General features: G+C 60.2%; 51 protein-coding genes (2 of these 51 running past the window's edge). 26 read left to right on the forward strand and 25 right to left on the reverse strand.

What is annotated here, in order from left to right; translation table 11 throughout:
* Positions 1-1575, reverse strand: partial view of a fatty acid oxidation complex subunit alpha FadB gene (gene fadB, locus A7317_RS07715; protein ID WP_069075500.1) — the 5' portion only. Its footprint begins 573 nt before the window's first position; only the first 1575 of its 2148 coding nucleotides appear in the window; the start codon lies at positions 1573-1575; its stop codon lies beyond the left edge, outside the window.
* Positions 1576-2069: 494 nt separating this feature from the next.
* Entirely contained in the window at positions 2070-2507 is a 438-nt protein-coding gene (locus tag A7317_RS07720) for a hypothetical protein (protein WP_024074078.1), read from the reverse strand.
* Between the two features lie 106 nt (positions 2508-2613).
* Between A7317_RS07720 and A7317_RS07725 the strand changes: the two genes are divergently transcribed.
* The gene (locus tag A7317_RS07725) at positions 2614-3054 is read left to right on the forward strand and encodes a universal stress protein (RefSeq protein WP_024074077.1); all 441 of its coding nucleotides are present in this window, start codon (positions 2614-2616) and stop codon (positions 3052-3054) included.
* Between the two features lie 89 nt (positions 3055-3143).
* On the opposite strand, the gene A7317_RS07730 is transcribed toward A7317_RS07725, so the two are convergent.
* Positions 3144-5060 carry an ATP-binding cassette domain-containing protein gene (locus A7317_RS07730; RefSeq protein ID WP_024074076.1) on the reverse strand — a complete coding sequence of 639 codons (1917 nt, stop codon included), beginning with the start codon at positions 5058-5060 and terminating at the stop codon, positions 3144-3146.
* A gap of 213 nt (positions 5061-5273) precedes the next feature.
* Here A7317_RS07730 and A7317_RS07735 point away from each other — a divergent pair, with 213 nt between their 5' ends.
* Positions 5274-7202, forward strand: coding sequence for a transglycosylase SLT domain-containing protein (locus tag A7317_RS07735; RefSeq protein WP_069075501.1), 1929 nt, complete (start codon positions 5274-5276; stop codon positions 7200-7202).
* Positions 7203-7552: 350 nt separating this feature from the next.
* On the opposite strand, the gene A7317_RS07740 is transcribed toward A7317_RS07735, so the two are convergent.
* Both A7317_RS07740 and A7317_RS07745 read right to left on the reverse strand, forming a co-directional pair.
* Positions 7553-8578, reverse strand: a complete 1026-nt coding sequence (locus A7317_RS07740) for an IS110 family transposase (RefSeq protein WP_024074122.1) — start codon at positions 8576-8578, stop codon at positions 7553-7555.
* A gap of 120 nt (positions 8579-8698) precedes the next feature.
* Complete coding sequence (locus A7317_RS07745; protein ID WP_069075502.1) at positions 8699-9370, reverse strand: NADPH-dependent F420 reductase; 672 nt, start codon at positions 9368-9370, stop codon at positions 8699-8701.
* A gap of 99 nt (positions 9371-9469) precedes the next feature.
* Here A7317_RS07745 and A7317_RS07750 point away from each other — a divergent pair, with 99 nt between their 5' ends.
* Positions 9470-10366: a LysR family transcriptional regulator gene (locus A7317_RS07750; RefSeq protein ID WP_069075503.1), complete on the forward strand. Its 897-nt coding sequence runs from the start codon at positions 9470-9472 to the stop codon at positions 10364-10366.
* A 203-nt stretch (positions 10367-10569) separates the two neighbouring features.
* Complete coding sequence (locus A7317_RS07755) at positions 10570-10899, forward strand: YXWGXW repeat-containing protein (RefSeq protein ID WP_041160867.1); 330 nt, start codon at positions 10570-10572, stop codon at positions 10897-10899.
* A gap of 8 nt (positions 10900-10907) precedes the next feature.
* Here the strand turns inward: A7317_RS07755 and A7317_RS07760 are convergent, their stop codons facing one another.
* From A7317_RS07760 to A7317_RS07770, 3 genes are all read right to left on the reverse strand, one after another.
* Positions 10908-11282, reverse strand: a complete 375-nt coding sequence (locus A7317_RS07760) for a hypothetical protein (protein ID WP_024074126.1) — start codon at positions 11280-11282, stop codon at positions 10908-10910.
* A gap of 236 nt (positions 11283-11518) precedes the next feature.
* Positions 11519-12892 carry a nucleotide 5'-monophosphate nucleosidase PpnN gene (ppnN, locus tag A7317_RS07765; RefSeq protein WP_024074128.1) on the reverse strand — a complete coding sequence of 458 codons (1374 nt, stop codon included), beginning with the start codon at positions 12890-12892 and terminating at the stop codon, positions 11519-11521.
* 149 nt (positions 12893-13041) lie between these two features.
* On the reverse strand, positions 13042-13866 hold the full coding sequence (locus A7317_RS07770; protein WP_069075504.1) for an aspartyl/asparaginyl beta-hydroxylase domain-containing protein: 825 nt from the start codon (positions 13864-13866) through the stop codon (positions 13042-13044).
* Between the two features lie 375 nt (positions 13867-14241).
* Here A7317_RS07770 and fabV point away from each other — a divergent pair, with 375 nt between their 5' ends.
* Positions 14242-15435, forward strand: coding sequence for an enoyl-ACP reductase FabV (gene fabV / locus A7317_RS07775; RefSeq protein ID WP_024074130.1), 1194 nt, complete (start codon positions 14242-14244; stop codon positions 15433-15435).
* Between the two features lie 189 nt (positions 15436-15624).
* A complete protein-coding gene (locus tag A7317_RS07780; RefSeq protein WP_069075505.1) occupies positions 15625-16248 on the forward strand; it encodes an HAD family hydrolase in 624 nt (207 codons plus the stop codon).
* Here the strand turns inward: A7317_RS07780 and A7317_RS07785 are convergent.
* Positions 16245-17150: a LysR family transcriptional regulator gene (locus tag A7317_RS07785; RefSeq protein ID WP_069077374.1), complete on the reverse strand. Its 906-nt coding sequence runs from the start codon at positions 17148-17150 to the stop codon at positions 16245-16247. The two genes, A7317_RS07780 and A7317_RS07785, sit on opposite strands and share 4 nt — an antisense overlap.
* 103 nt (positions 17151-17253) lie before the next feature.
* Between A7317_RS07785 and A7317_RS07790 the strand changes: the two genes are divergently transcribed.
* Complete coding sequence (locus tag A7317_RS07790) at positions 17254-18423, forward strand: aspartate aminotransferase family protein (RefSeq protein WP_024074133.1); 1170 nt, start codon at positions 17254-17256, stop codon at positions 18421-18423.
* A gap of 180 nt (positions 18424-18603) precedes the next feature.
* Here the strand turns inward: A7317_RS07790 and punR are convergent, their stop codons facing one another.
* Complete coding sequence (gene punR, locus A7317_RS07795; protein WP_069075506.1) at positions 18604-19518, reverse strand: DNA-binding transcriptional activator PunR; 915 nt, start codon at positions 19516-19518, stop codon at positions 18604-18606.
* A 122-nt stretch (positions 19519-19640) separates the two neighbouring features.
* On the opposite strand from punR, the gene punC reads away from it, so the two are divergent.
* Positions 19641-20837, forward strand: a complete 1197-nt coding sequence (gene punC, locus A7317_RS07800; protein WP_069075507.1) for a purine nucleoside transporter PunC — start codon at positions 19641-19643, stop codon at positions 20835-20837.
* A gap of 54 nt (positions 20838-20891) precedes the next feature.
* On the opposite strand, the gene A7317_RS07805 is transcribed toward punC, so the two are convergent.
* Positions 20892-21725 carry a nucleoside-binding protein gene (locus tag A7317_RS07805; protein WP_069075508.1) on the reverse strand — a complete coding sequence of 278 codons (834 nt, stop codon included), beginning with the start codon at positions 21723-21725 and terminating at the stop codon, positions 20892-20894.
* Between the two features lie 160 nt (positions 21726-21885).
* Between A7317_RS07805 and A7317_RS07810 the strand changes: the two genes are divergently transcribed.
* Complete coding sequence (locus tag A7317_RS07810; RefSeq protein ID WP_024074138.1) at positions 21886-23388, forward strand: nucleobase:cation symporter-2 family protein; 1503 nt, start codon at positions 21886-21888, stop codon at positions 23386-23388.
* A 327-nt stretch (positions 23389-23715) separates the two neighbouring features.
* Here the strand turns inward: A7317_RS07810 and A7317_RS07815 are convergent, their stop codons facing one another.
* Positions 23716-24648, reverse strand: coding sequence for a proline iminopeptidase-family hydrolase (locus A7317_RS07815; RefSeq protein ID WP_024074139.1), 933 nt, complete (start codon positions 24646-24648; stop codon positions 23716-23718).
* A 93-nt stretch (positions 24649-24741) separates the two neighbouring features.
* The gene (locus A7317_RS07820) at positions 24742-25506 is read right to left on the reverse strand and encodes a LuxR family transcriptional regulator (RefSeq protein ID WP_024074140.1); all 765 of its coding nucleotides are present in this window, start codon (positions 25504-25506) and stop codon (positions 24742-24744) included.
* A gap of 183 nt (positions 25507-25689) precedes the next feature.
* Between A7317_RS07820 and A7317_RS07825 the strand changes: the two genes are divergently transcribed.
* Genes A7317_RS07825 through A7317_RS07850 form a run of 6 tightly spaced genes read left to right on the forward strand, consistent with a single transcriptional unit; the run spans position 25690 to position 31847 of the window.
* A complete protein-coding gene (locus tag A7317_RS07825) occupies positions 25690-26577 on the forward strand; it encodes a proline iminopeptidase-family hydrolase (protein ID WP_024074141.1) in 888 nt (295 codons plus the stop codon).
* 3 nt (positions 26578-26580) lie between these two features.
* Complete coding sequence (locus tag A7317_RS07830) at positions 26581-27528, forward strand: ABC transporter permease (RefSeq protein WP_024074142.1); 948 nt, start codon at positions 26581-26583, stop codon at positions 27526-27528.
* On the forward strand, positions 27525-28382 hold the full coding sequence (locus tag A7317_RS07835) for an ABC transporter permease (RefSeq protein ID WP_069075509.1): 858 nt from the start codon (positions 27525-27527) through the stop codon (positions 28380-28382). Before A7317_RS07830 ends, A7317_RS07835 begins: the two co-directional genes overlap by 4 nt.
* Positions 28379-29335 carry an ABC transporter ATP-binding protein gene (locus tag A7317_RS07840; RefSeq protein ID WP_069075510.1) on the forward strand — a complete coding sequence of 319 codons (957 nt, stop codon included), beginning with the start codon at positions 28379-28381 and terminating at the stop codon, positions 29333-29335. The genes A7317_RS07835 and A7317_RS07840 overlap by 4 nt, the downstream gene beginning before the upstream one ends.
* The gene (locus A7317_RS07845; RefSeq protein ID WP_069075511.1) at positions 29332-30351 is read left to right on the forward strand and encodes an ABC transporter ATP-binding protein; all 1020 of its coding nucleotides are present in this window, start codon (positions 29332-29334) and stop codon (positions 30349-30351) included. Before A7317_RS07840 ends, A7317_RS07845 begins: the two co-directional genes overlap by 4 nt.
* The gene (locus tag A7317_RS07850; protein WP_024074146.1) at positions 30333-31847 is read left to right on the forward strand and encodes an ABC transporter substrate-binding protein; all 1515 of its coding nucleotides are present in this window, start codon (positions 30333-30335) and stop codon (positions 31845-31847) included. Before A7317_RS07845 ends, A7317_RS07850 begins: the two co-directional genes overlap by 19 nt.
* 120 nt (positions 31848-31967) lie before the next feature.
* On the opposite strand, the gene A7317_RS07855 is transcribed toward A7317_RS07850, so the two are convergent.
* The 4 genes from A7317_RS07855 to A7317_RS07870 form a co-directional block, all read right to left on the reverse strand.
* On the reverse strand, positions 31968-32708 hold the full coding sequence (locus A7317_RS07855) for a YciK family oxidoreductase (RefSeq protein WP_024074147.1): 741 nt from the start codon (positions 32706-32708) through the stop codon (positions 31968-31970).
* Between the two features lie 76 nt (positions 32709-32784).
* Complete coding sequence (gene mupP, locus A7317_RS07860) at positions 32785-33456, reverse strand: N-acetylmuramic acid 6-phosphate phosphatase MupP (RefSeq protein ID WP_069075512.1); 672 nt, start codon at positions 33454-33456, stop codon at positions 32785-32787.
* Between the two features lie 4 nt (positions 33457-33460).
* Entirely contained in the window at positions 33461-34159 is a 699-nt protein-coding gene (gene ubiG, locus A7317_RS07865) for a bifunctional 2-polyprenyl-6-hydroxyphenol methylase/3-demethylubiquinol 3-O-methyltransferase UbiG (RefSeq protein ID WP_024074149.1), read from the reverse strand.
* A 70-nt stretch (positions 34160-34229) separates the two neighbouring features.
* Positions 34230-35555, reverse strand: a complete 1326-nt coding sequence (locus A7317_RS07870; protein ID WP_069075513.1) for a TRZ/ATZ family hydrolase — start codon at positions 35553-35555, stop codon at positions 34230-34232.
* 109 nt (positions 35556-35664) lie between these two features.
* Here A7317_RS07870 and mtnA point away from each other — a divergent pair, with 109 nt between their 5' ends.
* The 11 genes from mtnA (at position 35665) to A7317_RS07925 (ending at position 49196) form a co-directional block, all read left to right on the forward strand.
* Positions 35665-36741, forward strand: a complete 1077-nt coding sequence (gene mtnA, locus A7317_RS07875) for an S-methyl-5-thioribose-1-phosphate isomerase (protein WP_024074151.1) — start codon at positions 35665-35667, stop codon at positions 36739-36741.
* Between the two features lie 425 nt (positions 36742-37166).
* The gene (gyrA, locus tag A7317_RS07880) at positions 37167-39821 is read left to right on the forward strand and encodes a DNA gyrase subunit A (RefSeq protein ID WP_069075514.1); all 2655 of its coding nucleotides are present in this window, start codon (positions 37167-37169) and stop codon (positions 39819-39821) included.
* Positions 39822-40033: 212 nt separating this feature from the next.
* The gene (gene serC / locus A7317_RS07885) at positions 40034-41119 is read left to right on the forward strand and encodes a 3-phosphoserine/phosphohydroxythreonine transaminase (protein WP_024074153.1); all 1086 of its coding nucleotides are present in this window, start codon (positions 40034-40036) and stop codon (positions 41117-41119) included.
* Positions 41119-42213 carry a prephenate dehydratase gene (pheA, locus tag A7317_RS07890; RefSeq protein ID WP_003172650.1) on the forward strand — a complete coding sequence of 365 codons (1095 nt, stop codon included), beginning with the start codon at positions 41119-41121 and terminating at the stop codon, positions 42211-42213. Before serC ends, pheA begins: the two co-directional genes overlap by 1 nt.
* A gap of 9 nt (positions 42214-42222) precedes the next feature.
* Positions 42223-43335 carry a histidinol-phosphate transaminase gene (gene hisC / locus A7317_RS07895; RefSeq protein WP_069075515.1) on the forward strand — a complete coding sequence of 371 codons (1113 nt, stop codon included), beginning with the start codon at positions 42223-42225 and terminating at the stop codon, positions 43333-43335.
* A 28-nt stretch (positions 43336-43363) separates the two neighbouring features.
* Positions 43364-45574 (forward strand): bifunctional prephenate dehydrogenase/3-phosphoshikimate 1-carboxyvinyltransferase, encoded by a 2211-nt coding sequence (locus A7317_RS07900; RefSeq protein WP_041160869.1) that lies wholly within the window; start codon positions 43364-43366, stop codon positions 45572-45574.
* The gene (cmk, locus tag A7317_RS07905; RefSeq protein ID WP_003172653.1) at positions 45571-46260 is read left to right on the forward strand and encodes a (d)CMP kinase; all 690 of its coding nucleotides are present in this window, start codon (positions 45571-45573) and stop codon (positions 46258-46260) included. The genes A7317_RS07900 and cmk overlap by 4 nt, the downstream gene beginning before the upstream one ends.
* A 120-nt stretch (positions 46261-46380) precedes the next feature.
* On the forward strand, positions 46381-48066 hold the full coding sequence (rpsA, locus tag A7317_RS07910) for a 30S ribosomal protein S1 (RefSeq protein WP_024074156.1): 1686 nt from the start codon (positions 46381-46383) through the stop codon (positions 48064-48066).
* Positions 48067-48224: 158 nt separating this feature from the next.
* Positions 48225-48509: a hypothetical protein gene (locus A7317_RS07915; RefSeq protein WP_024074157.1), complete on the forward strand. Its 285-nt coding sequence runs from the start codon at positions 48225-48227 to the stop codon at positions 48507-48509.
* A 132-nt stretch (positions 48510-48641) separates the two neighbouring features.
* Complete coding sequence (ihfB, locus tag A7317_RS07920; protein ID WP_003218804.1) at positions 48642-48938, forward strand: integration host factor subunit beta; 297 nt, start codon at positions 48642-48644, stop codon at positions 48936-48938.
* Between the two features lie 24 nt (positions 48939-48962).
* A complete protein-coding gene (locus A7317_RS07925; RefSeq protein WP_069075516.1) occupies positions 48963-49196 on the forward strand; it encodes a lipopolysaccharide assembly protein LapA domain-containing protein in 234 nt (77 codons plus the stop codon).
* Positions 49197-49335: 139 nt separating this feature from the next.
* Here the strand turns inward: A7317_RS07925 and A7317_RS07930 are convergent, their stop codons facing one another.
* From A7317_RS07930 to gmd, 8 genes are all read right to left on the reverse strand, one after another.
* On the reverse strand, positions 49336-50097 hold the full coding sequence (locus tag A7317_RS07930) for a glycosyltransferase family 2 protein (RefSeq protein WP_069075517.1): 762 nt from the start codon (positions 50095-50097) through the stop codon (positions 49336-49338).
* A 9-nt stretch (positions 50098-50106) separates the two neighbouring features.
* On the reverse strand, positions 50107-51516 hold the full coding sequence (locus tag A7317_RS07935; RefSeq protein WP_069075518.1) for a mannose-1-phosphate guanylyltransferase/mannose-6-phosphate isomerase: 1410 nt from the start codon (positions 51514-51516) through the stop codon (positions 50107-50109).
* Complete coding sequence (locus A7317_RS07940) at positions 51517-52641, reverse strand: glycosyltransferase (protein ID WP_069075519.1); 1125 nt, start codon at positions 52639-52641, stop codon at positions 51517-51519.
* Positions 52638-53804, reverse strand: a complete 1167-nt coding sequence (locus tag A7317_RS07945; RefSeq protein WP_069075520.1) for a glycosyltransferase family 4 protein — start codon at positions 53802-53804, stop codon at positions 52638-52640. Before A7317_RS07945 ends, A7317_RS07940 begins: the two co-directional genes overlap by 4 nt.
* On the reverse strand, positions 53801-54988 hold the full coding sequence (locus A7317_RS07950) for a glycosyltransferase (RefSeq protein WP_069075521.1): 1188 nt from the start codon (positions 54986-54988) through the stop codon (positions 53801-53803). Before A7317_RS07950 ends, A7317_RS07945 begins: the two co-directional genes overlap by 4 nt.
* Positions 54985-55380: a DapH/DapD/GlmU-related protein gene (locus A7317_RS07955; RefSeq protein ID WP_227496857.1), complete on the reverse strand. Its 396-nt coding sequence runs from the start codon at positions 55378-55380 to the stop codon at positions 54985-54987. Before A7317_RS07955 ends, A7317_RS07950 begins: the two co-directional genes overlap by 4 nt.
* A 236-nt stretch (positions 55381-55616) precedes the next feature.
* Complete coding sequence (gene fcl, locus A7317_RS07960) at positions 55617-56594, reverse strand: GDP-L-fucose synthase (protein ID WP_069075523.1); 978 nt, start codon at positions 56592-56594, stop codon at positions 55617-55619.
* Between the two features lies 1 nt (position 56595).
* A protein-coding gene (gmd, locus tag A7317_RS07965) for a GDP-mannose 4,6-dehydratase (protein ID WP_069075524.1) crosses the window boundary here: on the reverse strand, positions 56596-57041 show its 3' end. Its footprint extends 679 nt past the window's final position; only the last 446 of its 1125 coding nucleotides appear in the window; its start codon lies off the right edge, out of view; its stop codon occupies positions 56596-56598.

Here is a 57041-nt window from a genome sequence, read left to right on the forward strand (position 1 = left end):
GTCGATGCGCACGAAGTCCACACCGGCGCTGACCAGCTTGGCGAAACCGCCGAAGTACGGGAACAGCACGCGGTTGACCAGGAAGCCCGGGCAATCATTGACCACGATCGGGTTCTTGCCCATTTTCTTGGCGTAGGCAACGGTGGTGGCGATGGCCAACTCGCTGGACTTCTCGCCACGGATCACTTCCACCAGCGGCATCATGTGCACCGGGTTAAAGAAGTGCATGCCGACGAAGTTTTCCGGACGCTTGAGCGCCTTGGCCAGCAGCGAGATGGAGATCGTCGAGGTGTTGGACGCCAGGATGGTGTCGTCTTTGACCTGCGCTTCCACTTCAGCCAGTACGGCTTGCTTGACCTTCGGGTTCTCGACAACCGCTTCGACCACCAGGTCGACATGGCCGAAATCGCCGTAGGACAGCGTAGGACGAATGCCGTTAAGCACTTCAGCCATTTTCGCAGCGGTCATGCGACCTTTATCAACGCGGCCCACCAGCAGCTTGGCGGCTTCCGCCAGGCCCTGCTCGATACCGTGTTCGTTGATGTCTTTCATCAGGATCGGCGTGCCTTTGGACGCCGACTGATAGGCGATACCGCCACCCATGATGCCGGCACCGAGTACGGCTGCCTGTTTCACGTCCTTGGCGACTTCGTCGTAGGCCTTGGCCTTTTTCTTCAGTTCCTGATCGTTCAGGAACAGGCCGATCAGGCTCTGGGCAGCAGAGGTCTTGGCCAGTTTGACGAAACCCGCCGCTTCCACTTCCAGGGCTTTGTCGCGACCGAAGTTCGCGGCCTTCTGGATGGTCTTGATCGCTTCAACCGGCGCCGGATAGTTCGGACCGGCCTGGCCGGCCACGAAACCCTTGGCGGTTTCGAACGACATCATTTGTTCGATGGCGTTGAGCTTGAGTTTTTCCAGCTTTGGCTGACGCTTGGCCTTGTAGTCAAATTCGCCGCTGATGGCGCCTTTGATCAGGTTCAGTGCAGCTTCGGCCAGTTTGTCCGGGGCAACCACAGCGTCGACGGCACCGACTTTCAGCGCGTCTTCAGCTTTATTTTCCTTACCCGCGGCGATCCACTCGATGGCGTTGTCGGCACCGATCAGGCGCGGCAGACGCACGGTACCGCCGAAGCCTGGGTAGATGCCCAGCTTGACTTCAGGCAGACCGATCTTGGCAGTAGCCGACATGACGCGGAAGTCTGCGGCCAGGCACATTTCCAAGCCGCCGCCCAAGGCGATGCCATTGATGGCGGCAACGGTCGGCACGTTGAGGTCTTCGAAATCGCTGAAAATCTTGTTGGCTTCGAGGTTGCCAGCCACCAGCTCGGCATCGGGCAGCTTGAAGTTGTCGACGAATTCGGTGATGTCAGCGCCGACGATAAACACGTCCTTGCCGCTGGAGACGATCACGCCCTTGACCGAAGCATCTGCTTTGATGGTGTCTACGGCCTGACGCAGTTCGTTCAGGGTTAGACGGTTGAACTTGTTGACGGACTCACCCTTGAGGTCGAATTTCAATTCGACGATGCCACTTTCAAGAGCCTTAACCGTGATGGCTTTACCTTCGTAAATCATCAACTGATCTCCACGATATGGAAGCTGAACAGTACACACCGGACGCTGGCCTCTGGTTAGACATTGATCATTTCGTCAATGCTCACCCCAATGCGCCAGGCACACCCGCCAATGCGATAGTCGGGATTCTGTATGAGACGTCTGACAGACAAACGCTCAATTCATACGCCCGTTTGATTTGGGTACGTCACCTTCATCCAATTCCAGGCAATTGTCAATCGCTCGAAAGGCTAGGAAAAACGCGACTTTCCAGTCATTTCAGAACCCCCGCCCCAGGCCTGCGCCTCGTCAATATTTCAATATTCACGAAATCAATAATCAAAAAAGTGCGGGAAAACGCTGTACAGATCGGGATATGCCGCTAGGCTAGCGACAACCGTAACGCGCCTGGATGAACATCCGACGCATGAAACACAGATTTACCGGCCTGCCTGGCCAACTCCAGCCCGATGATGATGTCGGGCTTTTTATTGCCTATGGTTTACCCGAAGGCCTCATGCCAGGGCCTTGAGCACTTTATCAATGGCCTGCAAGTCACTCGCCTCGCCCTTCTCACCCCAGTACAAAGTGACCATCTGACGATCCGCCTCGACTTTATAGACGTTGGCCGGCAGCGTTGCGAAATGCGGCAACAGCTTCTCATCGACGCACACCTCCTGCCACTGATTGACCCACACACCCGGCTCCAGCTGCCAGTAACTCCAGGTGTCTGGCGTACGGCCACGTCGTGGCCGGTGGTACTGCGCGCAAGGGCTCGGCGGCTCCTGCTTGAGCCAGTGCGGCCACTCCTGAGGTGCCAGTTGCATGGCCAGGCCGATGCGTCGCGCCTCCATGCGCAGGGCCATGCGCCCGCTCTGGTGGCGCGACGGGCGCAGCCATGCCAGGGGGCTCAGAACCACCACAAGGATTGACACCACTATCCAGACCGTCATATGTGTACTCCCGAATTTCTAGATGAGCGGATTTGATCTCACGCAACCCTATCCGCTTGAAAGCAGCCATACTGAATCTATTGCAGTCCCCCTAGAGGAACGCCTCATGCCCTACCAACATATTCTGGTCGCTGTCGATCTGACCGAAGAGTGCGATCCAGTGATCAAGCGCGCGCAGGAATCCGCATTGGCCAATGGTGCCGTACTGTCGCTGGTGCATATCGTCGAGCCCATGGCCATGGCCTTTGGCGGTGACGTGCCGATGGACCTTTCCCAATTGCAGCAACAACAATTCGACCAGGCCAAGGAGCGTCTGGACCGTTTGATTCTCAAGTACCCGCACCTGAAAAAGGAAGACTGCCACCTGACCTACGGCCAACCTCGCCAGGAAATCCACCACCTGGCCAAAGAAAAGGGTTGTGACCTGATCGTGGTCGGTAGCCATGGCCGTCATGGTTTGGCGCTGTTGCTGGGCTCCACGGCCAATGACGTGCTGCATGGCGCGCCGTGCGACGTCCTGGCGGTAAGGCTGGTCAAAAGCTCGTAAGCCCCCTCCCACATTTTGAATCGCATTTCATATGAAAAACCCGGTGTTCATCCAAATGAACACCGGGTTTTTTTATGCATCTGGATCAATCAGGCATCCAACTCAGCCCAACGCTCAACCAGCGCTTCCAGCTCCTGGTTCAACGTCTCCAGGGAAGCGATGACCTTGGCGGTTTCCGCCGCCGGGCGCAGGTAGAAACCCGCGTCGGCCATTTGCGCTTCCACAGCCGCGATCTGTTGCTCCTTGGCCTCGATATCACCCGGCAAGGCTTCCAGCTCACGCTGAAGCTTGTAGCTGAGCTTCTTCTTGGCCGCCGGGGCAGCTTCCTGGGCCGGGGCAGCGGCCACCGGGGCGACAACGGCGGAGGTCAGGTCGGCCTTGCCGGACTTGCTCTCGGTCACGCCCAGCAGGCGCGGTGAACCACCCTGACGCAGCCAGTCCTGGTAACCACCGACGTACTCACGCACCTTGCCTTCCCCTTCGAAGACCAGGGTACTGGTGACCACGTTGTCGAGGAATGCCCGGTCGTGGCTGACCATCAGCACAGTGCCGTTGAAGGTCAGCAAGACCTCTTCCAGCAGTTCGAGGGTTTCCACATCGAGGTCGTTGGTCGGTTCGTCGAGTACCAGCAGGTTGGCCGGCTTGCTGAACAGCTTGGCCAGCAGCAGGCGCGCGCGCTCACCACCGGACAAGGCCTTGACGGGTGTGCGGGCACGCTGCGGGCTGAACAGGAAGTCGCCCAGGTAGCTCAGCACGTGGCGACTCTGGCCGTCGATGTCGATAAAGTCGCGACCTTCGGCAACGTTGTCGATCACGGTCTTTTCCAGGTCCAGCTGGTGACGCAACTGATCGAAGTAGGCCACGTCGATGCGGGTGCCCTCTTCCACGGTGCCGCTGGTCGGTTGCAGGCCGTTGAGCATCAGCTTGAGCAAGGTGGTCTTGCCGGTACCGTTGGCGCCCAGCAGGCCGATACGGTCGCCGCGTTGCAGGACCATGGAGAAGTCCTTGATCAGGAACGGACCGTCCGGGTGATGGAAGCTGACGTTTTCCAGCACCATCACTTGCTTGCCCGACTTGTCGGCGGTATCCAGCTGGATATTGGCCTTGCCGGTGCGCTCGCGACGTTCGCTGCGCTCGACGCGCAGGGCTTTCAGGGCACGTACGCGGCCTTCGTTACGGGTACGGCGCGCCTTGATGCCCTGGCGGATCCAGACTTCTTCCTGGGCCAGTTTCTTGTCGAACAGGGCGTTGGCGGTTTCTTCGGCGGACAGTGCGGCTTCCTTGTGCACCAGGAAGCTGGCGTAGTCGCCGTTCCAGTCGATCAGGCCACCACGGTCCAGTTCGAGGATGCGCGTGGCGAGGTTTTGCAGGAAGGAACGGTCGTGCGTGATGAACAGCACGGCACCCTGGAAATCCTTGAGGGCTTCTTCCAGCCAGGCGATGGCGCCGATGTCCAGGTGGTTGGTGGGTTCGTCGAGCAGCAGCAGGTCCGGCTCGGACACCAGCGCCTGGGCCAGCAACACCCGGCGACGCCAGCCGCCGGACAATTCGGCGAGGGTCTTGTCGGCCGGCAGTTGCAGGCGGCTCAGGGTACTGTCCACCAGTTGCTGCAGGCGCCAGCCGTCGCGGGCTTCGAGGTCTTGCTGGACGTGCATAAGCTTGTCCAGGTCTTCTTCGGTGACGCAGTTCTGCGCCAGGTGGTGGTACTGCGCAAGCAACTCACCAACGCCGTCCAGGCCTTCGGCAACCACGTCGAACACGGTCCGTCCGTCGGCCACCGGCAATTCTTGCGGCAATTCGCCGATCTTGAGGCCCGGGGCACGCCACACAGAGCCGTCGTCGGGCTTCTGGTCGCCTTTTACCAGCTTCATCATGCTGGACTTGCCGGTGCCGTTGCGGCCGATGATGCACACCCGCTCACCACGGGCGATCTGCCAGGACACCTTGTCCAACAACGGCATAGCGCCGAAAGCAAGGGACACATCGCTGAATTTGAGCAGGGTCATACGCTTCTCCAAAAACTGGGCGCGCATTCTACCTGACTTGAGGGCTGGATGCGGTCGCCATTTTCTCTGCTGATACGTTCTGTAGGACATTTCCGGCGATCTTCAACCAACCGGCCGGCAAAGCTTTCACCGGCCGCTGGCAAAAGGCTAAGCTAGGGGCAATCAGTGTCGGCGGTGCCGGCGCTAGTCGTGATTTCTCTGCACGGACGTCTCATGCGCAGTCGCCTTTTCAACTTTTTATCTTGTCTGCTTCTTTCCGCCACTGCCGTTCAATCCGCGCAGGCCGTGGACCTCACCACTCAACGTCAATATTACGATGAAGCCAAGCGTGCACTGGCCAAGGGCGATACCGGCCCCTACATGCAATACAGCCAGGCCCTGGCCGACTACCCGCTGACGCCCTACCTGGCGTACGACGAGCTGACCGCCCGCCTGAAGACCGCCAGCAACGAGGAAATCGAACAGTTCCTTGCGAAAAACGGCGACCTGCCCCAGGCCAACTGGATGAAACTGCGCTGGTTGCGCTGGCTGGCCGATCGTGGTGATTGGCAGACCTTTGAAAAGTACTACGATGCCAAGCTCAATTTCGTTGAATTGGACTGCCTGCATGGCCAGTTCCAGCTCACCCACAATTTGAAAGCCGAAGGCTACAAGACCACCGAAAAACTGTGGATGACCGGCAAATCCCAGCCCGCCGCGTGCGATGCCACCTTTAGTCAATGGGCCGCCGACGGCCAGCTCACCGAGCAAAAAATCTGGGACCGCGCCAAGCTCGCTGCCGAAGCGCGCAACTACGCGCTGGCCAACAGCCTGGTGAAAACCCTGCCGACCCTCGGCGCCCAAGGCCGCCTGATGGTCGACGTGGCGCAAAAGCCCGACATGCTCAGTGATCCTTCGCGCTTCCTGCCGGCCACCGAAGCCATGTCTGACGCCGTGGGCCTGGGCCTGCGCCGCCTGGCTCGCCAGGACCCGGACAAGGCCATGGCCCTGCTCGACGGCTATGCCAGCAGCATGCACTTCTCCCGTGACGAAAAAGTGGCGATCGCTCGTGAAATCGGCCTGACCCTGGCCAAGCGCTTCGATCCACGCGCCCTTGAGGTGATGACCAAGTACGACCCCGAACTGCGCGACAACACCGTGTCCGAATGGCGCCTGCGCCTGCTGCTGCGCCTGGCCCGCTGGGAAGATGCCTATCAGTTGACGCGAAAACTCCCACAAGACTTGGCCACCACCAATCGCTGGCGCTACTGGCAGGCCCGCAGCCTGGAACTGGCCGAGCCGAAAAACCCGCAAGCCCTGGTGCTGTACAAGAACCTGGCGAGGGAGCGGGATTTCTACGGTTTCCTCGCCGCTGACCGCTCCAAGGCGCCGTACCAGTTGATCAACAAGCCGCTGTTGATGAGCCAGGCGCTGATCAACAAGGTGCGCAACACCCCCGGCGTGCGCCGTGCCCTCGAGTTCTATGCCCGTGGCCAGGTGGTGGACGGTCGCCGCGAGTGGTACCACGTCAGCCGTCACTTTGACCGTGACGAAATGGTCGCCCAGGCCAAGCTGGCCTATGACATGAAGTGGTACTTCCCGGCGATTCGCACCATCAGCCAGGCTCAGTACTGGGACGACCTGGACATCCGCTTCCCGATGGCCCACCGCGACACCCTGGTGCGCGAAGCCAAGGTACGCGGCCTGCATTCGAGCTGGGTGTTCGCTATCACCCGCCAGGAAAGCGCCTTCATGGACGACGCCCGCTCCGGCGTCGGTGCCAGCGGCCTGATGCAACTGATGCCCGGCACCGCCAAGGACACCGCGCGCAAGTTCAGTATCCCCCTGGCCTCACCCGCCCAGGTACTGGACCCGGATAAAAACATCCAGCTCGGCGCCGCCTACCTCAGCCAGGTACACAGCCAGTTCAACGGCAACCGCGTGCTCGCCTCCGCCGCCTACAACGCCGGCCCCGGCCGCGTGCGTCAATGGCTGCGCGGCGCCGACCACCTGAGTTTCGACGTGTGGGTGGAAAGCATTCCGTTCGATGAAACCCGTCAATATGTACAGAACGTGCTGTCTTATTCGGTGATCTACGGACAGAAGCTCAACTCACCACAGCCGCTGGTGGATTGGCATGAGCGGTATTTTGATGATCAGTGACAATGGCTGACGAAAAGCCTGTTGTGGCGAGCGGGCTTGTTGTGGCGAGCGGGCTTGCCCCGCGTTGGGCTGCGAAGCGGCCCCAATAAGGCCACCGCGTTTCCCCCCATTTTTGCAATACTGATTAACGGGCGATGTGGTTGGCTTGCTTAAATCTATCCGGCGTCTGTTTGGGGCTTGCCCCAGCGCCACGATGAGAGTCGCGCCTGACGATCCTTAAAAGCCCGTCGGCTTCTGAAGCCGATTTTTATGTCAGGATCTTCGCCAGGCCGGTAGGCCGTTCACGTCATCCGTTGTTCAGCTATCGCAAAACCTGAAGGGTGAATTGTGGTACTGCAACAACCGCAGGGTCAGGCGTTCAAGGCGTCTGGCCCTGCTTCATATTGCGCATGGTGAGCCGCTATCGCCCAAGCGATACGCGCCAGTTTGTTGGCCAGGGCACAGGCCACCACATTCGAGTGTCGTCGGCGCAGCAGCGCTCGCACCCAGTCGGCCAAAGCCCCCTTCTGATGATCCAGCCTCTGCATGTAAACCCTGGAGCATTGCACCAGCAGTTGCCGCAGGTGCTTGTCACCCCGCTTGCTGATCCCCAACAAATTGGCTTTGCCGCCCGTGCTGTACTGTCGCGGCACCAAGCCCACTGAAGCCGCAAAATCGCGACTGCATCGGTATTGCTTGCCATCGCCCATTTCTACAGCCAGAAGGCTGGCGGTGATCGGACCGACACACGGCATGCTAAGCAAACGGCTCCCCAGATCATCGTCGGCCAGCTGGCAAGCCAGTTGTTTGTCCAGTTCCTTGATCTGTTCATCCAGGTAAACGAAGTGATCGTGCAGGCGTTGCAACAGCACTGTCAGCCGCACAGGCAGCTCATGCTCGGCCAAAACAGCTGCCAAACGCTTCATGATGGCTGAGCCTTTGGGCAGGCTGATGCCAAATTCCAGCAGGAAACCGTGCATCTGATTGGCTGTCTTGGTGCGGTCATGCACCAACGACTCGCGCATGCGATGCAGGACAGACAGGGTTTGCTGAGACTCGGTTTTAGGCGTAACGAAGCGCATGGACGGACGGGAAGCCGCCTCGCAAATGGCCTCTGCGTCGATAAAGTCATTTTTGTTGCCCTTGACGAAAGGGCGGACAAACTGCGGTGAAATCAACTTGGTCGTATGCCCCATCGCCGCAAGCTGACGGGCGATGAAGTGAGAGCCGGCACAGGCTTCCGTTACCACGACGCAGCTCGGCAAGTTGCCGAAGAACCGCATCATCTGCGCTCGCGAGAGCTTTTTGCGAAACACCTCGCGGCCCGATTTGTCTTGGCCCAGAAGGTGGAAATTATGTTTGCCGAGATCGATCCCGATCAGCGCTGACTCGCTCATGATGATGGCCTCCAAAAACAAAACACCCTGCGAAAGCGTAGCCCTCGCAGGGTGTGGGGGTGACCATCTCATTAGCCCGCTGAACCGGTAACGGTCAGCGGGCTTTTTGTGCGCGGCTGTTTAACTGTGGGTGTGCTCCCGGCTGACCGGAGGCAGTTCAACCGTGCGCTCGGCCGCGGCCAGGGCCGCCCTCAACCCGGCCTGGTCCAGCGGCACGCAATACGCCGGTTTGGCGCGCTCGAACCGCCAGCTTTCATCCAGGTTGCCGGCGTCCACGGCATCGAAGCCCAGCTCGTCGAGTAAGCCGATCACCTGGGCTTTCGCGCCAGCATCATCGGCGGCCACCGGCAATGCGCGGCGGTCAGGGGCACCGTGGGGGCGGGCGTGCTCGGTCAGGTCGGTCGCGAAGATCGCATTGAACACCTTGACCACCTTCGAATGGGAAAAATGCTCGGCGAGCAGCCGGCTGGTGGTGGTTTCAAAACGGTCGAGCGCGGGGAAATGCCCGTCACGCTCGGGGTAGTAGTTGTTGGGATCCAGTATTGTCTTGCCCTCCAGCCACTGCGCGGGAATGCTGCGGTAATGCTCAAACGGAATCGCCACCAGCACCACGTCACCGAACTGCGCGGCATCTTGCGCACTGCCCACTTTGACGCCGCGAATACCGCTGAGCACGCTGCTCATGGTCTGCGGGCCACGGGAGTTGCTCAGCATCACCTCATGGCCGGCAGCTAAAGCCAGCTGGGCCACGGCACGCCCGATAAAGCCCGCGCCAATCACGCCAATCTTCATGGTCTTGCTCCTTTTGAACAGGGGAGCCGTTATGATGATTGGCAACTGTTTGGCGATAAATAATTGTTATGGCGTGGGTGTTGTTACTGGGAGTAGGGAATGATGGACCGTCTATCCAGCATGAATGCCTTTGTGGTCGCCGCCGAGTTGGGCTCATACGCCCGCGCTGCCGAGCGCTTGAACATGTCGGCGCAGATGGTGGCCAAACACGTTGCCGCGCTGGAGCAGCGCCTGGGCGCGCGCTTGCTCAATCGCACCACGCGTCGACAAAGCCTCACCGAGTTGGGCAGCGCGTATTACGAGCGGTGCAAACATATCCTGACAGAGGCCGAGGCGGCTGATTCCCTGGCGCAGATCATGAATGACACGCCGCGTGGCAAGCTGAAAATCACCGCGCCGGTCACTTTCGGCTCCTACAGCCTGATGCCGCTGATTACCGCTTTTTTGCGCGATAACCCCCAGGTGCAAATCGACCTGCACCTCACGGATCGTTTCGTCGATTTGGTGGAGGAGGGCTATGAAGCGGCGTTTCGCATCGGCCCGCTGGCCACCACCGGTTTGACCGCGCGGCCACTGGCGCCTTACCGCCTGGTGGCCTGCGCGGCGCCGGCGTACTTGGCGGCCCGCGGCATGCCGCTGGCGCCGGCCGATCTGGAGCACCATGAATGCCTGGGCTACGCCTTCTGGTCACGCCCCGCGGATCGCGAATGGGTGTTTTACCAAGGCTCGACACCGCACACAGTGAAGGTCGCCAGCCGGTTGCAGATCAATGAAAGCCGGGCATTGATGACAGCCGCGCTGGACGGTTTTGGCATCGTCCTGGGCCCGGAAGACTTTCTGCACGCGGCGTTGGCCAGGGGTGAGTTGGTGCAGGTGCTGCCGGACTTCGAGGCTCCCAGCCGGCCAATGCATCTGGTCTACACCGCCCACCGCCAGCGTACCGCCAAGTTGCGAGGGTTTGTCGAGGCGGTGCTGGAGCGTTTCGGCCCGGCATGAGGGCGAAGAGGTGCAAACGCCGGGGTGTTGCGGGTACGCCTGAAGCGACCGGCCGTCGCGTGCGCTTTTTGAGGCGAGTGGGTTCAGCAACCTGACAGACACCACCTGTTAAAAAAGAACCCAGGCCATGCAGGAGCGCGGCTGGAACCAGGGGGCATTTTTTACTGATACAGGTGTTGGGTGTTAGCGCCCGAGGGGTTTGTATGTTGTTACGTTATGCAGCATTGGCGGCCATGGTTGTCGCCGCATCCGGGTGTGTGCAAGAGCGTGTCGTGCATGAGCGGCGCCCGGTGCAACGTGAGTATGTCGAGGTGGTCGCGCCACAGCCGCCGCCGGTTCAAGTGATTGAAGTCGAGCCTGCGCCACGCTACGGCTATATATGGTCGCGCGGTTACTGGCGTTGGGACGGTGGGCGCTACGTCGCGGTGCATGGCCATTGGGAGCCTGTGCGCGAAGGCTATCGCTACGTGCATCCGCACTGGGTGCAACGCAATGACGGTTTCCACTGGCAGGTGGGTGGCTGGGTTCGCTGAAGCCCTGCCTAGGTCGGCTTCTTCGTACCCAGGAGCCGAACCTCCCGCAACAGTGCCGCCCCCAGTTGGTCGGTGCCCAGTTCCCGATAGCCCACGGCCTTGACCTCACCGTTTTCCTCGGCCTGGATGAGGATCACCGGGGTTTCCTTGCCGGTCGTTTCATCCACATGCATGGCGTACTGGGGAATATCCACTTTGATCGGGGTGCCCGCCGCCTGGCCTTTGACATTGATCAGGAAGGCGGCACACCCGCTGTCGACATCCGCACTCGTGGCGGAGCGGCCGCTGACAAAGCAGGTGGGCGGCAAGTCGGGCCAGGCGATGGTGTCAGCCAGGACGAGGGTCGGCGTCATGACCAGGGCTGCGAGAAGAAGCGTGCGCACGTGAGGCGTTCTCTGGATCAAGGGAAGATGCGGTTTTACCAAAGCCTGCTCGCTGCCGCAACGCGGCGATCGCGGGTGGGCCGCAGGGTCTCCAGTACCCGCCCCCACTCCACGATTGCCTGGGCCGCTTTCTGGATGTGGGTGAGTCCGAACAGGTCAAACCCTGGACCGAACTTCACTCACACCCTTCCATCGGGTTCCCAGCGATACAAACCATGGCCGAGCGCAGTGCCGGTTTATTGCACCACGCGGTAGCACGGCACATAGGCCGCGCCGCCTGGCAGCTTCATGCGGTGCTGGGCGACGAAGGCCTGTAGCAGCTCGTCCAGCGGTTGCATGATGGCCGGGTCGCCGTGGATCTCGTACGGGCCGTTCTGTTCGATCAGGCGAATGCCCTTGTCCTTGACGTTACCCGCCACGATCCCCGAAAACGCACGACGCAGGTTGGCCGCCAGCTCATGGGGCGGCAGCGCGTGGCTCAGTTGCAGGCTGGCCATGTTTTCGTGGGTCGGGTCGAACGGGCGCTGGAAGCCTTCGTCGATCTTCAACAGCCAATTGAAGTGAAACGCGTCGTTGCGCTCGCGCCGGAACTGCTTCACCGCCTTGAGCCCGGCGGTCATCTGGCGAGCCACTTCGGCCGGGTCATCGATGATGATCTGGTAGTGCGCCTGCGCTGCTTCGCCCAGGGTTGCGCCGACGAAGGCGTGCAGTTGCTGCAGGTACGGCGCGGCGTGTTTCGGCCCGGTGAGGATGACCGGAAATGGCAGGCCACGGTTGTCCGGGTGCATCAAAATACCCAGCAGGTACAGGAACTCTTCGGCCGTGCCGGCACCGCCTGGGAAGATGATGATGCCGTGGCCGACGCGCACGAAGGCTTCCAGGCGCTTCTCGATATCCGGCAGGATCACCAGCTCGTTGACGATCGGGTTCGGCGCTTCGGCGGCGATGATGCCGGGCTCGGTCAGGCCCAGGTAGCGCCCGCCGGTGATGCGTTGCTTGGCGTGGGAAATGGTCGCGCCCTTCATCGGCCCTTTCATTACGCCGGGACCGCAGCCGGTGCACACGTCGAGGCTGCGCAGGCCCAGTTCGTGGCCAACCTTCTTGGTGTATTTGTATTCTTCGGTGTTGATCGAGTGCCCGCCCCAGCACACCACGATCTTCGGCTCGACACCCGGGCGCAGCGTGCGCGCATTGCGCAGCAGGTGGAACACGTAGTCGGTGATGCCCTGTGAGTTGCTCAGGTCGATGCGCTGGCTGTCCAGTTCGTTCTCGGTGTAGACGATGTCACGCAAGGCGCTGAACAGCATCTCGCGGGTGCTGGCGATCATTTCGCCATCGACGAACGCATCGGCCGGCGCGTTCAACAGTTCCAGGCGTACGCCACGATCCTGCTGATGAATGCGCACTTCAAAGTCTTTATAGGCGTCGAGGATGGTTTTGGCGTTGTCGATATGCGCGCCGGTATTGAGGATGGCCAGGGCGCATTGACGGAACAGGGTATAGATGCTGCCGGAGCCGGCTTCGCTCAGTTGCTGGACTTCACGTTGGGAGAGTGTTTCGAGGCTGCCCTTGGGGCTGACGGAGGCGTTGATGACTTGACGTTGGGGCATTCTGGTTCCTTGAAAGCGCAGCCACCGCGCCCTTCAGCGGGGCGATGGCTTGAGAATGGTGGGCGCCGAATTCGGTCGCACGAGACGGTTATTCTGGCCGCCTCGCGGGCAGGGCGCAAACACCGTCCAGCACCATCATGCCGCAGAACTTACTGAATCAGCTTCCAGTTTTTGTAGAAAACCCGACGCAGGGTGAATACCAGGCCGGCAAAACCCGCGATCACGGCGTTGAGGACCGAGGGCAGCAAGGTCGGCCGCACGATATCAATGAACAGGCAGTAACGTTTTGCGTCGTTCTTGTTGAAGGACGCATGCATCAACGTGTCATCGAAAATAAACAGCGGGTCGTCGTGCCAGTAATGCTTGTGCTTGCCGACCTGGATATACACGCCGTCATGGTGAGGCGCCGGCGCCATGTTGTAGAGCACCCGGAACATCATGCGCAGGGGCCCGAAGTGAAAGGACGTCGAGCGGTTTTCGTTGAACACCGAAACCCCGATGGTCTTCACGAACGGCAGCTTTTTACGCAGTTCCGGGATGTCCAGGGTGGTTTCGATCGGGCGGCCATACCACTGGAAAAACAGCATGCCGCGTTTCTTCTCGGCCATGCGCTCGTCCAGGTAGCCGATGATTTCATCCTTGTGGGCCATGGCATCGTTGATCACCTGTTGCAGGTCTTCACGCCAGGCGGGCGGCAGGTCGCGCATCGTGTAGACATGGCGATTGCGGCTGCTCAGCAGGTCGAACAGGGTGTTGAACGGCGCCAGTAGCCAGGTATTGCGGCCGCTGCCGATGAAGTATTTCTTGAAGGTATCGCGGTCATACAAGCCGTTACGCAGGAAGTCATAGACACCGCAGACCAGTACCAGGCCGAGGAAGACCGCCGTGGTCAGGGGGAACAGGAAAATAAACAGCAGCACGCCGAACACCCAGGCGATCGACACTGCTTTCTTGCGTAACGCGGACTTGCTCATGAAACTCAGCTCCAGCTGGACGCCATTCGACAGGTACGGTTCCGTGGCTGCGAGTGGTGGGGTTTTGAAACATATTGAAACAACCCCGCCATGATAAGGCGTTATCAGTCGGTTGGGCGTTTTAAATATTGCAAAATTGTGAAGGGATTGAACAAATTTTCACGAATAGCGTTTGCTGCGAAAACGGCGCAGGACGCGTGGCGATACCCCGAACGTTAGCAGGGATGCGCAGAAAAGCGCGGCGCCGATTGGATTTTGTAAACAGAAGATTTGCGACTATCGTGACGCTTCGGTTTTTTGGACGTCATAGACCGGTACGATTGAAGTTGAATGGCCACCATTGGCCTTCGGCACCTTGGAAGAGGCAGAAATTTTATGATCATCAAACCGCGGGTTCGTGGCTTCATCTGTGTGACCGCTCACCCTGTTGGCTGTGAAGCGAACGTCAAGGAACAGATCGACTACGTGACTCAACACGGCGTCATCGAAGGCGGCCCGAAAAAGGTGCTGGTCCTCGGTGCTTCCACCGGTTATGGCCTGGCCGCGCGCATCAGTGCCGCGTTTGGCTGCGGTGCCGACACCCTGGGCGTGTTTTTTGAGAAAGAAGGCGAAGAGGGCAAGTTGAGCTCCGCCGGCTGGTACAACAGCGCCGCGTTCGAGAAGTTTGCCGTCGAAAAAGGCCTGTACGCCAAGAGCATCAACGGTGATGCGTTCTCCGACGAGATCAAGCGCCTGACCATCGACACCATCAAGAAAGACCTGGGCAAGATCGACCTGGTGGTCTACAGCCTGGCCGCGCCACGCCGTACCGACCCGCAGGGCGTGGTGCACAACTCCACCCTCAAGCCGATCGGCAAAGCCGTGACCCTGCGTGGGATCAACACCGACAAGGGCGTCGTGGTCGACACCACCCTGGAACCGGCGACCCAGGAAGAAATCGACGGCACCGTGAAAGTCATGGGTGGCGAAGACTGGCAGCTGTGGATCGACGCCCTGCGTGACGCCGATGTACTGGCCGAAGGCGCCAAGACCACTGCGTTCACCTACCTGGGTGAGAAGCTGACCCAGGACATCTACTGGAACGGTTCCATCGGCGAAGCCAAGAAGGACCTGGACAAGAAAGTCCTGACCCTGCGCGACAACCTGGCTGCGCTGAAGGGCGACGCTCGTGTGTCGGTACTCAAGGCCGTGGTGACCCAGGCCAGCTCGGCGATCCCGATCATGCCGCTGTACCTGTCGTTGCTGTTCAAGGTGATGAAAGAGCAGGGCACCCACGAAGGTTGCATCGAGCAGGTCTACGGCCTGTTCAAGGACAGCTTGTACGGCAGCCAGCCGAAGCTCGACGCCGACGGCCGCCTGCGCGCCGACCTGGCCGAACTGGAGCCGAAGGTCCAGGACGCCGTGGCAGCACTGTGGAACCAGGTGACCGACGACAACGTCAACGAGATCAGCGATTTTGCCGGCTACAAGGCTGAGTTCCTGCGCTTGTTCGGCTTTGAGATCGATGGCGTGGACTACGAGGCTGACGTGAATCCGACCGTTAAGATCAACGGCCTGGTCCAAGCCTAAACACGCTCGAAAAAAATGTGGGAGCGGGCTTGCCCGCGATCGCGGTTTGTCAGTGCTGGATGTTTCGGCTGACACCCTGCAATCGTGGGCAAGCCCGCTCCCACATTCGTTGTGTGTTAAGCCTTTGCCGCTGCCGCCATCGATCTGCCAGACTCCATCGGCTATCAACTCACGCTAACGGAGGATCTGATGACGATTCGTGCAGTCGTTTTTGATTTTGGCGGTGTCCTGTTCGATTGGAACCCGCACCACCTGTACCGCAAGCTGATTGCCGACGATCACGAACGGCAGTGGTTCCTCGACACCATCTGTACCCAGGCCTGGAACACCGAGCAGGACGCGGGTCGTACCCTGGCCGAGGCTACGCGCAGCCTGATCGCGCAATACCCCCAGCACGAAACCTTGATCTCGGCCTATTACGACCGCTGGCATGAAATGCTGCGCGGCCCGTTACCGGAGGGCGTGGCCATTCTCGAGGCGTTGCATCACGCCGACATGCCGCTGTTCGGGCTCACCAACTGGTCGGCCGAGACGTTCCCCTATGCGCGGGCCAACTACCCGTTCCTGCAGTGTTTTCGCGACATCGTGGTCTCCGGCGAGTTGAAGCTGATCAAGCCGGATGCCGCGATCTATCACGCCAGCCTCGCCCAGGTGCGTGCTCATCTGCCGGATATCCAGCCGAGCGAAGTGGTGTTCATCGACGACGTCGCCGGCAATATCGAGGCGGCTGTCGCCTTGGGTTGGCAGGGCATTCATCATGTGTCCGCCGAACGCACGGCCGCCCGCTTGCGGGAATTGGGCGTGGGCTTCTAGCGCGCCCACTGTTCCATGACGAAATCCACAAAGGCGCGCAACTTGGGCAGGCGATAGCGGTCCTGGGGGTACAGCAGGTGCATGGGGCGGCTGGGCAGTTGGTAGGTGGTCAATAGGGCCACCAGCTTGCCGGTTTGCAGGTCGGGCTGCACCAGGGCATCCGGCAGCATAACGATGCCCATGCCTTGCACTGCGGCCTGGCGCAGGGCTTGCGAGCTGTTGATGGTCAACGAGCCCGATACTGGAATCTCCACCTCGCCCTCATCCCCGGTCATGCGCCACAGTTTGTCGGCGTTGCGCCAATCGTCGGTCGACGGGTAGGCGAATGCCAGGCAGTCATGCTGTTGCAGATGCTCGGGCACCTGTGGCATGCCGTGTCGCGCCAGGTAATCCGGCGAGGCGCACAGGGTCATGGTGTAATCCTGCATGGGCCGTGCGATCAAGCTTGAGGGTTCCAGTTCACCCAGGCGGATCGCCACGTCGAAACCGCTGTCGACCAGGTCCATGCGCTGGTTGCTGAGCACCACGTACAGCTTGATCTGCGGGTAGCGCCGGGAGAACTCGCTCAAGGCCGGTGCCAGGCGTTCGGTGCCGAAGGCGGGGGGCGCCGTGATGCGCAGGGTGCCGCGGGGGACGTCGCTGTGGGCCTGTTCGGCCAATTGCTCGGAGTCGGCCACCAACCCCAGCACTTCCAGGCAACGCTGGTAATACTGCCCACCGAACTCCGTCAGGCTTTGCTTGCGCGTGGTGCGCTTGAGCAGGCTGACTCCCAGCCGTTGCTCGAGCGCGCGCAGGTGGTTGCCGACCATGGTGGTCGACATTCCGCAGGCGTGGGCGGCGGCGGTCATGCTGCCGCTCTCGACCACTTTCACATACACCGACATCGCCTGGAATAAATCCATTATCAAGCCCTGGTTCAAAGTCATTGCAGGAAAGTGCAGTTTATCCAGCTCAGGTGGCTAACGATACTGGGATCGTCCCCACGATGCCCTGGAGCTTGCCACCATGACCGCCGCCTGCCTGATGACCACCTACCAACCCCTGGCCCTGAGCTTTACCCGTGGCTTGGGCACGCGCCTGTGGGACCAGCAGGGGCGTGAATACCTGGACGCGGTGGCGGGCGTGGCGGTGACCAACGTTGGGCACTCCCACCCAAAACTGGTAGCAGCCATCAGCGAACAGGCCGGCTTGCTGTTGCACACCTCCAACCTCTACAGCATCGACTGGCAACAACGACTGGCCCTGCGCCTGACCCGGCTGTCCGGCCTGGACCGCGCCTTCTTCAACAATTCCGGTGCCGAAGCCAACGAGACGGCACTGAAGCTGGCGCGCCTGCATGGCTGGAAAAAGGGCATCGAGCAGCCGTTGGTGGTGGTGATGGAAAACGCCTTCCACGGCCGCACCCTCGGCACCATGGCTGCCAGTGACGGACCGTCGGTACGCCTGGGCTTCCAGCGTTTGCCGGGGGATTTTCTCAAGGTGGGTTTTGGCGACCTGGCAGCCCTGGAGGCGCTGACTCAGCAGTTCGGCCCGCGTATTGCCGCTGTCCTGTTGGAGCCTATCCAGGGCGAAAGCGGCGTGATGGTCGCGCCGCCGGGTTATCTGAAAGCCTTGCGCGATCACTGCTCGCGCCATGGCTGGCTGATGATGCTCGATGAAATCCAGACCGGCATCGGACGTACTGGCGCTTGGTTTGCCTTCCAGCATGAAGGCATTGTTCCGGACGTGATGACCTTGGCCAAAGGCCTCGGCAACGGCGTACCTATCGGCGCGTGCCTGGCTCGGGCTCACGTGGCCGAGCTGTTCACGCCGGGCAGTCACGGCAGTACCTTTGGCGGCAATCCGCTGGCGTGTCGCGTCGGCTGCACCGTGCTCGACATTATCGAAGAGCAGGGGCTGTTGCAGAACGCCGCGCAACAGGGGGAGCGCCTGCTGGCGCGGTTACGGGTGGAATTGAATGAGCACCCGCAAGTGCTGGCGATTCGCGGGCAAGGCCTGATGATCGGGATCGAGTTGGCCAGCCCTTATCGCGACCTGGCCCAGCGTGCCGCCCAGGAGCATGGGCTGCTGATCAATGTGACGCGGGGCAAAGTCATTCGGCTGCTGCCGCCGCTAACCCTGGAGGCCAAGGAGGTCGAGATGATCGTGCGCGCCATCACGCGTTTACTGGATTGAAATGGGATCTGATGCCCGTCAGTTAAGCGTACATCGCCAGCGGGCTTGCTCGCGAAAAACGTCAACGATAGCGCGTGCTTCCTGAATGGACGCGGCGCCTATGAGTTTTTCGCGAGCAAGCTCGCTCCTACAAAAAACCTTGACGGACTGGCCCCCCCACACAACGGATCCCGGTGATCTTCAACGGTCACTCCCATTCAACCACTCCTGGTTCATCGTCTCGGTGTCGCCCAAGTACTCCAGCAACCAACGCATGGCGGGGGACACCTTGTTCTGCGCCCACGCCACGCACGACGGGCTGGCGGGGAAGGGGCGGCTCAATTGCAGGGCCACCAGCTCACCGCGTTCGATCCAGGGCAGCACTTGATGCGCTGGCGCCATGCCAACGCACAGGCCATCGCGCAGGCAGTCGATCGCCGAGGCCCAGTTAGGCACCACCAGGCGGCGCTGGTTGTCCAGGGTCCAGGTGTCGCGCTTGGGCAGGTTGCGTGACGTATCGGTCATGCACAGCGAGGCGAAGGGGCGCAGTTGGTCGTCATTGAGCAAGCCTTTGATGCCGGCGAGCGGATGCTGGCTGCTGACCACGCACAGCCAGTTCAACAGCCCCATGTCGCGAAAGGTGAAGTGACTGGCCACCGGCACCGCGCTGGTGGCGCCGATCACAATGTCGGTACGTTCATCGGCCAGGGCGTCCCACACGCCGTTGTACACCTCGTATTCCAGCAGCAATTCCACCTCGGGAAACTGTCGATAGAAATCCAGCACCAATTGCCGGCAACGCTGGGGTTTGACGATGGAATCCACCGCGACCTTCAACTGGCCGCTCCAGCCATTGGCCACCTGCTGGCACAAGCGCCGTGTACCGAGCATTTTTTTCATCACGCCCCGCGCTTCATCTATAAATAGACGGCCAGCGGGGGTGAGTTCGACATCGCGATGGCGCCGCACAAACAACGGCACGGCCAGCCACTCTTCCAGTTGGCGCACCGTATAGCTGATGGCCGATGGCACGCGGTGCAGTTCCTGGGCCGCAGCGCTGAAGCTGCCGTGACGCGCGACCGCATCAACCACATCCAGGGAGTATTCGGACCACATACACACTGCCTTCAAAAATATTGATAGATGTGTCCAATTATTATCGCTTCACAGGGATGTTACCAGCTTCATAATGGGCAGTAGTCAGCAAATAGTTTGATGGCAGGATCTATAAGGCTTCAATGAAAAACTCTTTTGGTTTCACCTGGTATCTGGCGGGGCTGAGCATGCTCGGTTACCTCGCCATGGACATGTACTTGCCGGCGTTTGGCGCCATGGGCGAGCAATTGCAGATCGGCGCCGGCGCGGTGGGCGCCAGCCTGAGTATTTTCCTCGCCGGCTTTGCGGTGGGGCAGTTGCTGTGGGGGCCGTTGTCTGACCGACTCGGGCGCAAACCGATCCTGGTCACCGGCCTGAGCCTGTTCGTGCTGGGCTGCGCGGGGATGTTCTGGGTCGAGACGGCGCCGCAGCTGCTGGCCTTGCGTTTTATCCAGGCGATTGGCGTGTGTTCCGCCGCGGTCAGTTGGCAGGCCTTGGTGATTGACCGTTATCCGGCTGACAAAGCCCACCGTGTATTCGCCAGTATCATGCCGCTGATGTCATTGTCGCCCGCCCTGGCCCCGCTGTTGGGCGCGATGGTGTTGAATCACTTTGGCTGGCAGGCGATTTTCGCGGTGTTATTGGGCGTCTCGCTGCTGTTGCTGCTGCCTACGTTATTCCTACGTGCCTTGCCCAAACGCCCTGCCGCAGAGGGCGAGCCTGCGCGCCTGGGCTACGGGCAGTTGCTCGGCTCTCGGGTATTCACCGGCAACGTCATGATCTTTGCGGCGTGCTCGGCCAGTTTTTTCGCCTGGCTGACCGCGTCGCCCTTCATCCTCGGTGACATGGGCTACAGCCCCAATGACATCGGCTTGAGCTATGTGCTGCCGACCCTCGCCTTCCTGGTCGGTGGCTACAGTTGCCGCAGCGCCTTGCAGCGTTTCCAGGGCAAGACACTGTTGCCGTGGTTGTTGGTGGCCTATTGCATCAGCATGGTGGCGTTGTACCTGGTCGCCACCTTGACCGTGCCGACCCTGACCACCTTGCTGATCCCGTTCTGCCTGATGGCCCTGGTCAATGGCGCCAGCTATCCGATCGTGGTGGCGAATGCGCTGATGCCCTTCGCAGAAAATTCCGGCAAGGCCGCAGCGCTGCAAAACACCCTGCAATTGGGGCTGTGCTTTCTCAGCAGCCTGGTGGTGTCGTCGATGCTCGAGCAGCCGCTGTTGATCACGGCGCTGGTGATGCTGGCGACTGCGCCGTTGGCGGTGCTGGGTTACTGGCTGGCGCGGCCGAAAGCGGGCCGCTCGGAACTGGTAACGGATCTGAAACTGGAGTGACACTGCGTTTCAGTCTGTGGGAGGGAGCGAGCCCCCTCCTGCATTTGACTCCCCCTAGAAGGTCACTTCCATATTCACCGTCGGCGTCGATGTGCGGCTGCCCCGGCCGCCATCCACACCGAATTTGTTATGCCAGTACTCGTAGCCCACCCCAAGGTACAGGTTCGGCTTAACACTTTTACCCGGCCGCACCGCCACCATCAGCGCGGTGCGCAGCAAGGTTTCGGCTGCGGTATCGCGGCCGTGGAAGTCCTCGCCCTTGTCTCCGACGTGGTTGATGAACCCCTGGAACCTGGCCCCGTGGTTGCCGATCTCGAACGGGCGCATCCAGGTCAGGTTGAGCAGGTAAGTGTCGTCAAACGTGTGGTTCGACTCTTTCGCGCCGGGAATGCCGGTGTGGTTCCGTTCCTTGTAGTACATCAGGCTCAGGTCCAGCACGCCGAAGGTGTTGAACTTCAAGGTCGGGCCGAGCACCAGTGCGCGTTTCCTGGCTGAGGCGAAGTTGTTGTTGCGGTTGGCATCGAAGCCCAGGGTGAAGGCGTAATCCTTGATCAACCCGGTACCCAGCGGCGTATCGAAGACGCGAGAGGCATACAACTGGTGCCGATACACCGCGTACACCTCACTGCCGCCGTGGTCGGTGCCCTTGCGCGGGTCGCGGTTGTCGGACAGGAACACATCCAGGTTCAGGAAGTGACTGCCGTACTGGTAGCCGCTGGCGTGGGTAAAGCTGTAGATGCGTTTACTGAATGCATCGGGGTTGTTCGGATTGGTGAACTGCTGGCCGTAGCGAAATCCTACGCTGTTGTTCATCCATTCCATCGCGACGGCCTCCCCACCGCCGAGGAGCGTCAATGCCACGGTTGCGCCCTGTAGTGCCTTTTTCATGGTTTTAGTGTCCTTTGGCGTTCTGGCTCATGTCGGCCGGATTGTTTTTGTAACGCCGATGGAGGGTATCTTGTTCGATTGATTGTATACAACTCTATGGACATCCAGTCCTTACATTGCATACAGTGGCCGCACAACAAAAAACAGAGAACCCCTCACCATGACTATCCCGAAGGCGTCACCGCAGCGGCCGGAAGATGAGAATCTTGGCGTCGCCGCCAACCTGGCTTACGGCCTGCAGCATGTGCTCACCATGTACGGCGGCATCGTTGCCGTACCGTTGATCGTCGGCCAGGCGGCTGGGTTGTCGCCGGCGGATATCGGCCTGTTGATCGCCGCGTCGTTGTTTGCCGGTGGCCTGGCCACCTTGCTGCAAACCCTTGGCCTGCCGTTTTTTGGCTGCCAGTTGCCGCTGGTACAGGGCGTGTCGTTTGCCGGTGTGGCAACCATGGTGGCGATTGTCGGCAGTGATGGCGCTGGCGGGGTGCCAGCGATTCTGGGGGCGGTGATGGCGGCGTCGTTGATCGGGCTATTGATTACCCCGGTGTTCTCGCGGATCACCCAGTTTTTCCCACCGCTGGTGACCGGTATCGTGATCACCACCATCGGCCTGACCCTGATGCCCGTCGCGGCGCGGTGGGCCATGGGCGGCAACAGCCGCGCAGCCGACTTCGGCAGCATGCCGAACATCGGCCTGGCGGCGCTGACCCTGGTGCTGGTGTTGCTGCTGAGCAAGATCGGCAGTGCGACTATCTCGCGGTTGTCGATCCTGCTGGCGATGGTGATCGGCACGCTCATTGCGGTATTGCTGGGCATGGCCGACTTCTCCGGTGTCACCCAGGGGCCGATGTTCGGTTTCCCCGCGCCATTCCATTTCGGCATGCCGACCTTTCATGTGGCGGCGATCATTTCCATGTGTATCGTGGTGATGGTGACCCTGGTGGAAACCTCGGCAGATATCCTGGCGGTGGGTGAGATCATCGACACCAAGGTCGACTCCAAACGTCTCGGTAATGGCCTGCGTGCCGATATGCTGTCGAGCATGTTCGCGCCGATCTTCGGTTCGTTCACCCAAAGTGCATTCGCCCAGAACGTCGGCCTGGTGGCGGTGACGGGGGTGAAGAGTCGGTTTGTGGTGGCGACCGGTGGGCTGTTCCTGGTGATTCTCGGCCTGCTGCCCTTCATGGGGCGTGTCATTGCGGCCGTACCGACCTCGGTACTGGGCGGTGCCGGGATCGTGCTGTTCGGCACCGTGGCGGCCAGTGGTATTCGCACGCTGTCCAAGGTGGATTACCGCAACAACATGAACCTGATCATCGTCGCCACGTCCATCGGTTTCGGCATGATCCCCATCGCTGCGCCGAGTTTCTACGATCATTTTCCCAGCTGGTTCGCGACCATTTTCCACTCGGGCATCAGCTCGTCGGCGATCATGGCGATCCTGCTGAACCTGGCGTTCAACCACATCACCGCCGGTAACTCAGACCAGCAATCAGTGTTCGTGGCAGGGACGGAGCGCAGTTTGTGCTTCCAGGATGTGGCGGCCTTGCGCGAGGGGGATTACTTCAGCGGCGGCAAGTTGTTTGATGCACAGGGTCAGGAGATTCCACTGGTGGCGCAGGTGTCGAACAAAGCCGCGAGGCCGGAGACCAGCGACGTCTAGACGGTAGGAGGGGGGGCGAGCTGCAGTGGCCAGTGGGCTTGTTCAGGCAAGTTGGCTGATTGTGGCGAGCGGGCATGTTGTGGCCAGCGGACTTGCTGTGGCGAGCGGGCTTGCCCTAATGCCGTTCAGTTAAGAGTACATCGCCTTCTGTAGGAGCGAGCTTGCTCGCGAAAAACGTCAACGATAACGGGCGCCTGTGAGTTTTTCGCGAGCAAGCTCGCTCCTACAAAAAAGCCTTAACTGAACGGCATTAGGGCAAGCCCGCTCGCCACAGGGATATTCCAATTTACTGAGCGACAGCGCTAAGTGGCCCTGCACATTTTTACCTCAGCCAGCCTTGAGGGCTGTGTGCGGCGTCGAGCACGCCTCATCCAGGAACTTCACCACCGTGCCCATGCACGCCTGGCGCTCTTCCACATGGGGCATGTGGCTGGAGTCTTCAAACAGTGCCCAGCGCACATCCGCGATTTCGTCCAGGAACGGCTTGACCACCAGCGGCGTCGCCTCGTCATGCCGGCCGGAAATCACCAGGGTCGGCACCTTGATCGCCGACAGGCGGCCGATCACGTTCCAGTCCTTCAGGCTGCCAATCACGTGGAACTCGGTAGGGCCGCTCATGGCGTGGTACACCGTCGGGTCGGCATCGACCGCGGCGAAGGTGCGGGCTACCTCTTCAGGCCAGGGGTTGACCCGGCACACGTGCTGGTCATAGAAAATCCGCGAGGCGGCGAGGTATTCCGGGTCTTGGTAGGTGCCGGCGGCTTCATGCTTGAGCAGGGTTTCATGCACGCCTTCGGGCAGCAGTTTGCGCAGGCGGTTGGCTTCGCTGACCCAGGTGCGCATGCAGGTGGGCGAGTTGGCCGGGATGAAGGCGCGCAGGCCCTTGGGTTGCAGGATCGCATGCTCACTGCCGAGCATGCCGCCCCAGGATTGCCCGAGGATCGCGTAGTCATCGCTGATTTGCAGGTGGTCCAGCAGGTTGTTCAGCTCATCGAGGAACAGGCTGACGGTCCAGAAGGAGGGGTCTTTGTCGGGCAAGTGGGTGGAGCGCCCATTGCCCAGTTGATCGTAGTGGATCACGGCATGACCGCTGGCGGCGACGTCCTTGAAGGCGTCGACGTAGTCATGGGTGCAGCCGGGGCCCCCATGGATGATCACCAACGGTGTGCGGCCGGTGGTCAGGTCGCCAGTGATGCGGTACCAGGTCTGGTAAGCGCCAAAGGCCGCATACCCTTCGCGGATTTTTTCGATGAATTCCATTTCGTACCCTGCTCTGAAAAAAAGGATCAGGGACACGATAATCGGCACGCGATGTTTAGGTAACTAGCAAAACAGCTAGGTTTTGCCGAAGGTTCAGTCTTCCAGCAAGCGATAGTGGGTTGCGCGAACCACTGCCTGGACCCGGTTCTTTGCCCCTAATTTGTGCATCGCCGACGCCAGGTGCAGGGTGACCACTGCCAGGGAACGGCTCAATTGGGTGGCGATTTCGGCGGCGGTCAGGCCATCGGCGGCCCATTTCAGGCACTCGCGCTCACGTTTGGTCAGGCGAATATGCGGGTAGGCACGTAGCTCCTTGCTGAATAATGGGTAGGCCGCTTCCTGCAAGGCATGGGTAATCAGGGCGAAATCCGACAGAGTCTGCTGCGCATCCCGCAGCACCACGCTCGCCTTGCCGGTGCGCAGGCCGGTCAGCGAGGCAAAGCCGCCGCGGGGCAGGTGGATCGGCACGCTGACGCCGCAGGTCAGCTGGCGGTCATGCAGGTAAGAAGACACGGGCGCGTGGCAGGGGTCGATGATCTGCTGCAGGGCGGTCTGGGCTTTGGCGTCATAGGACCAGACAAACGGCGAAACCGTGCTCAAGGCCAAGTGCTGCACGGGGTCGATCTGGTAGAACCCTTCGCTGCACCACAAGGCATGCCAGTCGGGCGGGGTGTTGCGCAATTCCAGCACCGAGGGGGTGATGAGCTCGCCATTGAGGTCGATGGGCACCGGGGTGTAGTCATACACCAGCGCATCGAAGCCCAACTGCTGGGCGAGGTCGAACGTATTGTCCATCTGTTCATCCAGGCTCCTGCCCGGCATCAGACGGTTATTGAACGCAGTTAGCTTGGCCAGCATCCGTTCTGCTCCCGAATTCATTTGAATCTCGACTTGCGGCAAGTAGAATGCCACGCCCCGGCGAAGGACTGCCAGGCCAAACCTATAAGAAATACTAGGTTATGGACACACGGCATCCTCGGTAGTGTTGGCCTGATTAACGGCCGCTACCCGCCAGGCCGATACAACACAAGGAATGTATGCATGTGGCGTGAAATTGCCCCCGACCAGCAGTACAACGTGCAAGTCGACGGCCATAACCTCGTGGCCTACAGCTTTGGTGACGGCGATGAGGTGCTGCTGTGCCTCAACGGCGGTCCTGGCCTGCCGTGTGACTACTTGCGTGACGCCCATGGCTGGCTCAAAGACCATAACCTGCGAGTGGTTGCATTCGATCAGCTTGGCACTGGCGCTTCAGCCAGACCGACCGATGTTTCCCTGTGGGAAATCCGCCGTTATGTCGAAGAAGTCGAAACCGTGCGCCAGGCCCTGGGCCTGGGCCGTGTGCATTTGCTCGGCCATTCCTGGGGCGGCTGGCTGGCGATCGAATACGCTATCCATTACCCCGCCGCCCTGAAAAGCCTGATCCTGGAAAACACCGTCGGCGACATCCCGCACCTGTCCCAGGAACTGGAACGCCTGCGCGGCGCCCTGGGCAGCGAAACCGTGGCGATGATGCAACGCCATGAAGCCATGGGCACCCTGGACCACCCGCAGTACCAGGCGGCGATCACCTTGCTCAACTACCGTCACGTGTGTCGTCTGGACGAGTGGCCGGCACCGGTCAAGCGCTCCCTGGATGACTGGAACATGGGGCCCTACGAAACCATGCAGGGGCCGAATGAATTTCTCTATATTGGCAACCTCAAGGACTGGAACCGCATCCCCGAGATGGCCGATTTCAAGATGCCGATGCTGATCACCACCGGTCAGCATGATGAACTGACCCCGGCCTGCGCCATGCGCATGAAGCTGGCGGCTCGCCACGCCGAGCTGCATGTGTTCCCCAACAGCAGCCATATGCCCTTTTATGAAGAGCCTCACGCGTACTTCCCGGTGCTGCTGGACTTTCTTGCTCGCCATCGAGGCTGACGAATGAACCTGGCGCGCTACCGTTTTGTACTGTCCCGGCCCCTGCAATTGTTGCCGGTGCTGTTTGGCATCAGCCTGATCACCTTTGTGCTGGTACGCTCGATTCCCGGCGACCCCGCCCGCGCGCTGCTGGGCTCGCGCAGCACCCCGGACGCCTTGCTGAAAATCCGCGCGCAGTTCGGCCTCGACCAGCCGTTGTGGCTGCAATATTTCTACTTTCTCAAAAACCTGCTCAAGGGCGACCTCGGCCAATCGCTGCTGTACAAGGTCGATGCCCTGAAGCTGATCGTCACCCGCATCGAGCCGACGTTGGTGCTGGTCCTTGGCAGCGTGGTGCTGGCGCTGTTGATCGCGATACCGCTGGCGACCTTGGCGGCGCGGCATAAAGGTGGCTGGGCCGACAACCTGATCCGCGTATTCACCACGGTCGGCCTGGGCATGCCGGCATTCTGGCTGGGCTTGATGCTGATCCTGTTGCTCAGCGTGCAATGGGGCTTGTTCCCGGTGTCGGGCTACGGCCGCACCTGGCTGGACAAGGCGCACCATATGGTCCTGCCATGCCTGACCATCGCCCTGGCGTTGTCCGCGGTGCTGGTGCGCAACCTGCGGGCGAGCATGTTGATGGAGTTGCAGGCCGACCATGTCACCGCCGCCCGCGCCCGGGGGTTGTCGGAGGCTGCGGTGTTTCGCCGGCATGTGTTGCCCAATTCCCTGGTGCCGGCGGTCAACCTGCTGGCGGTGAACATCGGTTGGTTGATCAGCGGCACGGTGGTGATCGAAAGCCTGTTCGCCATTCCCGGCATCGGCCAGTTGCTGGTCCGTGGCATCTTTACCCGCGACTACATGGTGGTGCAGGGGGTGGCCATGGTGCTGGCCTGTGCGACGGTGGTGGTCAACTTTGTGGCGGATGTCGTGACCGTCGCCCTCGACCCACGGGTGAAAATGCAATGAACAGCCGCTCGTTGATTGTGCCCTGGCGCTTGCGCTTGCGGTTTGGCTTTCGCAATGGCCGGCTGACCGCCGCGTGGGGCCTGGCGATTCTGTTGGCGTGGTTTGCCTTGGCGCTGTTCGCGCCGTGGGTCGCGCCCTATGACCCGATTGCGCAGAACACGGATCTGAGCCTGCTGGGGCCAAGCCTTGCCCATCCGTTTGGCACGGACAATTATGGTCGTGACATCCTTTCGCGGGTGATCTGGGGCGCGCGCATTGACCTGCAATTGGCCATTGTCGGGGTGATTTTCCCGTTCATGATCGGCACCTTTGTCGGTGCGGTTTCCGGCTACATCGGCGGGCGTTTCGACAATTTCTGCATGCGCGTGATCGACGTGGTCCTGGCGTTCCCGTTCCTGGTATTGATGTTGGCGATCATGGCCATCCTCGGCCCGGGCTTGAAGAGTTTTTATATCGCCATGGCACTGGTGGGCTGGGTGTCGTATGCGCGGTTGATCCGCTCGCAGATCCTGGTGCTCAAGGAAAGCGACTTTGCCCTGGCGGCCAAGAGCCTGGGCTTTGGCCACGGGCGCATCCTGTTTCGGCATTTGCTGCCCAACGCCCTGTTTGGCTCGATTGTGTTTTCCATGTCTGACGCCGTGCTGGTGCTGCTCAATGGGGCGGCGGTGAGCTACCTCGGCCTGGGTGTACAACCGCCGACCGCCGAATGGGGCACCATGGTGGCCGAAGGGCAGGCCTTTATCACCACGGCCTGGTGGCTCTGCACCTTCCCGGGCCTGGCCATCGTGACCCTGGCCATGGGCTTCAGCCTGTTGGCCGACGGTGTGGCGCAAGTGCTGGGGGATCGAACATGAGCCTGCTTCAGGTACAGGACTTGAGTGTGATCGCCCATAACGCCGGGCGTGATGTCACCCTGGTCGATCGTGTGTCCTTTGACCTGGCCGAAGGTGAAATCCTCGGCCTGGTGGGTGAAAGCGGCTCGGGCAAGACGATGGCCTGTCGCGGGCTGATGCGCTTGTTGCCGTCGCCCAACCTGCGGGTGCAAGGCGGGGCCGTGCGCCTGGCCGGTCGCGATTTGTTGCAGCTGGATGACGCCGGCATGCGCGCAGTGCGTGGCGGGCAACTGGGCATGATCTTCCAGAACCCCAGCAGCCACCTCGACCCGCTGATGCGCATTGGCGAGCAGATCGCCGAGGGGATTCGCCTGCATCAAGGTGCGTCGAAGAAAGACGCGCGCCTGCAAGCCATCGACGTGCTGCGCCAGGTGGGGATTCCCGATCCCCAGGCGCGGGTCGACAACTATCCCCATGAGTTTTCCGGCGGCATGCGCCAGCGCGCGATGATCGCCGTGGCCCTGGGCTGCAACCCGCAGGTGTTGATCGCCGATGAGCCGACCACGGCCCTCGATGTGACCGTGCAGGCGCAAATCCTGCGCCTGTTGCTGGACCTGCGCGACCAGCGTGGCCTGTCGATCATCATGATCACCCACGACCTCGGCGTGGTGGCGCAGACCTGCGACTCCATCGCCGTGATGTACGCCGGTCGTCTGTGCGAGCATGGCAGCAAATACGACCTGCTGGCCCACCCCCGGCATCCTTACACCGCTGGGCTGATCGACTGCCAGCCTGCCCACAGCAGCGGGCATGCGTTGCTGCGCACCATCCCAGGCCAGCCGCCGCTGCTGGATGCGTTGCCCGCCGGGTGTCGCTTCAACCCACGCTGCCCGCAGGTCGGCGACCTATGCACCCAGCAGCAGCCTGAAGGCTCGCGTGTGGCCTGTCACTATCCTTTGGGAGATCGGCCATGAGCCTGTTGCAGGTCAAAGACCTGGAGGTGCGCTTTGCCGCGTCTGGCACTGGCGTGTTGGGTTTGAACAAGCAGTGGGTGAGGGCGGTGAACGGGGTATCGCTGAACCTGGCGGCGGGCGAGACCCTCGGCCTGGTGGGCGAATCCGGCAGCGGCAAGAGCACTCTGGGCCGTGCGATTCTGCACCTCAACCCGATCAGCGCCGGCCAAGTGTTGTTCGACGGTATTGATATGGCCCACGGCAGCGCCATCGATATCGCCCGGCTGCGCCATGAAACCGCGATGATTTTCCAGGACCCGTATGCCGCGCTGAACCCGCGCCACACCATTGGCGAAACCATTGCCGAGGTGCTGCGGGTGCAACGCAAGGTCCCCGCGCAACAGATTCCGGCTCGCGTCAACGAACTGCTCGACCTGGTCGGCCTGCGTCCCGAACTCGCCGAGCGCAAACCCGGCGCGCTCAGCGGCGGCCAGTGCCAGCGCGTGGGCATCGCCCGGGCGCTGGCGGTGGAGCCGCGCTTGATCATCGCTGATGAGTGTGTGGCGGCGCTGGATGTGTCGATCCAGGGCCAGATCATCAACCTGTTGCTGGAGCTGCAACAGCGCATGAACCTGGCGATCCTGTTCATCGCCCATGACCTGGCCATCGTGCGCCGCCTGTGCGACCGCGTGGCGGTGATGTACCTGGGCAAGATCGTCGAGGAGGGCCCGGTGGAGGCGGTGTTCACCTCGCCGCGCCATCCGTATACGGCGGCGCTGATCCAGGCGATCCCGGAGATCGATCCGCATCGGCCCTTGCCTACGGAACCCTTGCCGGGTGAGCCACCCAGCCCATTGAACGTGCCCACCGGCTGTGCGTTTCACCCGCGTTGCCGGTATGCCAAGGCCCTGTGTTCCATGGTGTTGCCGCCGACCCATTTCCTGCACGAGCATCGGTACAGTTGCGTGCTTGAAGAACCGTTGACCCTTTCTGCCGTCCATAAACAAGGAGTTATGACATGCAATCCCGCCACTTGAAGTTGCTCGCTGCTGCGACGTTAACCGCCTGGTCCCTCACTGCCGGGCTGGCCCAGGCCGCCGGCGTACTGACCATCGGTTGCCGTGAAGACAGCACCACGTTTGACCCGATCAAAAGTGCGCAGAACCGCGACACCTGGGTATTCGCCAACGTCTACGACACCCTGGTGCGTGTCGATAACCTGGGGACCAAGATGGAACCGGGGCTGGCCGAAAGCTGGGATATCTCCAAGGACGGCCTGACCTACACCTTCAAACTGCGCGAGGCGAAGTTCTCCGACGGCTCGCCGATCACCGCTGAGGATGCGGCGTTCAGCCTGTTGCGTATCCGCGACAACAAGGCTTCGCTGTGGAGCGACCCGTTCAGCCTGATCAATACGGCCAAGGCCACCGACCCCAAAACCCTGGTCGTGACGCTGAAAACCCCTGCGGTCGCCTTCCTCTCGCAACTCGCGTCGCCGACGGTATCGATCCTGTCGGAAAAAGCCATGACCAAGATGGGCGAAGACGCCTACGCGGAAAACCCGGTGACTTCCGGTGCGTTTACCGTGGACGAATGGCGCAAGGGCGATCGGGTGATCCTGAAAAAGAACCCGAACTTCTGGCAGGCCAAGAACGTGAGCCTGGATGGCGTGGAGTGGGTGTCGGTCACTGACGACAACACGCGCATGCGCATGGTGCAGAACAACGAGCTGGACACGGCGATCTTTGTACCGTTCTCCCGGGTGGAAGAGCTGAAAAAAGACAAGAACGTGGTGATCCACTCCGACCCGTCGACCCGTGAAGACCACCTGCTGATCAACCACGAGCACGGCCTGTTGGCCAAGCCGGAAGTGCGTCAGGCACTGGACATGGCCATCGATAAACAATCGCTAGTGAAGACCGCCACTTACGGTCAAGGCACCGTGGCCTATTCCTACATTCCAAAAGGCTCGCTGTACCACTACGCCAACAACCTGCAGCGCCCGTATGACCCCGCCGCCGCCAAGAAGCTGCTGGCCGATGCCGGCGCCAAGGACTTGAAGCTCAACTATGTGGTCAACGCCGGCAACGAGGCCGACGAGCAGATTGCGGTGATCATCAAGGATCAACTGGCCAAGGTCGGCGTCACCGCCAACCTACAGAAAGTCGACCCGACTCAAAGCTGGCAGATGCTGGTGGACGGTACTTACGATATTTCAGTGATGTACTGGACCAACGACATCCTCGACCCGGACCAGAAGACCACCTTCGTACTGGGCCACGACACCAACCAGAACTACATGACCCGCTACAAGAACGACCAGGTCAAGGCGCTGGTGGCCGCGGCCCGCATCGAGGCCGACCCGGCCAAGCGTGAGCAGATGTATATCGACCTGCAGAAACTGGCGAAACAGGATGTGAACTGGATCGACCTGTACTACAGCCCGTACATCAACATCTCGCGCAAGAATGTGAGCAACTTCCTGCAAAACCCACTGGGACGCTTCACCCTTGAGGAAGTGGTGAAAAACTAAGGCCCAGGGAACACCGCAATAGAAATGTGGGAGGGGGCTTGCCCCCGATGGCAGGGTGTCAGTCACTGTATCTGTGGCTTCACACCGCCATCGGGAGCAAGCCCCCTCCCACATTTGGTTTTACTGCGCGTCGAACGCCTGCCCATTGATCCCGGTACTGTCCGGCCCCATCAGGTACAGGTACACCGGCATGATTGCTTCCGGTGCCGGGTTATCCGCCGGGTTTTCCCCTGGGTACGCCTGGGCCCGCATGCTGGTGCGCGTGGCGCCTGGGTTGATGCTGTTGGCCCGTACGGGCGCAACTGTGTCGAGCTCGTCGGCCAGGGTTTGCATCAGGCCTTCAGTGGCGAATTTCGACACGCCGTAAGCCCCCCAATACGCACGGCCCTTACGCCCGACGCTGCTGGAGGTGAACACCACCGACGCATCCTGGGACAGCTTGAGCAGTGGCAGCAGCGTACTGGTCAACATGAACATGGCATTCACGTTGATGTGCATCACCCGCATGAAGTTCTCGCCGGACAACTGCTCGATCGGCGTGCGTGGGCCGATGATCGAGGCGTTGTGCAGCAGGCCGTCGAGGTGGCCGAATTCTTTTTCGATCATCGCGGCCAGCTCATCGTATTGATGGGGCAGGGCGGTCTCCAGGTTGAACGGGATGACCACCGGTTGTGGGTGGCCGGCGGCTTCGATCTCGTCATACACCTGGGCCAGGTTGGCTTCGGTCTTGCCCAGCAACAGCACGGTGGCGCCATGGGCCGCGTAGGTTTTCGCTGCCGCCGCGCCAATCCCGCGACCCGCACCGGTCACCAGGATGACCCGGCCTTTGAGCAGTTCTGGACGTGCAGAGTAATCAAACATAAAAAGCCTCGACAGAATTCAGTAGGTTGCAAACACCCACATTGGATCTTCCTTAGTCAGTAGAGCGAGTGAGCCATCAGCAACTGCACAGCGCGTTATCCAGCACCTTGCGCAGTTCCAGCGGGTGATCCACTACCACGTCCGCGCCCCAGTGACGTGGGTTGTCGTCCGGGTGGATATAGCCATAGGTCACCGCTGCAGTGCGGGTGCCGGCATCGCGGCCGGATTCGATGTCGCGCAGGTCATCGCCCACGAACAGCACGCTGGCCGGGTCCAGGTCGAGCATCTTGCACGCCAGGATCAGCGGCTCGGGGTGCGGCTTGCTGTTCGTCACGTGGTCCGGGCAGATCAGCAACGCCGACCGCTCGGCCAGGCCCAGTTGCTGCATGATCGGTTCGGCAAAGCGCACCGGCTTGTTGGTGACCACGCCCCAGATCAGCTTGGACTTCTCGATGTCTTCCAGCAGCTCGGCCATGCCGTCGAACAACGCGCTGTGAATCGCGCAGCCCTTGAGGTAGCGCTCCAGGAATTCCTGGCGCAGCTCTTCAAAGCCTGGGGATTCCGGGTCCATGGAGAAGGTCACGGCGACCATCGCCCGTGCACCGCCGGAAATTTCATCGCGGATGTGCTGGTCGTTGACCGGCGCGAGGCCGCGGTCAGCGCGCATGGCCTGGCAGATGGCGATAAAGTCTGGCGCGGTGTCCAGCAAGGTACCGTCCATATCGAAGAGAACCGCTCGCAACTTCACAGGCTCACTCCTCGCGCAGGGTCTGGATCATGTAGTTGACGTCGACGTCGCTGGCCAGCTTGTAGTGCTTGGTCAGCGGGTTGTAGGTCAGGCCGATGATGTCCTTGACGGTCAGCCCGGCCTGGCGGCTCCACGCGCCCAGTTCGGATGGGCGGATAAATTTCTTGAAGTCATGGGTGCCGCGCGGCAGCAGCTTCATGATGTATTCAGCGCCAATGATCGCGAACAGGTAAGCCTTGGGATTGCGGTTGATGGTGGAGAAGAACACCTGGCCGCCCGGCTTGACCATGCGGAAGCAGGCGCGGATCACCGAGGACGGGTCCGGCACGTGTTCCAGCATCTCAAGGCAAGTGACCACGTCGAACTGCTCGGGCAACTCGTCGGCCAGGGCTTCGGCAGTGATCTGGCGGTATTCCACGCTCACCCCGGACTCCAGCTGGTGCAACTGGGCCACGGCCAGCGGCGCTTCGCCCATGTCGATACCCATCACGGTCGCGCCGCGCTGGGCCATGGCTTCACTGAGGATGCCGCCACCGCAACCGACATCCAGCACCTTCTTGCCGGCCAGGTTGACGCGCTCGTCAATCCAGTTGACCCGCAGGGGGTTGATGTCGTGCAGGGGCTTGAACTCGCTTTCGCGGTCCCACCAGCGGTGCGCCAAGGCTTCGAATTTGGCGATTTCGGCGTGGTCAACGTTGCTCATGGTGCATCCTCTAAAACGGATAAATCGGTTTGTCGGTGCTGAACGCACGGGTTCAGCACCGGCGTTATGCTTAGTGCCCGCTGATGCGTCTACCCCAGGCAATGGCCGTGGCGGTCAACTGTTGTTCATCCATGCGGGTCAATTGCCGGTCGTCGAGCAACTGCTTGCCGGCGACCCAAAGGTGTTTCACGCAATCGCGTCCGGTGGCATATATAAGTTGTGAGACCGGATCGTAGATCGGTTGTTGCGCCAACCCTGAAAGATCGAAGGCCACGATATCCGCTGCCTTGCCGACTTCCAGCGAACCTATCTCGCTCTCCAGGCCCAGGGCCCGGGCGCCGTTGAGGGTCGCCATGCGCAGGGCGCGATGGGCGTCCAGCGCGGTGGCCGAGCCGGCAACGGCCTTGGCCAGCATTGCAGCCGTGCGGGTTTCGCCCAACAGGTCCAGGTCATTGTTGCTGGCGGCGCCATCGGTGCCGATGGCCACGTTGACGCCAGCCTGCCACAGACGCTCCACCGGGCAGAAGCCGCTGGCCAGTTTCAGGTTCGATTCCGGGCAATGGATCACGCTGGTGTTGCTTTCTACCAGCAAAGCCAGGTCATCCTCGCTGATTTGGGTCATGTGAACGGCCTGGAAGCGCGGGCCCAGCAGGCCGAGGCGGCCTAGGCGTGCCAGCGGGCGTTCGCCGGTCTGCTCCACCGCCTGTTGCACCTCATGCGCGGTTTCGTGCACATGCATATGGATTGCGGCGTCCAGCTCCTCGGCGATCACCCGGATCTTTTCCAGGTTGGCATCGCTCACGGTGTAGGGGGCGTGGGGGCCGAAGGTGATCCTGATGCGTGGGTGATGCTTGAGGTCGCCGAACAGCTCGATGCCCTGGCGCAGAGCTTCATCGGCGGTGCTGGCGCCGGGAATCGGGAAGTCGAGGATCGGAACCGCGATCTGTGCGCGCATGCCGCTGTTGTGCACGCACTCGCTGGCGACCTTGGGGTAGAAGTACATGTCCGAGAAACACGTAATGCCGCCCTTGAGCTGTTCGGCGATGGCCAGGTCGGTGCCGTCGCGCACGAAGGCTTCGTCGACCCACTTGGCTTCGGCGGGCCAGATGTGTTTTTCCAGCCAGGTCATCAGTGGCAAGTCGTCGGCCAGGCCGCGAAACAGGCTCATCGCCGCATGCCCGTGGGCGTTGACCAGGCCCGGGCTGAGCAGCATGCCCGGCAGCTCGCGGACTTCACGGGCCGAAAGCTTCAAGGCCGTCGCCCGTGGCCCGATAAAGGCAATGCGCCCATCGCGGATGCCCAGGGCATGCTCCTTGAGCACCACGCCGGCAGGTTCGACAGGTACCAGCCAGGTCGGCAGTAGCAATAAGTCGAGCGGGGCGGCAGTGGGGGTCATCGAAGGCTTCTTCCTGGGCAGCTATAAAAGAAGCGCGAAGTATACCCGAGCGTCCTGGCTGGCGGATCGCTATAATCGGCGGCTTTTGTTCATGAGAGCGGGGTGAGGGATGCGCGATCGACTGTTGGCCGCGGAGAAAGTGAAGGCCATCGATTGGCGTGATGGCGCACTGCACCTGCTCGATCAGCGTGTGTTGCCCTCGCGGGAAAGCTGGGTGAGCTGCTCCACGGTGGAGGAGGTGGCTGCGGCCATTCGCGCCATGGTGGTGCGCGGCGCCTCGGCCATCGGCATCAGCGCCGCCTATGGCCTGGTGCTCGCCGCCCGCGAACGCATCGCAGAAGGCGGCGACTGGCAGGCCGCGTGGGAAGAAGACTACGCACTACTGGCCGCGACTCGCTCGACCGCCTCGAACCTGTTCTGGGCCCTCAAGCGCATGCGCGACCGCCTGGACCGCGTCAAAAAGCACGCCGACCCGCTGGCGATGCTGGAAGCCGAGGCTATTGCAATCCATGAAAGCGATCGTGAAGCCAACCTTGTCATGGCCCAACTGGGCGTCGAACGGATTCGCAAGCACCAAGGCAATGCCCAGGCGATCCTGACCCATGGCAACGCCGGCGCGTTGGCCACGGGAGGCTTCGGCACGGCCCTCGGCGTGATTCGCGCGGCCTTCCTGGAGGGGTTGGTCGAACAGGTCTACGCCAACGAAACCCGGCCCTGGTTGCAAGGCTCGCGCCTGACCGCCTGGGAATTGGCGGGCGATGGTGTTCCGGTGATGGTCAATGCGGATTCGGCGGGCGCGCATATTCTCAAGACCAAGGGCGTCACCTGGGTCGTTGTCGGCGCCGACTGTATCGCGGCCAATGGCGATGTGATCGGCAAGATCGGTACCTATCAACTGGCGGTGTGCGCCATGCACCACGGCGTACGGTTTATGGTGGTGGCGCCGAGCTCGACCCTCGACCTGATGATGGCGACCGGCGATGACGTGGCGCTGGAAGAGCGTGATGCCGATGAATTGCTGGAAGTCGCGGGCCAGCGCTTCGCCGCCGATGTGAGTGCCTATAACCCGGTGTTTGACGTGACCCCGGCCGACCTGATCGATGTGATCGTGACCGAAAAAGGCATCGTCGAGCGTCCTGACACGGTCAAGCTGGCCAAGTTGATGTGTCGTAAACGCCTGCATTGATGGCTGCGGTGTTTGTGAAAATGGCTATCGGGGGCAAGCCCCTCCCACACTTGAATGGTGAACACAGTCAAAATGTGGGAGGGGGGCTTGCCCCCGATTGGCCCTGAAAGTCAATAAAACCCTCCGATCCGCCCTCAAAAAAAAGCACCACCCCATCTCTGAGCCCCTCTCGTCCTCTTCAAGCCTGTCATCCGTCAAATTACTAGTCTCCATGCGCATCAGGGGGATAGGTGCGTGGCGGCGATTGTGATAACATCCGGCGGTTTCCAGGGTCGCCCCGAGGGGGGATCCTTAACGCGCAGATCCGTGTCATAACTCGTTGATTTGTCGTAAGTCGTTGTCAGGCACCATGCCGGCAGCGACGAGCTTCGTTCGTCCCATATGGATGTGACGAGGTTTCACCCGAAAAAGGAATCAGGCTTCTCATGGGCGAACTGGCCAAAGAAATCCTCCCGGTCAATATCGAAGACGAGCTGAAACAGTCCTACCTCGACTACGCGATGAGCGTAATTGTCGGTCGGGCACTGCCTGATGCGCGCGATGGCTTGAAGCCCGTGCACCGGCGTGTGCTGTTCGCGATGAGCGAGCTGGGTAACGACTGGAACAAGCCGTACAAGAAATCTGCCCGTGTTGTCGGTGACGTGATCGGTAAGTATCACCCTCACGGCGACACCGCGGTGTACGACACCATCGTTCGGATGGCCCAGCCGTTTTCCCTGCGCTACCTGCTGGTAGACGGCCAGGGCAACTTCGGTTCGGTCGACGGCGACAACGCCGCGGCCATGCGATACACCGAAGTGCGCATGACCAAGCTGGCGCACGAGCTGCTGGCCGACCTGCATAAAGAAACCGTGGACTGGGTGCCGAACTACGACGGCACCGAAATGATCCCGGCGGTCATGCCGACCCGTATTCCCAACCTGCTGGTCAACGGCTCCAGCGGTATAGCCGTGGGCATGGCCACCAACATCCCGCCGCACAACCTCGGTGAAGTCATCGACGGTTGCCTGGCCCTCATCGACAACCCTGAGCTGACCGTCGATGAGCTGATGCAATACATTCCCGGTCCGGACTTCCCGACCGCCGCGATCATCAACGGTCGCGCCGGCATCATCGAAGCCTACCGCACCGGTCGCGGCCGCATTTACATGCGTGCCCGCTCGATCATCGAAGACATCGACAAGGTCGGTGGCCGCCAGCAGATCGTTATCACTGAGCTGCCTTACCAACTGAACAAGGCGCGCCTGATCGAGAAGATCGCCGAGCTGGTCAAAGAGAAAAAACTCGAAGGCATCACCGAGCTGCGCGACGAGTCCGACAAAGACGGTATGCGCGTGGTGATCGAGCTGCGTCGCGGCGAAGTGCCCGAGGTGATCCTCAACAACCTCTATGCCCAGACCCAGCTGCAAAGCGTGTTTGGTATCAACGTGGTTGCACTGATCGACGGCCGCCCACGCATCCTGAACCTCAAGGACCTGCTGGAAGCCTTCGTGCGTCACCGCCGCGAAGTGGTCACCCGCCGTACCGTGTTCGAACTGCGCAAGGCTCGCGAACGCGGCCACATCCTGGAAGGCCAGGCGGTTGCGCTGTCGAACATCGACCCGGTGATCGCCCTGATCAAGGCTTCGCCGACGCCGTCGGAAGCTAAAGAAGCGCTGATCAAGATGCCGTGGGAATCCAGCGCCGTAGTGGCCATGGTTGAACGCGCGGGTGCCGACTCTTGCCGTCCAGAGACCCTGGACCCGCAATACGGTCTGCGTGACGGCAAGTACTTCCTGTCGCCGGAACAGGCCCAGGCCATCCTTGAGCTGCGCTTGCACCGCCTGACTGGCCTGGAGCACGAGAAGCTGCTGGCCGAGTACCAGGAGATCCTCAACCAGATCGGCGAGCTGATCCGTATCCTCAACAGCGCCGTGCGCCTGATGGAAGTGATCCGCGAAGAACTGGAAGTGATCCGTGCCGAATACGGCGATGTGCGCCGCACCGAAATCCTCGATGCGCGCCTCGACCTGACCCTGGGTGACATGATCCCGGAAGAAGAGCGCGTCGTGACCATCTCCCACGGCGGCTATGCCAAGACCCAGCCATTGGCTGCGTACCAGGCCCAGCGTCGTGGCGGTAAAGGTAAGTCGGCTACCGGCGTGAAGGATGAGGACTACATCGCTCACCTGCTGGTCGCCAACAGCCACACCACGCTGCTGCTGTTCTCCAGCAAGGGCAAGGTGTACTGGCTGAAAACCTACGAAATCCCGGAAGCCTCCCGTGCTGCCCGTGGTCGTCCGTTGGTCAACCTGCTGCCGCTGGACAGTGATGAATACATCACCACCATGTTGCCGGTCGAGGAATACACCGAAGGTCATTTCATCTTCATGGCCACCGCCAAAGGCACCGTGAAGAAGACCCCGCTGGAATCCTTCAGCCGTCAACGCAGCGTGGGCCTGATCGCCCTGGAGCTGGACGAAGGCGACGTATTGATCAGCGCGGCCATCACCGATGGCGAGCGTGAAGTCATGCTGTTCTCCGACGGTGGCAAGGTGACGCGCTTCAAGGAATCCGACGTTCGCGCCATGGGCCGTACCGCCCGCGGTGTGCGTGGTATGCGCCTGCCGGAAGGGCAGAAGCTGATTTCGATGTTGATCCCGGAAGAAGGCAGCCAGATCCTCACCGCTTCCGAGCGTGGTTATGGCAAGCGTACGGCCATCAGCGAGTTCCCGGAGTACAAGCGTGGCGGCCAGGGCGTGATCGCCATGGTCAGCAACGATCGCAACGGCCGTCTGGTCGGCGCGGTCCAGGTGCTCGATGGCGAGGAAATCATGCTGATTTCCGACCAGGGCACCCTGGTGCGTACCCGCGTAGCTGAAGTCTCGAGCCTGGGCCGTAACACCCAGGGCGTGACGCTGATCAAGCTGGCCAAGGACGAAAAACTGGTCGGCCTGGAGCGTGTCCAGGAGCCGTCGGAAGTCGAAGGTGAAGAGCTGGAAGGTGAAGAGTTCGAAGGCGAGGTGATCGCAAGCGGCGATGACAACGTCGACGAGCCAACCCTCGAGGCTGCCGCAGACGAAGAAGAACCGCAGGAATAAGCGGACATACAGGGGGCGGATGAAGATTCGCCCCCTTGTTGTTTGTCCCCTTTGAAATAACAACGCCGCCCCCTGTAGGAGCGAGCCTGCTCGCGAAAATCGTCAACGATAACGCGGGCTGCCTGATACGCCCTTGCGCTCTCGGGTTTTTCGCGAGCAAGCTCACGCCTACAGTGTTTGATTTCAGTCCCACCAGATCAGAGAGATTGGATGTGAGCAAGAGAGCCTATAACTTCTGTGCCGGTCCCGCGGCGCTTCCTGAAGCAGTCCTGCAGCGTGCGCAGGGTGAACTCCTCGACTGGCATGGAAAAGGCCTCTCCGTGATGGAAATGAGCCATCGCAGTGATGAGTTCGTGTCCATTGCCACCAAGGCCGAGCAGGACCTGCGCGACTTGCTGGACATCCCTTCCGACTACAAAGTGCTGTTCCTGCAAGGCGGCGCGAGCCAGCAGTTCGCCCAGTTGCCGCTGAACCTGCTGCCGGAAGACGGCACTGCCGACTATATCGACACCGGTATCTGGTCGCAGAAAGCCATTGAAGAGGCTTCGCGCTACGGCCATGTCAACGTTGCCGGCACCGCCAAGCCCTACGACTACTTCGCGATTCCAGGTCAGAACGAATGGAAGTTGTCGAAGGACGCGGCCTACGTGCACTACGTGCAAAACGAAACCATCGGTGGCCTGGAGTTTGACTGGGTGCCTGAAGTGGGGGATGTCCCGCTGGTGTGCGACATGTCTTCGGACATTCTTTCGCGCCCTATCGATGTGTCCAAGTACGGCATGATCTACGCCGGCGCGCAGAAGAACATCGGCCCGAGCGGCATCCTGGTCAACATCATCCGTGAAGACCTGCTGGGGCGTGCCCGCTCGGTGTGCCCGACCATGCTCAACTACAAGGTCGCGGCTGATAACGGCTCGATGTACAACACCCCGCCGGCGTTCGCCTGGTACCTGTCGGGCCTGGTGTTCGAGTGGCTGAAAGAGCAGGGCGGCGTGGCTGCCATGGGCAAGCTCAACGAAGAGAAGAAGCGCGTCCTGTACAACTTCATCGACGCCAGCGGCCTGTACAGCAACCCGATCAACCTGACCGACCGCTCGTGGATGAACGTGCCGTTCCGCCTGGCCGATGACCGCCTGGACAAGCCGTTCCTGGCCGGTGCCGATGCGCGTGGCCTGTTGAACCTCAAGGGCCATCGCTCAGTGGGCGGCATGCGCGCCTCCATCTACAACGCTGTCGACATCAACGCGATCAACGCGCTGGTGGCCTACATGGCAGAGTTCGAAAAGGAACACGGCTAATGTCTGAGCAAGAACTCAAGGCCCTGCGCGTGCGCATTGACAGCCTGGACGAGAAAGTCCTGGAGCTGATCAGTGAGCGCGCGCGGTGCGCCCAGGAAGTGGCACGGGTGAAGATGGCGTCCCTGGCTGAAGGCGAAGTGCCGGTGTTCTACCGGCCTGAGCGCGAGGCCCAGGTACTCAAGCGCGTGATGGAGCGTAACAAGGGGCCGCTGGGCAACGAAGAGATGGCGCGGCTGTTCCGCGAAATCATGTCGTCGTGCCTGGCCCTGGAGCAGCCGCTGAAGGTGGCGTACCTCGGTCCCGAGGGCACGTTCACCCAGGCCGCCGCCATGAAGCACTTCGGTCACGCGGTGATCAGCAAGCCGATGGCCGCCATCGACGAAGTGTTCCGCGAAGTGGCCGCCGGCGCGGTGAACTTTGGCGTGGTGCCGGTGGAAAACTCCACCGAAGGCGCGGTCAACCACACGCTGGACAGCTTCCTCGAGCACGACATGGTGATCTGCGGCGAAGTCGAGCTGCGCATCCACCACCACCTGCTGGTGGGCGAAAACACCAAGACCGACAGCATCAGCCGTATCTATTCCCACGCCCAGTCCCTGGCCCAGTGCCGCAAGTGGCTGGACGCCCATTACCCGAATGTCGAGCGCGTGGCGGTGTCCAGCAACGCCGAAGCGGCCAAGCGGGTCAAGGGCGAGTGGAATTCGGCGGCGATTGCCGGTGATATGGCCGCTGGCCTGTACGGCTTGACGCGCCTGGCCGAGAAAATTGAAGACCGTCCGGACAACTCCACGCGCTTCCTGATGATCGGCAGCCAGGAAGTACCGCCGACCGGCGACGACAAGACGTCGATCATCGTCTCCATGAGCAACAAGCCCGGCGCGCTGCATGAGCTGCTGGTGCCGTTCCACGACAACGGGATTGACCTGACGCGCATCGAGACCCGTCCTTCGCGCAGCGGTAAATGGACGTATGTGTTCTTTATCGACTTCATCGGCCACCACCGTGATCCGCTGGTCAAAGGCGTGCTGGAGAAGATCAGTCAGGAAGCCGTGGCACTCAAGGTGCTGGGCTCTTACCCGAAAGCGGTTTTGTGAGGCTTTAACATGAGTGGCAACTTCCTCGCCCTGGCGCAGCCGGGCGTGCAACAACTGTCGCCTTACGTTCCGGGCAAGCCTGTGGACGAGTTGGCGCGTGAGTTGAACCTGGACCCGGCGAAGATCGTCAAGCTGGCGAGTAACGAGAACCCACTGGGTCCGAGCCCCAAGGTATTGGCGGCGATTCGTGAAGAACTGGCCGAACTGACCCGTTATCCGGATGGCAATGGGTTTGCCCTCAAGTCCTTGCTGGCGCAAAAGTGCCGGGTCGAGCTGAACCAGGTCACCCTGGGCAATGGTTCCAACGACATCCTTGAGCTGGTGGGGCGTGCCTATCTGGCACCTGGCTTGAACGCGGTGTTCAGCGAACACGCATTTGCGGTCTATCCGATCGTCACTCAGGCCGTCGGTGCCGAGGCGCGCGTGATTCCTGCCAAGGATTGGGGTCACGACCTGCCGGCGATGCTGGCAGCCATCGATGCCCAGACTCGCGTGGTTTTTATCGCCAACCCGAACAACCCGACCGGTACCTGGTTCGACGCGCAGGCGTTGAATGACTTCCTGCAAGACGTGCCTGAGCACGTGCTGGTTGTTCTGGACGAAGCCTATATCGAGTACGCCGAGGGCAGTGACCTGCCGGATGGCCTGGATTTCCTGGCGGCCTACCCGAACCTGCTGGTGTCGCGCACCTTCTCCAAGGCTTACGGCCTGGCGTCTCTTCGGGTCGGCTACGGCCTGTCGACGGCGGTCGTCGCTGATGTGCTGAACCGCGTGCGCCAACCTTTCAACGTCAACAGCCTCGCCCTGGCGGCGGCCTGTGCGGCGGTACAGGATACCGAGTACCTGGAAGAAGGGCGCCGCACCAATGAATGCGGCATGCTGCAATTGCAGGAAGGCTTCCGTGAGTTGGGCCTGGGCTGGATTCCGTCCAAGGGCAACTTCATCTGCGTCGACCTCGGCCAGGTGGCCGCGCCAATCTTCCAGGGCCTGCTGCGCGAAGGCGTGATCGTTCGCCCGGTGGCCAACTACGGCATGCCGAATCACCTGCGTATCACCATTGGCTTGCCGGCTGAAAACAGTCGCTTCCTGGAGGCGCTGGCCAAGGTTCTGGCTCGTGGTTGATGTCACTGCATTGCAACCTGTTGTGCCTATGATCGGTCGCCTGGTGGTGGTCGGCCTGGGTTTGATCGGTGGCTCCTTCGCCAAGGGCCTGCGTGAAAGTGGATTGTGTGGCGAAGTGGTGGGTGTGGACCTCGACCCGCAATCGCGCAAGCTGGCGGTAGAACTGGGCGTCGTGGATCGCTGCGAGGCGGACCTGGCGCTCGCGTGCCAGGGCGCGGACGTGATCCAGCTCGCCGTGCCGATCCTGGCCATGGAAAAACTGCTGGCGCTGTTGGCCGGCATGGACCTGGGCCAGGCGATCCTGACGGACGTCGGCAGTGCCAAGGGCAATGTGGTGCGTGCAGCGCAACAGGCCTTTGGCGGCATGCCGTCGCGTTTTGTACCGGGCCATCCGATTGCCGGTTCCGAGCAGAGCGGGGTGGAAGCCTCCAATGCGCAGCTGTTCCGCCGCCATAAAGTGATCCTGACGCCGCTGGAGCAAACCGACCCGGCCGCGCTGGCCGTGGTGGATCGTCTCTGGCGTGAGTTGGGGGCGGATGTGGAGCATATGCAGGTCGAGCGCCACGACGAAGTGCTGGCGGCGACCAGTCACCTGCCTCATCTGCTGGCGTTTGGCTTGGTGGATTCGCTGGCCAAGCGCAACGAGAACCTGGAAATTTTCCGCTACGCCGCGGGTGGCTTCCGCGATTTTACGCGGATTGCCGGCAGCGACCCGGTGATGTGGCACGACATCTTTCTCGCCAATCGTGAAGCGGTGTTGCGCACCTTGGACACCTTTCGCAGTGACCTCGACGCCTTGCGCGACGCGGTGGATGCCGGGGATGGCCATCAATTATTGGGCGTGTTCACCCGTGCGCGGGTGGCACGTGAACATTTCAGCAAGATCCTGGCGCGCCGGGCCTATATGGAAACCGCAGTGAACGCCGATGACCTGACTTTCATCGCCAACCCGGGTGGCCGCTTGAGCGGGCGCATCCGGGTGCCGGGTGACAAGTCGATCTCCCATCGTTCGATCATGCTCGGTTCGTTGGCCGAGGGCGTGACGGAAGTCGAGGGGTTCCTTGAGGGCGAGGATGCCTTGGCGACTTTGCAGGCGTTTCGCGACATGGGCGTGGTGATTGAAGGGCCGCACCATGGGCGCGTGACTATCCATGGTGTGGGGCTGCATGGCTTGAAGCCGGCGCCAGGGCCGATCTATCTCGGCAATTCCGGCACTTCGATGCGACTGCTGTCCGGCTTGCTGGCGGCGCAGCGCTTCGACAGCGTCCTGACCGGCGATGCTTCGCTGTCCAAGCGCCCGATGAACCGCGTGGCCAAGCCGTTGCGGGACATGGGCGCGGTGATCGAGACCGGACCGGAAGGGCGTCCGCCGTTGACCATTCGCGGCGGGCAGACGCTGAAAGGCCTGGCCTATGCGATGCCGATGGCGAGTGCGCAGGTCAAATCCTGCCTGTTGCTTGCCGGGCTGTATGCCGAAGGTAAAACGTCGGTGACCGAGCCAGCGCCGACCCGTGACCATACCGAACGGATGTTGCGCGGCTTTGGTTATCCGGTGGTGGTGGAGGGCGCGACGGCGTCGGTGGAATCAGGCCATGGACTGACCGCTGCCCACATCGAGGTGCCGGGGGATATTTCGTCTTCGGCGTTTTTCCTGGTGGCGGCGTCGATTGCCGAGGGTTCCGAGTTGTTGCTGGAGCATGTGGGCATCAATCCGACGCGTACCGGTGTGATCGATATCCTGCGGCTGATGGGCGCAGATATCAGCCTCGAAAATCAGCGGGAAGTGGGCGGTGAGCCGGTGGCTGACCTGCGGGTTCGTGCTGCTGTACTCAAGGGTATCGAGATTCCCGAGGCGCTGGTGCCCTTGGCGATCGACGAGTTTCCCGTGCTGTTTGTCGCCGCGGCTTGCGCCACTGGGCGAACCGTCTTGCGCGGTGCCGAGGAGCTGCGGGTCAAGGAGTCTGACCGCATCCAGGTCATGGCCGATGGTCTGCTGGCGCTGGGCGTGAAGTGTGAACCCACCCCTGATGGGATTATCATTGAGGGTGGCCCGATGGGGGGTGGTGAAGTCCATGCCCACGGCGATCATCGGATTGCCATGGCGTTCAGCGTGGCGTCCCTGCGGGCGACGGCGCCGATTCGTATCCGTGACTGCGCCAATGTAGCTACATCTTTTCCGAACTTTCTTACACTGTGTGCCCAAGTCGGCATCCGTGTTGCCCAAGAGGCTCAATTGTGAATATCAAAGCACCGGTGATTACCATCGACGGGCCAAGCGGCTCGGGCAAAGGCACGATCGCCGGCATCCTGGCCAAGCGCCTCGGCTGGTGCCTGCTGGACTCCGGCGCGCTGTACCGCCTGCTGGCATTTGCCGCACGCAACCATGGCGTCGACCTGACCAACGAAGAATCCCTGAAACTGCTGGCGGCGCATCTCGATGTGCAGTTCGTCGGCGCGACGGAAGGTCATCCGCAGCGCATCATCCTGGAAGGCGATGATGTGACCGACGACCTGCGTAATGAACAAGTCGGTTCCTGGGCTTCCCAGGTCGCCGCGCTGCCGGCCGTACGCGATGCACTGCTGCAGCGCCAGCGGGCATTCCAGGAGCCACCGGGCCTGGTGGCAGACGGTCGCGACATGGGGACCGTGGTGTTTCCTGAGGCACCGCTGAAGATTTTCCTGACCGCCAGTGCCGAGGAACGTGCTCGCCGCCGCTACTTGCAGTTGAAGGGCAAAGTCGATGGTGTTAGTCTGTCGAGTCTGCTAGATGAGATCCGTGCACGCGATGAGCGTGATACCCAGCGCGCAGTAGCCCCGCTCAAACCGGCGGCTGATGCCATACAGCTGGATTCCACGGAGTTGTCCATCGAGCAGGTGCTGGAACGCATCTTGAGTGAAATCGCCATTCGCGATATCGCCGGGTGATCAAGAAGGCCGCAGGGGACCAGTCATAGTCCTGCGGTGGCTTCTTTTAACTGAAACTGACCCACACCGTCTGGGGTGTGGAGATGGGCGTATTCTTCGCCCTTATCAACAGGAATTAAAATGAGCGAAAGCTTTGCGGAACTCTTTGAAGAAAGCCTAAAAACCCTGAACCTTCAGGCAGGCTCCATCATCACCGGTGTTATCGTTGATATCGATTACCAAGCTCGCTGGGTAACCGTTCACGCTGGTCTGAAGTCTGAAGCTCTGATCCCGCTGGAACAGTTCTACAACGATGCTGGTGATCTGACAATCAATGTCGGTGACGAAGTTCACGTTGCTCTGGACTCGGTTGAAGACGGTTTCGGTGAAACCAAGCTGTCCCGTGAAAAAGCCAAGCGCGCTGAATGCTGGATTGTTCTCGAAGCAGCCTTCGCAGCTGAAGAAGTGGTCAAGGGCGTTATCAACGGTAAGGTTAAAGGCGGCTTCACAGTCGACGTTAACGGCATCCGTGCGTTCCTGCCAGGTTCTTTGGTCGACGTTCGTCCAGTGCGCGACACCACGCACCTGGAAGGCAAAGAACTCGAATTCAAAGTCATCAAGCTCGACCAGAAGCGCAACAACGTTGTCGTTTCCCGTCGCAGCGTGCTGGAAGCAGAGAACTCCGCCGAGCGTGAAGCTCTGCTGGAATCCCTGCAGGAAGGCCAACAAGTCAAAGGTATCGTCAAAAACCTCACCGACTACGGCGCATTCGTCGACCTCGGCGGCGTGGATGGCCTGCTGCACATTACCGACATGGCTTGGAAGCGTATCAAGCATCCTTCCGAAATCGTCAACGTTGGCGACGAGATCGATGTCAAGGTTCTGAAATACGATCGCGAGCGCAACCGTGTTTCCCTGGGCCTGAAGCAACTGGGTGAAGACCCATGGGTTGCTATCAAAGCCCGTTACCCAGAAAGCACTCGCGTCACCGCGCGTGTAACCAACCTGACCGACTACGGCTGCTTCGCAGAGCTGGAAGAAGGCGTGGAAGGCCTGGTACACGTTTCCGAAATGGACTGGACCAACAAGAACATCCACCCTTCGAAAGTCGTACAAGTCGGCGACGAAGTGGAAGTTATGGTTCTGGACATCGACGAAGAGCGTCGTCGTATCTCCCTGGGCATCAAGCAGTGCAAATCTAACCCATGGGAAGATTTCTCTGGCCAGTTCAACAAGGGCGATAAAATCTCCGGCACCATCAAGTCGATCACCGATTTCGGTATCTTCATTGGTCTGGACGGCGGCATCGACGGCCTGGTTCACCTGTCCGACATCTCCTGGAACGAAGTGGGCGAAGAAGCTGTTCGTCGCTTCAAGAAGGGCGACGAGCTGGACACCGTTATCCTGTCGGTTGACCCAGAGCGCGAGCGCATCTCCCTGGGTATCAAGCAGCTGGAAAGCGATCCGTTCTCCGAGTACGTTCAAGAGAACGACAAAGGCGCAATCGTTAAAGGCATCGTGAAAGAAGTTGACGCTAAAGGCGCCATCATCACTCTCGCCAACGATATCGAAGCGACTCTGAAAGCCTCCGAAATCAGCCGTGACCGCGTTGAAGACGCGCGCAACGTTCTGAAAGAAGGCCAGGAAGTAGAAGCCAAGATCATCAGCGTTGATCGTAAGAGCCGCGTGATCCAGCTCTCCATCAAGTCGAAAGACGAAGTGGAAGAGAAAGAAGCTATCCAGAGCCTGAAAGCTGCTCCGGAAGCTGAAAAAGGCGAGACCACCATGGCCTCCCTGCTGCGCGAAGCAATGGCTAAGCAGAACTAAGTTCTGTAACGCTATAAAAAGGGGCGACTTCGGTCGCCCCTTTTTTTGCCTGAAATTTGTTGAATCAACCATCTAGAACCAAGACGTGTTGGCGGCGGTCTGAAGTGACTATAGTCTTCAGAAGCGATCCCCGTGTTGCTGACTCAATAAGGATTTGGATGAACAGGCTTATCGTCATATGTGCAGTGGTAATGCTTGCAGGCTGCTCCGCCACCAGCGCCAAGACCCACGCCAAGCGCGGTGCCAGTGGTATCGAGGTCGACTGCTCGGGCCTTGGCAACAACTGGGATAAGTGCGAGAAGCGCGCCGCCCGTGAGTGCAAGATGCAGGGCTACAAGGTGATCACCCGGTCCAGTGACGCCAAGGATGAGGGGGGTGACTATCTGTTCGGCTGGAACCCGGCAGGGGCGGTGACTCGGACGATGTTGGTGATCTGCAATTGAGGGCGCAATGGGTGTCTTGCGGCTGTTTATCCATCCTGGAGATAAGTTGATACATGGGCTGTTCAAATTCATCAAGTCATGCTAAAACCTTCGAAGCGCTTTTCCTAGCTGCTTGAAAAAGAAGGGAAAAATATGACGAAGTCGGAGTTGATCGAACGAATTGTCACCCATCAAGGGCTGCTCTCATCCAAGGATGTGGAGCTGGCTATCAAGACTATGCTTGAACAGATGTCGCAGTGCCTAGCTACCGGCGATCGGATTGAGATCCGTGGGTTTGGGAGTTTTTCGCTGCATTATCGTGCGCCTCGTGTAGGTCGTAACCCGAAAACCGGCCAGTCCGTCAGCCTGGATGGGAAGTTTGTGCCTCATTTCAAGCCGGGGAAGGAATTGCGGGATCGGGTGAACGAAGACGAGGAAGAAGGCGTCTGATTGGTTTTGGAGTAGGGGAAGGTTATGCGTGGGGTCAAGCGCGTTTTATTGGTGTTGGTGATGCTTCTCGCTGGTTTGGCGGTGCTGACATTCGTGCTGGAGAATCAGCAAGGCACTACGTTGTCATTCCTGGGCTGGAGCAGCGCGCAACTGCCGGTGGCGGTATTTGTTGCGCTGGCATTGATTGTCGGTATGTTGATAAGCCCTGTCCTTGGGGGGCTGGTCAGGCGCAAGGTGCGTCGCAAGCAAGTGGTATAACGCGGGGCCCGCTCTTTTGCGTTACGGTCAATGTAGCCGGCGGTCGCATTTAGAGTCAGGCTCGCCTCGATCTTGTGACGAGCACTTCAAGCATTTTCTCAGGCCCGCTAAATCGGACTTTCACGCTCTGCTACTTAGCTCAATTCTTGGGACGTTTGCGCAGTTCGTACAGCTTGAACGGCAACTTGAGCAAGACCAAAGGTAAGTTGGTATAAACTCCGTTTGCGCGACAGGCTTCGACGATCTCCATATTCAGCTTCAAGCTACTTTTGAGTCCGCCTGTGCTGGCACCTCCTGATCGCATGCGAACTAATACCTTATCCAGATAAGAGTACTTAAGGCGCTGCACCATAAAAAGCCGCACAAAAAATTCGTAATCAGCAGAAATCCTGTACTTCAAGGAGTACAAGCCCACTTTTGTGTAGGCTGATTTACGAATGAACGTTGCTGGGTGAGGTGGCATCCAGCCAAAGCGCAATTTCCATGGAGTGAAACGATTGCCGCGGTAAAAACGTGTCACTTTTTGCAGGTCGGGCGCATTCACAAAAACAACGTCACCAAACACAACGTCGCTTTCTGAGTGGCGTTCGAATGCTTTCACCACGGAAGACGCGCTGGTGGAATCTTCATAAAAGTCGTCGGAGTTTAATATGCCGATGACATCACCTGTAGCCAACGCTACACCTTTATTCATCGCGTCATACAGGCCTTTGTCTGGTTCGCTGATAAAGCGGCTGATACGTTCGCCATAAGACTCGACAATCGCCTGGGTCCCGTCTTTAGAGCCCCCATCTATCACGATATATTCTATGTCGCAGTGGTCTTGTGAAAAAACGGACTCTATCGTGTCTCGAATCGTACTTGCGCTGTTATAGCAGACCGTAATAATTGATAGCTTCAAGACAACCTCTTATGTACGACCGTACAAGTCTTCTAGGCGCACGATATCGTCCTCGCCCAAATAGGAGCCGGACTGCACTTCAATCAATTCCAGTGGAATAACCCCGGGGTTTTCCAGCGTGTGCACTTGGCCGATGGGGATATACGTCGACTGATTTTCGGTGACTAGGTAGGTCTTCTCACCGTTCGTTACTTTCGCTGTTCCACTCACAACGATCCAGTGTTCAGCTCGATGATGGTGCATTTGCAAGGACAAGCGCGCCCCGGCGTTGACGGTTATGCGTTTAACTTGATAACGGCTGCCATTATCAATCGAGTCATACATACCCCACGGTCGATAGACTTCGCGATGATCCTGTGATTCGCAGCGGCCTTCATTCTTAAGCCGGTCAACGATCTTCTTTACGTCCTGCACGCAGTTTTTATGCGCTACCAGGACGGCGTCCTTGGTTTCCACGATGACCAAATCGTCAATGCCGACAGTGCTGACCAGGCGACTTTGAGAGTGTATGAAGGTATTGCTTGTCTGTTCTGTCAGTACGTCGCCATGACACACGTTGCCTTGCGCGTCTTTGCTGCCGACTTCCCACAGTGCTGCCCAGGAACCGATATCGCTCCAGCCTGCGTCGAGCGGGACCACTACCGCGTCAGCGGTTTTCTCCATGACGGCGTAGTCGATGGACTCTGCCGGACAGCCCGCAAAAGCCTCTATGCCCACACGGGTAAAGTGCATGTCTTGGGTACCGGCTGCGATGGCGTTGCGGCAGGCGGCAAGAATGTCGGGGCGAAACCTCTCCAGTTCCTCCAGATAGCGGCTGGCGCGAAACATGAACATGCCGCTGTTCCAAAGGTAGTTCCCACTGGACAGGTAAGTGCGAGCTGTTTTTTCATCTGGTTTCTCGACGAAGCGGGCCACTTGAAAGCCACCTGCTTCGACACGTTCACCTTTCTCGATATAGCCGTAACCGGTTTCCGGTTGAGTCGCGACGATACCGAAGGTGACCAGCTTGCCTGCAAGCGCCAGGGGCAGTGCTTGTCGGACGCAATCCTGGAAAGCATCGGCTTTTTGAATCAGATGGTCGGCGGCCAGCACTAGCAGCAATGGATCCTGCCCATCAGCACACGCCTGCAGCGCGGCCAGCGCGACTGCCGGTGCGGTGTTTCGGCCCACCGGTTCCAAAAGGATATTGGCGCTCTCCAATCCAAGGCGCCGCAGTTGCTCGGCAGCCAGGAAACGGTGCTCCTCATTGCAGATCAACCGGGGCAGGGCAACATCAAGCCCGTCCAGACGCTTGATGGTTGCCTGCAACATGGACAATTCGCTGTCAGCCAGGCAGAGGAACTGCTTGGGGTTGAGCTGACGCGAGAGCGGCCACAGGCGAGAGCCAGAGCCACCGGCCATAATTACCGGAATCAACATTTAATCTTCCCTTGTGTTCAAATCGTGGGTCACTCCAGCAGTTGGATGAGCAGCGATGTCCAGCATGCTCGTTGCGACGCTTGCCCAGTCTCTGGGGATCGCTTTCAACTGCTCACTCCAGTCGGGCCAATAGCCAGCTGCGAGTTTTCGGTGCAATTCGTTTATGGCGTTTTTCAGCGAGTCTGCGCTATCTACACGAAAGTATATCGCCCCTTCACCACACAACACGCGTGCATAGGGCAGGTCCGGGCAAATGATCGGTAAACCGACAAACATGGCCTCTATCAGTGGGAACCCGTAACTCTCATCGGTTGAGAGAAACAGCAACGCGTCCACCTGGCTGTATGCCTCAAGCATCTGCTGCGCAGCAAGCGTGCCCACGCAACGCAGTCCTTTGAGGCTGGGAGCGGGACTGCTGTTTTCGTCAAGCGTAAGCGCGAGGTTCGCTACAGGCCATTGTGTCACATCGCTATCATCTACTGCGGTGAGCAGTTTGTGATTTTTGTGAGGGTATCCGGCAGCTGGGTAGATCATATGTAAAGGCCCGCTTGCCGCTGCAATGCGCCCCGTTCGCGTGAGCCCGGCGTTCAGTAGCCATGTGGGCACTGGTTGCGGTACGACATGCACGCGTGATTGGAGCGAGGGGTATGACTCAATCAGGGCGTCACGCATTAATGTCGTCTGCACGATAAACGCTTGTGCATACCGCAGGTTCGAACGAAACACCCTCCTGAGCAGTGCTAGCTTGAGGCCTGCAATACGCCAGGAGAACGTGGCGGGGCGCAGGAGGTGGGAGTTCTGGACGAACACCGTTTGCGGTGCGCTGCAGCGAATAGGCAGGTCGCCCATCACCAGCAGAGGCAGCGGTCCACTGAAGCGCTTGCCGAGTAAGAGGCATTCCGCCAAGCGTGAAAGTGCGTTGGGGAGGACACGTCGATAGGTTGTTGTTTTGATCGACCCGTCTGCGCTTTGGTAGGACGACAGGTCCCCTCTGTCGGGTAAGTAGGCCTCAACAATACGGACGCGAGCGTTGCGTTCCAGCGCAGGCAGCAAGGACTTGAGTAATTGCACCGCACCCAGGCCGGCAATGTTGGTCAGGTGCAGGCGGACAGAGTCTTGGCTCATAACGATGATTGTTCCGAATACCAGGGGGAGGCGATGGCGGCCTTATCCTCAGGCTTTGCACGCAGCACCGCGAGCATGTAACTGGCCGCAACGTCAGGCTGGATGGCTGCTGCAGCTAGCTGCGCCCCGGCACGCATTGCGAGCAGGTGTTCGGGGTTGGCGCTTAGCGAGTTGAGAAGTGAGGCAAGCGCCTGCGTGTTTTCGGAATCGAAGACGGCACCGGCACCAAATTTTTCGACCAGAACGCGCGCGCCAACCTGATCACTGCAGATGACTGGCACGCCTGCGCAGAGCGCCTCATTCACGACGACGCCCCAGCCATCATAGCGACTGGGCAGAACCAGTACATCGTAAGTGGATACGACGTTCTGTGTCTCGCCAAAAGGGATCGTTCCCCGGAAACGAAGGGTGTCGTTATCAAAGGCAAAGGCGCTGGGGTCGCCAGGCCCATAAGCATTCAGAGTTACTGGCGCGTTTGAGAGTGAGGCCGCCTCTACCAACACGTCCAAGCCTTTGCGTGCAATCAGCGCGCCGACAAACACAACGCTCAATGGCGTATCGGCGATGCGTGCGTCGGGTGGAGCTGGCGAGTGACGTTCAAGCGCGGGAATGAAATAGCCGAATGGAAACAGTTTGTTTTTTTCGACGCCAGCATTTGAATATTGCGCGATGGCTTTCGATGAGATCGAAAACACGCCGGCCATCCGGCCCTTGAGCACAGTCATGTAAACTCTGTAGAGGCGAGGTCGCAATATCGCCTTGAGTTTTTGCAGTGTTAACCGTTTATCGCTGAAGTAGCCTTGGGCAATCGGTGAGTAAGGTTCTGAGACGATGTAAAACTCAACACGGAACAGCAGGGCCAACAGCAGGCAATACAACATTCTGGCGTTCTGGAATGCACTTCCGAACAAATGCACGTCGTGCCGGTGTTTGCGCATTGCTTGATAGCAGTAGGCAAGTCCGCCTCGGGCCGGTATGAGTCGCCGTTCGATGGATTCGACTTGGGTATCTTTCCAGCCTTGGGCGCGGCGATCCGCATCTTCCATCGTCAGCACGTAAGCAATAACCGGCGTTTTGGATTGCCTGGAGAGTGCCTCGTAGGTGTATGCCTGATGATCTGTCAGCACGGGCTGCCAGGTAATCAGCGCTGAAGGCGTTGTCATGGTTGGTCGCCAAAAATAAACGTGAATACCGCCTGGCCGGCCAGGTGGGGGGCGCATCGAGCGATGACGGCTTGTTGGCCTCGTTGAGCGCAGGCCTCCATTTCCTCAGGTTGTTCGACAATCTTTCGGAGCAATCCCGTCAGCTCTTCGGGTTCGTTGCCAGTCAGGTAAAGGGCGCCTGAACCCAGGACAGCTCGGACATCGCTGATGTCCGTGCTCAGAACGAGCAGGCCGGCCTCGGCAAACTCAATGACCTTGGACGGAAATGTGGTGTTGGCCAAGGGGCCATCCACGGGTTTGAGTGCCAGGCCGACGCTGCATCGGTTAAGCACCTGCGCATATTGTGCATCGGTCGTGCGCCCATGCACGGTCACGCGCGGCGCTGTATCTTCGATCGCCAGTGCCTGGAGGGCGTCGAGCGCCTCGCCTTTGCCCGTTACTTCAAATTGTAGGTGACGCACCCAGTCGCCAGGCTCTCGACGAAGCTGGCGGATTGCTTGGATCAGCAGGTGCGCGCCGGTATCGGTGCTGAGTGTTCCGGCCATCAAAATTGATTTGGGGTGGGTGTTTGGTTTTTCGCCCAATGCTTTTCTGGAGGTGGACCCGTAGTAACAATGAACAGGACGAATGGCGGTCATGTCCGCCAGCGCGCTACACGCCAGCAAGGCGCCGTCTGGGCACAAGCGGTCATATAGCCATGTGGTGAGGCGACCCAGCCGAGCTTTCAGCGGCCCACTGTTCTGGCCTGCGACTTCGCCATCCTCAAGGTCGAGGAAACGCTTGTAGCCAGTCACCGATGCTGTCAGAAGCAAAGGGAGGTAGGCGCTCATGCGGTTGTAGAAAATGACCGCCTTCCTGCGGCGGGACGAAAGCCGGAACAGTGCACCGATCAGAAAAAACAGCGAGAGAAACTGGGAGAAAAACCTGACATGTGAAAACGGCGCGTATATGACAGGGATGCCGGACACTCGTCTGACTGTACGAGGAAAGTAAGTGAGTGAACCGTTGGCGCGTCCTCGGCCCAAACTCAGAATACAGGGGTGTGCACCAGCCTCGCGCAGTGCCTGGCACAGCATAAGTACCTTGCGTGAGGCTGCCGGACTGTCACTGACAATCCCCCGCTCAAGGCGGGTCTTGTCATCCAGCGCATTGCAGACTACCAGGACCAGGGGGCGCGTTTTCATGGCATTTGCCTCTTCACCACAGCCGGTACGCCGGCAACCAGTGTGTGTGCGGGCACATCCCGCGTGACCACGGCACCTGCAGCAATAATGGCGCCGTCGCCGATAGTCACGCCGCCCAGAATGACGCTTTTGGCACCCACCCAGCAGCCGTTACCCACCACGATAGCGCGTGCGGTGCCGTTGCCGGCGCGACGTTCTCCCGTACCGACTTCATGACTGCCGACGATAAATTCGATGCCTGGCCCCAGATCGCATCGCTCGCCGATTTGAATCTCTGCCTCCAGATGGGTATGAAAGACCACGCCTGGACTGAGCCAGGTTCCCTCGCCGATGATCAGGCGCCCCCGGCCATAGATCCATCCACGCCCACAGAACTTCACACTCGGGTGCATCTCTATACCGGCAAGGCGTAAAGAAGCGGCTCTGGCGGCAAAAAGTCGAGAGGGTGGGAGGAGCGAAAGAATAATGTTGATTAGGTGTCTGATCATAAGTACCGACTAAGCCTCAACCGGGGATGCCCGGCGGGGTGAGGGAGCTTGCTGCAGAGGAGAAACGTAGTGATTGATTACCCGGCTGTGGGAATCGCTTGGCGATGGCCCCGGCGGGGGGCCATGCCATGCACCTGCAATCAGCGCGAGCGCGCGTGCAAGGCATTCTCGGAGAACCAAGCGTAAGCATCACGCAGCCCGTCTTCCAGGCTGATCGTTGCGCGCCATCCTAAGTGTTCGAGGCGTGAAACATCCATCAGTTTCCTCGGCGGGCCGTCCGGTTTGCTCGCGTCAAAGCTCAGTCGACCCTTGAAGCCGGTGACCTTGGCCACGGTTTCTGCCAGCTCACGAATGGTGCAGTCTTGTCCGGTCCCGACGTTGATGTGTGAGAGCATCGTCTGGGTGTGGGCTGCATACTGCTGCTGATCCAACTCCATGATATGAACCGACGCATTGGCCATATCATCGACATGCAGAAACTCGCGCATTGGGGTTCCACTGCCCCAGATCACGACCTCTTCGATGCCTTGCTTGACGGCGTCATGGAAGCGACGAAGAAGGGCCGGAATGACATGGGAGTTTTTCGGGTGGAAATTATCATTCGGGCCATACAAGTTGGTCGGCATGGCGCTGCGGTAGTCACGGCCATACTGACGGTTGTAACTCTCGCAAAGCTTGATCCCGGCGATCTTCGCAATCGCGTACGGCTCATTGGTTGGTTCGAGCACACCCGTCAGCAAGGCCTCCTCTGGCATCGGTTGGTGGACCTTGATGGGGTAGATGCAGGACGACCCCAGAAACAACATCTTCTGCACATTGTTCTGATGCGCAGCGTGGACGAGGTTTGCCTGCATCATCAGGTTTTCGTAGATGAACTCTGCCGGGTAGGTGTTATTGGCGTGAATGCCCCCCACCTTCGCGGCCGCCATGTAGACCTGGTCAATCTTGTGCTCGGCAAAAAACGTTGCTACCGAATGCTGATCGAGCAGGTTCAATTGAGCCCTGTCGCGGGTAACGATGTTCGTGTAACCCAAGGCTTGCAGGCGTCGCACAATGGCCGAGCCAACCATACCCTTATGGCCGGCAACAAAAACATGCTCGCTCAATTGACGTGACATCCTAGTTCTCCAGCGACACCGGCAAATCGTAACCGTGGTTTTTCAGTAGCGCATGACGCTGGGCTACTTTCAGGTCTTCGCGAACCATTTCAGCGCACATTTCCTGAGCGGTGATTTCGGGTACCCAGCCCAGTTTGGTTTTTGCTTTGGTTGGGTCACCCAGCAGCGTTTCCACTTCTGCGGGGCGGAAGTAGCGTGGGTCAACACGAACCAGGGTGTCTCCCACCGTGAGGGCTGGGGCCTTGTCACCGGTGATGGATTCAATGATGCCGCGCTCGTCCACGCCGGCGCCTTCGAAGCGCAGCGTCAGGCCGAGTTCGGCGGCAGACCAGCGAATGAAGTCACGCACGGAGTACTGCACGCCGGTGGCGATAACGAAGTCTTCAGGGGTGTCCTGTTGCAGCATCATCCACTGCATGCGGACGTAGTCCTTGGCGTGGCCCCAGT

The organism is Pseudomonas fluorescens, assembly GCF_001708445.1.
In the GTDB taxonomy this organism is placed as follows: Bacteria; Pseudomonadota; Gammaproteobacteria; order Pseudomonadales; family Pseudomonadaceae; genus Aquipseudomonas; species Aquipseudomonas gorinensis.

What these genes read in the sequence shown, in the direction of transcription:
- ubiG (WP_024074149.1), bottom strand. Translation starts at nt 34,159, where the DNA reads ATGAGCAACGTTGACCACGCCGAAATCGCCAAATTCGAAGCCTTGGCG.
- A7317_RS07870 (WP_069075513.1), bottom strand. Translation starts at nt 35,555, where the DNA reads ATGACCCCCACTGCCGCCCCGCTCGACTTATTGCTACTGCCGACCTGG.
- A7317_RS07825 (WP_024074141.1), top strand. Translation starts at nt 25,690, where the DNA reads ATGTGGCGTGAAATTGCCCCCGACCAGCAGTACAACGTGCAAGTCGAC.
- fcl (WP_069075523.1), bottom strand. Translation starts at nt 56,594, where the DNA reads ATGTCACGTCAATTGAGCGAGCATGTTTTTGTTGCCGGCCATAAGGGT.
- punC (WP_069075507.1), top strand. Translation starts at nt 19,641, where the DNA reads ATGAAAAACTCTTTTGGTTTCACCTGGTATCTGGCGGGGCTGAGCATG.
- A7317_RS07785 (WP_069077374.1), bottom strand. Translation starts at nt 17,150, where the DNA reads ATGGATTTATTCCAGGCGATGTCGGTGTATGTGAAAGTGGTCGAGAGC.
- A7317_RS07790 (WP_024074133.1), top strand. Translation starts at nt 17,254, where the DNA reads ATGACCGCCGCCTGCCTGATGACCACCTACCAACCCCTGGCCCTGAGC.
- A7317_RS07915 (WP_024074157.1), top strand. Translation starts at nt 48,225, where the DNA reads ATGAACAGGCTTATCGTCATATGTGCAGTGGTAATGCTTGCAGGCTGC.
- A7317_RS07830 (WP_024074142.1), top strand. Translation starts at nt 26,581, where the DNA reads ATGAACCTGGCGCGCTACCGTTTTGTACTGTCCCGGCCCCTGCAATTG.
- A7317_RS07730 (WP_024074076.1), bottom strand. Translation starts at nt 5,060, where the DNA reads ATGACCCTGCTCAAATTCAGCGATGTGTCCCTTGCTTTCGGCGCTATG.
- A7317_RS07900 (WP_041160869.1), top strand. Translation starts at nt 43,364, where the DNA reads ATGATCGGTCGCCTGGTGGTGGTCGGCCTGGGTTTGATCGGTGGCTCC.
- A7317_RS07940 (WP_069075519.1), bottom strand. Translation starts at nt 52,641, where the DNA reads ATGAGCCAAGACTCTGTCCGCCTGCACCTGACCAACATTGCCGGCCTG.
- A7317_RS07810 (WP_024074138.1), top strand. Translation starts at nt 21,886, where the DNA reads ATGACTATCCCGAAGGCGTCACCGCAGCGGCCGGAAGATGAGAATCTT.
- pheA (WP_003172650.1), top strand. Translation starts at nt 41,119, where the DNA reads ATGTCTGAGCAAGAACTCAAGGCCCTGCGCGTGCGCATTGACAGCCTG.
- A7317_RS07925 (WP_069075516.1), top strand. Translation starts at nt 48,963, where the DNA reads ATGCGTGGGGTCAAGCGCGTTTTATTGGTGTTGGTGATGCTTCTCGCT.
- rpsA (WP_024074156.1), top strand. Translation starts at nt 46,381, where the DNA reads ATGAGCGAAAGCTTTGCGGAACTCTTTGAAGAAAGCCTAAAAACCCTG.
- A7317_RS07735 (WP_069075501.1), top strand. Translation starts at nt 5,274, where the DNA reads ATGCGCAGTCGCCTTTTCAACTTTTTATCTTGTCTGCTTCTTTCCGCC.
- ppnN (WP_024074128.1), bottom strand. Translation starts at nt 12,892, where the DNA reads ATGCCCCAACGTCAAGTCATCAACGCCTCCGTCAGCCCCAAGGGCAGC.
- A7317_RS07850 (WP_024074146.1), top strand. Translation starts at nt 30,333, where the DNA reads ATGCAATCCCGCCACTTGAAGTTGCTCGCTGCTGCGACGTTAACCGCC.
- A7317_RS07805 (WP_069075508.1), bottom strand. Translation starts at nt 21,725, where the DNA reads ATGAAAAAGGCACTACAGGGCGCAACCGTGGCATTGACGCTCCTCGGC.
- A7317_RS07750 (WP_069075503.1), top strand. Translation starts at nt 9,470, where the DNA reads ATGATGGACCGTCTATCCAGCATGAATGCCTTTGTGGTCGCCGCCGAG.
- A7317_RS07740 (WP_024074122.1), bottom strand. Translation starts at nt 8,578, where the DNA reads ATGAGCGAGTCAGCGCTGATCGGGATCGATCTCGGCAAACATAATTTC.
- punR (WP_069075506.1), bottom strand. Translation starts at nt 19,518, where the DNA reads ATGTGGTCCGAATACTCCCTGGATGTGGTTGATGCGGTCGCGCGTCAC.
- A7317_RS07820 (WP_024074140.1), bottom strand. Translation starts at nt 25,506, where the DNA reads ATGCTGGCCAAGCTAACTGCGTTCAATAACCGTCTGATGCCGGGCAGG.
- A7317_RS07945 (WP_069075520.1), bottom strand. Translation starts at nt 53,804, where the DNA reads ATGACAACGCCTTCAGCGCTGATTACCTGGCAGCCCGTGCTGACAGAT.
- A7317_RS07770 (WP_069075504.1), bottom strand. Translation starts at nt 13,866, where the DNA reads ATGAGCAAGTCCGCGTTACGCAAGAAAGCAGTGTCGATCGCCTGGGTG.
- A7317_RS07780 (WP_069075505.1), top strand. Translation starts at nt 15,625, where the DNA reads ATGACGATTCGTGCAGTCGTTTTTGATTTTGGCGGTGTCCTGTTCGAT.
- A7317_RS07755 (WP_041160867.1), top strand. Translation starts at nt 10,570, where the DNA reads ATGTTGTTACGTTATGCAGCATTGGCGGCCATGGTTGTCGCCGCATCC.
- A7317_RS07950 (WP_069075521.1), bottom strand. Translation starts at nt 54,988, where the DNA reads ATGAAAACGCGCCCCCTGGTCCTGGTAGTCTGCAATGCGCTGGATGAC.
- mtnA (WP_024074151.1), top strand. Translation starts at nt 35,665, where the DNA reads ATGCGCGATCGACTGTTGGCCGCGGAGAAAGTGAAGGCCATCGATTGG.
- ihfB (WP_003218804.1), top strand. Translation starts at nt 48,642, where the DNA reads ATGACGAAGTCGGAGTTGATCGAACGAATTGTCACCCATCAAGGGCTG.
- A7317_RS07720 (WP_024074078.1), bottom strand. Translation starts at nt 2,507, where the DNA reads ATGACGGTCTGGATAGTGGTGTCAATCCTTGTGGTGGTTCTGAGCCCC.
- A7317_RS07725 (WP_024074077.1), top strand. Translation starts at nt 2,614, where the DNA reads ATGCCCTACCAACATATTCTGGTCGCTGTCGATCTGACCGAAGAGTGC.
- A7317_RS07840 (WP_069075510.1), top strand. Translation starts at nt 28,379, where the DNA reads ATGAGCCTGCTTCAGGTACAGGACTTGAGTGTGATCGCCCATAACGCC.
- A7317_RS07855 (WP_024074147.1), bottom strand. Translation starts at nt 32,708, where the DNA reads ATGTTTGATTACTCTGCACGTCCAGAACTGCTCAAAGGCCGGGTCATC.
- gyrA (WP_069075514.1), top strand. Translation starts at nt 37,167, where the DNA reads ATGGGCGAACTGGCCAAAGAAATCCTCCCGGTCAATATCGAAGACGAG.
- A7317_RS07955 (WP_227496857.1), bottom strand. Translation starts at nt 55,380, where the DNA reads ATGCACCCGAGTGTGAAGTTCTGTGGGCGTGGATGGATCTATGGCCGG.
- A7317_RS07835 (WP_069075509.1), top strand. Translation starts at nt 27,525, where the DNA reads ATGAACAGCCGCTCGTTGATTGTGCCCTGGCGCTTGCGCTTGCGGTTT.
- A7317_RS07815 (WP_024074139.1), bottom strand. Translation starts at nt 24,648, where the DNA reads ATGGAATTCATCGAAAAAATCCGCGAAGGGTATGCGGCCTTTGGCGCT.
- A7317_RS07935 (WP_069075518.1), bottom strand. Translation starts at nt 51,516, where the DNA reads ATGTTGATTCCGGTAATTATGGCCGGTGGCTCTGGCTCTCGCCTGTGG.
- hisC (WP_069075515.1), top strand. Translation starts at nt 42,223, where the DNA reads ATGAGTGGCAACTTCCTCGCCCTGGCGCAGCCGGGCGTGCAACAACTG.
- A7317_RS07845 (WP_069075511.1), top strand. Translation starts at nt 29,332, where the DNA reads ATGAGCCTGTTGCAGGTCAAAGACCTGGAGGTGCGCTTTGCCGCGTCT.
- fabV (WP_024074130.1), top strand. Translation starts at nt 14,242, where the DNA reads ATGATCATCAAACCGCGGGTTCGTGGCTTCATCTGTGTGACCGCTCAC.
- A7317_RS07745 (WP_069075502.1), bottom strand. Translation starts at nt 9,370, where the DNA reads ATGAAGATTGGCGTGATTGGCGCGGGCTTTATCGGGCGTGCCGTGGCC.